Origin of the sequence: Bradyrhizobium sp. 197 (genome assembly GCF_023073375.1) — a bacterium.
Lineage (GTDB): Bacteria > Pseudomonadota > Alphaproteobacteria > Rhizobiales > Xanthobacteraceae > Bradyrhizobium.
Map to the genome: position 1 here is coordinate 1 of NZ_JADPJJ010000012.1, position 55,534 is coordinate 55,534.

Genomic DNA, 55,534 nt, shown 5'->3' on the forward strand with positions numbered 1-55,534 from the left:
CTCCGAGACCCGCATAATCCACCGAACCGCCGTATACGGACCCGTACGTACGGTGGTGTGGGAGGGGCGACGCCGCGAGGCGTCCCCCTATCCCGATTGGAGCTCAAGGCAACTCAGAACTGCGTAATTGCCTTCCCGTCGGCCCCGACCAGGCCCGACGGCGCCTCCCCGAACACCAGCCCCTCCGGCTGAAACTTGAGGTGATGACAGCCATTCTGTCGCGTCGAATGCGTCCGATGATCAGGGTCTGTGCGGACAAACCATCGTCAGATAGAGCAGCGTCGGCGCCTTGTCCTCGCCATCGCGATACTCCCACTCCAGCCGGATCTCATGCCGGTGCGCGTAGGCGTCGCTCGCCTTGTGCGTGACGATCTTCGTCTTCATCGGGATCGGCGGCTCGGAGTTGAAGCATTTCCGGACGCAGGCATCGAGCAGATCGCATCGCGTCAAGGGGATGACGCCCGGCTCGTCGCTGGACAAGGGGATCGTGTTGGGCTGGGTGCTGAGGTCGACGCGAGCCCGGCCCTTTTCCTTGTGCCAGTACGCAGCGCTCCCATCTGGCCATCTCTCTGGCGGCGTCAAAATCAGGTGGTATTGGCCGTATTCCAGCGTCGGCAGGTGGATGTCCGGAGACGCCTTGAGGATGTCCACGCTCCGCTGCATGTTCTCCAGCGGGAAATAATTCTCGTTCATCAAATCTTTGAATGAAGCCCCGGTATATGTTCTTGAGCCCATCGCCTTTTCCTTCAATATGTTCTTGGCTTTATGTTCTTGGCTTTGCGAAAATACGTACAACTCCAGCGACGCCGGTCAGCTTGGCCAATCCTCGCGCCGTCGAATATGTGCCCCATCTTTGTTGGGATTTGCTTACGCTACCACTCAGGACTGAGTTTCGTCCAGATCGCCAACCGCACCGTGCCCCGCTCACGGTGAGGAGCAAGCGCGATTGCTAAGCGGTTTTCGACAGGTATTCTTATCGAGAGTTGCTCGCGGATTCTGGTCGACAGAATGCCCGCGACCTTTGAGGCGCAGGAATGAATTGCTTCACGTGTCAGTCTGCGATCGGTCCGGACGATAGCTGGTGCTCCAGATGCGGGGCCGCGGTGCGTCAGCGGGTCGACCCCGACAGCGAACGCCGGTTTGTGACGATTCTTCGTGCCGATGTCATAGACTCCACAGGTCTTGTTGCCGAATTGGAGCCGGAGGAGGCTGTCTCGCGCCTCGAGCCGGCACTGGCGGCCATGAGGGCCGCGGTACGCCAGTTTGGCGGCATCGTCAGCAAGGAGCTGGGAGACGGGCTGGCTGCCGTCTTTGGCGCTCCGATCGCCGACGACAACCATGCGCCCCTTGCCTGCCATGCGGCGATCGAGCTGGTCCGGCGCGTCGGCAGTTTGGGGGATCCCGGGCTCCAGGTCCGGGTCGGTCTGCACTCCGGCCATGTCGTTGCCTACATGGTCGCCAGTGAATTTTCCAAGGTTTACGAGATCGGCGGCGCCGCCCAGCATCTGGCCGCGCGGCTGGAGACGGCAGCCGAGGCGAACCAGATCTACGTGTCCGAAGCCTGCCAGAAGCTTGCGGACGGGCATGTCCGCTTTGATTTTCTTGGCCGCAAGACCCTGCGCGGTTTCAACGAAGCTCTGCCGGTCTATCGGATCATTGGAGCGAGCGATCTTTCGAGCTGGCGGGTGCGACGCGCTCGTAGCGTCTCCCGGTTTGTCGATCGGACGACGGAGCGGGCGCTGCTATGGCGCGCTGCGGAAAAGGTCGTCACAAGCGGGCAGACTGTTCTGCTGATGGGTGATGCGGGCATTGGAAAGTCGCGGCTTGCGCACGAATTTGCGCAGGGCCTCAGGGCTGACGGCTGGCGGTTGCTCGACGTCGAGTGCAGCCCAAATCTTCAGGGCGCGCCATTCAGCACCCTGAAGCGACTGGTGCTCTCCCTCCTGGAGGCAGTCTCCAAGGACTCAGATCGCCTGACAGACCCTCGAAGGGAATTGTCGCCGGTCCATCAGTTTGCAATCGACGCGGTGCTGGATTTGCCCATTTCCGATCCGCGTTGGAGCGAATTGGAGCCCTACGCGCGGGGACGGGCGATTTCGGAGGCAAGCTGCGCAATCCTGGAAGGCGTAGTCCGCCATAACGGCACCGTTCTTCTCATCGAAGATCTGCACTGGGTTGATCGAGCCAGCGACACGGTCATTGCCGCCATAGCGTCGCTGCAGGTGCCGAATCTGTTCGTTTTCCTCACGAGCAGGCCGAACGGAATGCCGGAATGGATCGCGCGTTGTCATGCAGAAGTGATCGCGATGCGGCCATTGGACGATGAATCCGGAATGGCCATGTTGGCCGACATGCTCGGCACGTCCGTGACGAATGCAGGCTTGAAGAACCGGATCATCTCTCACACGGCCAACGTTCCGCTGTTCATCGAGGAGGTCTGCCGTGGTCTGAAGGATAACGGCACACTTCGCGGCCAGTGGGGTGATCTGGCCCTGGTGCGTCCTATAGAAGAGCTGGGTATCCCCACAAGTATCCAAGGTGTGATTGCGGCGCGACTCGATCGGGTATCGAGGCAGGAGCGCCTGGTTTTGCAGGTCGCTGCCGCATTGGGGCCGCGATCGAGCGAAGCCGTCGTGCGGAGAGTCTCGGACTTGCCCGAAGACGCCCTGCGGGACTGCCTTGCGGCGCTCGATCGGGCCGAGCTGCTGGTCAAGATCGATAGCGACATCGCGGACTCGCTTGAGTTTCGACACGAGATGGTTCGCCAGGTGACCTACGAGTCGATGGTCGAAAAGGTCCGCGAGAGCGTACATGCGCGCGTTCTTGCGGCATTCGAGAGCGACGAAATATTGAGAGATGATCCTGACGCTCTCTGTTACCACGCAATGCGTGCCAAGGACTGGCCCAAGGCGTTCGACTACGGAAGAAGCGCCGCACAGAAGTGTCTTTTGCGCTCGGCATATGCAGACGCGGTCGACTACTTCCGGACCGCGATGAGTTCACTCGATAAGACGCCAATAACGAGTTCGAGGGAGACGAATGCCATTGATCTCCGGATGGAGGCGCGCATGGCGTTCATCTGGTCCGGTCGGGTTGCCGAGTGGGTCGATCTGGGAAAGGAAGCTGACCAACGGGCCAGCGAGATCGATGATGTCGGCAGAAGGGTTGCCGCCAAGACGGTCATGGCGGGTGGGCAGAACTTCTATGGGACGCCTTCGGAGGCCGTTACTCTTGGCGAGGAGGTCGTTGGTCTTGCCGAAGAGTCCGGCAACCCGGGTTGGCGCAACCTTGCGCAATACAATCTCGGGCAGGCCTATTTTCTTGCCGGGCGCTATCGCGAGGCGGAGCGGACTATCGCGCGCGCCCGTGCCCATCTCATGGGGCCGGAAGCGAGTGCGCCCTTCGGAACTCCCCCCAAATACACACTCCTTCTCTGCTGCATGATGAAGAGCTTCACCCACACCGTCATGGGCGAGCTCGATGCCGCCGAGCAGCTCCAGCGCGAGGCCGCGGCGATCGCGGAGGAGACGGCCCGGCCCTACGACCGTGTCGCCGCTGCCTATAGCGGCGGCTGGCTGAAGCTCGGCCGTAACGAGCCGGCGGCGGCCGCGGCCATTCTCGAAGACGGTTTTGTCCTGGCGCAAAAGCACGGCATCCGGCTGTTCGTGCCGGTGCTCGGCTGTCACCTCGGCATGGCCTATCTGGAGCAGGGGCTGTTCGACCGCGCGCGCGGCATGCTGACCGAAGCGCGCGAGGAGGCGAAGGCGGTCGGCTATACCTCGGCGGTGCTGCGCAGCTCGATCTACCTTGCGCTCGCCACCCACCGCCTCGGCGACATCCAGGCCGCGCAGAACATGCTGCGCGAGGCGCGCAACACGGCGCGGCAGCAGGGGTTTTCCGGCCTGGAAGCCGAGGCGCTGTTCGGCGAGGCCGTGGTGACGCCGACGTCGGATGCGGCGGCCCGTGCGGCCATCCTTGCGGCCCTGCGCGCGACCATCGCGATCGCCACTGAGAGCGGCGCGCTGCCGCTCCAGCACAAGGCCGAGGCGATGCTGAACGAGATGGTGGCGCGGGACGACGAGCTGACCTGAACTCTGCTCCCGGTTGGATCGGCCGCCGCGGCCGAAATCTGCCCGACGCGTCAAATAAATCCGGCAGGCGACGCAAGGGTTTAGCTACTGTGCATGAGGTTGTTTTCGCCCTTCTTTTGAAGGGTCTCCCATTGTGCAACGCAGAGACGGCACGCTTGTGCGGCCCGCTTTGATGAAAGCCTCTTGCGCGCACAGCAAGGTCGGCTACCGTCGGTCCTAGCCGCAGGGGCAGGCGACATTTCGATTCAAGTTTTTTAGCATCCGATTTTTCGGCGCCGCGACGGCGCGACGCCCACCGAACGAGGCGGGGCCATGTTTACACGGGACCAGTCAGCGCTGCTTGCGCCGGTCGAGCGCGATTTGCGGCTCGATCTCTTCCGCGGCATCGGATTGTGGATGATCTTCCTCGACCACATCCCGCACGACGTCGTGGCCTGGCTGACCTTGCGCAATTACGGCTTCAGCGACGCCGCGGAGTTCTTCGTCTTCATCTCCGGCTATCTGGTCGGCTGGATCTACGGCCCGATCGTCGCAGGCGGCTGGTTTCTCGCGGCGCTGAAGCGGCTGTGGCGGCGCGCGGCCGAGATGTATGTCGCTCACATCATGCTGTTCCTGTTGTTCACGGCGCAGATCGCCCGGACCGCGCGCCGCTTCGACAATCCGATGTACGAGCACGAGTTCAACGTGTTCAATTTCCTGTCGCATCCGGACGAGCTGATCGGCCAGGCGATCCTCTTGAAATACAAGCCGGTCAATCTCGACGTGCTGCCGCTCTACATCACGCTGGTGTTCGCCGCGCCCTTCATCGTCTGGTGCCTGGTGCGCCGGCCGAACCTGACGCTCGCGGCGTCCGTGCTGCTTTATCTGCTGTCGCGCTGGTTCGACTGGAACGTCGCCTCCTATCCGCCCGGCACGACCTGGTACTTCAACCCGTTCTGCTGGCAGCTGATGTTCGTGTTCGCGGCCTGGTGCGGCATCGGCCAGATCGACAAGGTCGCGACATGGGCGTGGTCGAAAGCGGCGATGGGGCTGGCCGCGGCCTGGCTCGCCTTCGCGCTGCTGATCGTGATGACCTGGCATGTCCCTGCGCTCGAAGCCCTGGTCCCGAAATGGATGATCAAGGCGATCTACCCGATCGACAAGACCGATCTCGACATGCTGCGCTTCACGCATTTCCTGGCGCTGGCGATGTGGGTGACGCATTTCGTCTCGCGCAAATGGCGGGCGCTGCACGGGCCCTGGCTGAGGCCCGTCATCCTGTGTGGCCGGCATTCGCTGCCGATCTTCTGCCTGGGCGTATTCCTGTCGTTCTCGGCGCACTGGATCCTGACGCAATACACCAAGGGCGTCTGGGAGCAGCTCGCGGTCTCCGCCGTCGGCATCATCATCATGATCGCAGCCGCCTGGCTGCTCGACCGGGCCAGACGAGTGCCGAACCTGTTCGTGAAGGTGACGGAGGTCGAGGAGGCCGACGCCGCATTGCAGACCGCGCCGGCGGCAACTGCCGGTCGTTGAGCATCGCCAGCCTGCATCTCGTGGAGAGGTTCATGTCCAGACGTTTGTTGACGGTCGCCGGCGCCCTCCTGCTCCTGATCTGTGACGCAGCGGCCCAAGCACCCTCGCCGGAGGCGATGAGCGCGGCGCGCAAGCTCGTGGTCACCTTGAAGATCGCGGATCAATATCGCGCGCTGTTGCCGCAGCTTCTGCTCAAGCTCCGGCCCGTGGTCGCGCAGGACAGGCCGGAGATCGAGCGCGACTATGACGCGATGACGGCACCCGGCTCCGAGATCTACACCCCGGCGCTGACCTCGATGATCGACCAGGTCGCTGCCCTCTATGCCCAAGGCTTCAGCATCGACGAGCTGCGCCAGATCGAGGCCTTCTATGCCCAGCCGGCCGGGAAGAAGTTTCTGGAGAAGTCCGATGCGCTGGCGCAGGCAAGCGCGCAGATCGGCCAGGCCGTCAGCCAGAAGGCTGCCGACGAGTTAAAGCAGCGCCTGATCGAGGCGCTGCGCCAGAAGGGGCACAAGCTGTAGACAGCTCTCTCAGTGGATAGCCGCGTACATGATCCTCTCCTCAGTCGCGTCCTGCGCGGAGAATTCCTCCACAACCTTGCCCTGGCGTGAGACCAGGATCCGGTCGGAAAGGGCCATGATCTCGGGCAGATAGGACGAGATGACCACGACCGCCTTGCCCTCGTCGGCAAGCCGGTTGATCAGCTCGTGGATCTCGACGATGGCGCCGACGTCGACGCCGCGCGTCGGCTCGTCGAAGATGATCAGGTCCGGCTCCTGCACCAGCGATTTTGCGATCACGACCTTCTGCTGATTGCCGCCGGAGAGCTCGACCACCTTGCCGTGGTCGCCGATGGCGCGCACCCCGAGTTTCTTGATCCAGCTCCTGCCGACCGTCTCGGTTTCCCGCCGGGACAGCATCATGCGGCCCTTGGGGAATTTCGACAGCAGGCCGAGATAAATGTTGCGCGCGATCGAGGACGTCTCGAAGAAGCCCTCGACCTTGCGGTCCTCGGTGACATAGGCGATGCCGGCCTTGACCGCCGGCGCCGGTACCCGGTAGCGCACCGGCTTGTCGTGCAGCAGGATTTCTCCGCCGTGGAAGAAGTCGCGCTTGAGCACGCCGGAGACGATCTTGAAGGTTTCGGTGCGCCCCGCGCCGACCAGGCCGAACACGCCGGTGATCTGTCCCGCGAACACCGACAGTGAATTGTTCTTCACCATCGGCGCCATCTTCAAATTCTGCACCGTGAGCACGCGCGCACCGGCCGGCCGCACGTTACTTTTCCTTGCGCCGTAGAGCGTGTTGGAAAGGTCGCGTCCGACCATGGCCTGCACGATCGCGGCACGGTCGAAATTTGCGGCCTCGTCGGTCGCGACATGCTTGCCGTCGCGCAGGACCGTGATGCGGTCGGCGAGCAGCAGGGCCTCTTCGAGGGCGTGCGAGATGAAGACGATCGAGACGCCGCGCTTCTTGAGATCACGGACGAGGTCGAAGAAGTATTTCTTCTCTTCCGGCGTCAGCGATGCGGTCGGCTCGTCGAAGATGATGACCTTGGCGCGATGCAGAACCGCGCGCGCTATCTCCACCATTTGCTTCTTGGCAGCTCCAAGGCCGCTCACGGTCGCAGTCGGCGTGACGTCGAAATTGAGCGATTGCAAGAACTGTTGTGCGGCGATGTAGATGCCGCGCAGGCGGTTGTAAAACTTCTCCTGCCCGAGAAACAGGTTTTGCGCGACCGTCATGGTCGGCACCAGGCTGTTCTCCTGGAACACCATGGCGATGCCTAGATTGCGCGCCTCCAGCGGCGTCCTCGGTGCGACGTCCACGCCGTCAACCGTCATGGCGCCTGAGGTCAGCGTCACCACGCCCGCCATCACTTTGGTCAGGGTCGACTTGCCGGCGCCGTTCTCGCCGACCAGTGCGTGAATCTCGCCGCGGCGGAGGTCGAAGTCGACCCCGTCGATGGCGGGCACGCCGGCGTAGAGTTTTGTGGCCTTGCGCAGCGAGAGCATGATGTCGCTCATGAACCAAACTCCTCGGCAAGGCCGGCGAGGGGCAATCTCAGGACACGGCCCGGCCCCTTGGCGATCAGGACGAGATCGTCGCCCATCTCGATGGCCGCAACGACGCCGTGATTGACGCCGTCGACCCGGCTGTGCAGCGAGTAAAGCGGCTGGCCGTCGGCGTCGAGCCGGATGACTAGCCCATAGGAGCGCGGCGGCGCCCACGGCTTGATCACGCCCATGGTCTTGATATGCGCGCCCTGCATCGGCTCCTTGAACGAGAGGCCGGAGCGCAGGCGCGGCGCGACCCAGTACTCTGGATCGATTTCGGCCATCATGCGTCGCCGGTAGGCCGGCTCGCGCAGCACGAACTCGATGAGCTGGGTGCGCGCGGTGAAGGCCGTCAGCCAGTAGCCGCCGCCCGAGGCCTTCGCCAGCCGCGATGGATAGACGGGAAGGTGAGCAAGCATTGTCTGCGGTGCAGCGCCCGGCGCCACCAGGACGAGGCGGTGACGCCAGCTCTCGCTGACCAGCACGCCATGGCCATGCGCGCAAGCGCCGAAGGCATGGCCGAGCCCTTGCGCCAGCGGCGTCACGGCTTTGCTGCCGGGATCCAGCCTGAACACGCGGCCGCTCCGGTTGAGCTCCATCAGGTCGCGCGCCCAGTCGTCGACGCCGCATGTTGTGGAGCCGTCAGTCGCAATGAGCGTATTGTCGTCCGCGAGCGCGAGCGCGTTGATGGCGTTGAACGCGCTATCGGCAAACGTCGTGCCTGGCTGCTCGGCCGAAGCGTTTGCGTAGAGATGCACCTCGCGCCCTCCGAGCGCGACTGCGAGGCCGCCGTCGGGAAGGGCACACAGGGCCGAGATAGGCCGATCGAAGCTGCGGACCTCTGATGCCGAGACGCCATCCAGGCGCATCAAGCGCGGACCATCCGCAATGAAAAGCTTGCTTCCATCGGTGGCGATGTCCTCCGGCGCTTCGCAGGTCAGCAAGATCTCCGCCGATTCCAGCTTCTGGTTGGGCTTCAATGCGCCGTCAAAGGACGGCACGGTGATGGTGGCGTCGCCCCGCCCGAGAAAGCGGTTGGCGAACTCCCTGACAGCCGCGATCACGATTGCTTTCCCCACCTCTTGTCGTATTGGACAAAGTTCGGATCGGCGTTGTCGAGCTTGTAGCGGCCGATCCGGTTGTTGAGGATGCCGCCGAGATAGAGATAGCCGCGATGCTCGCGCATCGATGTGATCATCGGATGGTTTTCGCCGCGCAGATCCCAGAGCGATTCGACGATCTTGCCCTGCTCGTTGAACTTGACCACGCAGCCTGTGTTGATGTTGGGGAACAGCCACTCATCCACGGGCACGCGTTTGGCCATGCGTCGCCGGAAGCCAGGCATTTTCCAGGCGAGGTCGAGCGAGGGGCTGCGCATGCCGACCAGCGCCAGCCAGTAATTGCCATCCGAGGCCAGGTTGATGTTGTCAGGGTAGCCCGGCAAATTGTCCATCACCACCTCGATGGCATCCTTTTTCGGTCCCGCGAACCAATAGCGCTTGATCGAGCAGCCGAACGTTTCGGCAAACAGGATCGACTGGCCGTCGCTGGCGACGCAGATGCCGTTCGGGAATTTGAGGCCGCGCAGCTCCGTGCGTGTCGTGCCGGTCTTGGTGTCGTAGGAAATTATGCGTCCGTTGCCGCGCGCCTCAAGGCCGTCGATCGGCCATTCGTCCATCTCGTAGCGCACAGTCGCCTCCGAGAAGAAGATGAGGCCGTCGTCGGTGATGTCGAGATCGTCGGCGAGCCGCAGGCGGCTGTCGTCGTTGACCGAGCGCATGCTGCGGTTGGTCTCGTCGGTCACCTTTTCCACCGTTCCGTCGGGCCTGACGCGATAGAGTCCCATGCCACCGATGCAGATGTAGAGGTTGTCCTCGCGGTCGAAGGCCATGCCGAGCGGCTGGCCGCCGATATGGGCGAACACCTCCATCTTCTGATAGTCCGGTGCGAGAAAGCGGATGATGTCACCGTGGCGCGAACCCGCATAGAGATTGTCGTGGCGATCGAGGATGACGTCTTCGGGTGCCTCGATCCGTCCGAGGCCGATCAGCTCGACGTTACGCAGCTTGTCGTTCTGCTCGAACGGGCCGCCTTGCCCGATTTCGGTCGGTGGGGGCGGTGGCAGCGCGTGATAGGTGGGCGCGACATAGACTTTGCTGATGATGCGTGTGCGGTTCTTCTGCCAGCGGATATCGACCATGGCAGCGACAAGCAGGATACCGGCGAGCGCCATCCGGTTGACGCCGCCGCGCGCGTTCATGGTCGTCAGGCCGTTGGTGATCAGGAGTACGATCAGCACCCCGACGGCTGATTTAGCCACCGAGCCCTTGCCGCCGCCGAGCGTGATGCCGCCCAGCACCGTTGCGGTCACCACGATCACCTCAAGTCCGACGCCGATGTCGCCGCCGACGGTGCCGAGCCGGGACGCGAAGAACAGCGCGCCGATGCTGGTCAGCACACCGCTCGCGACGTAGCAGAGCGCAATGGTGCGGCGGACGGGAATGCCGGAATTGTAAGCCGAACGGCGCGAGCCGCCGATCGCGGTGATGTGCCAGCCCGGACGCAACCGCGTCATGAAGATATGACCGAAGATGGCGATCACGATATAGACGAGCGCCACGGTCGGAAAGCCGAAGACACTGCCGCCGCCGATGAAATCCCAGGACGGAATGTCGGGAAGGGACGACGCGATCGCGTTGGAATAGCGCTGGATCAGGAGATCGTAGGCCGAGCGGTAGATGATCAGCGTGATCAGCGTGGTGATGAAGGCCCGTAGCCGCAGATATCCGATCAGCACACCATTGATGGCACCAAGCAGCGCGCCGCAGAGCAGCGTCGCGGCGACCACCGCCGGCACCGGCCAGCCCAATACGTCGAGCAGATAGAGGGCGCAGAAATCTGTTAGCGCGAAGATTGAACCGACGGAAAGATCGATGCCGCCGACGATGACCACCAGCGCCAGCCCGAGCGCGATGAAACCGATCTCTCCGGCCTGGCGCGCGGTGTCGGCAAGGCTCGCCGGCGACAGGAAATTGTCGATGGATCGGCTGAGCGCGAGGCCAATGATCAGGAGAAGGATCACCGGGATGGCTGTCTCGGTCCATCGCTTGGACAGAATTTCACCGAGCAGATGATCAGGCCAGTAACGGTAACGCAGACTCGTCAGGGTATCGCGCATCGGCATTCCAGGACCTTGCAAATTTGGAGCGACGTCCCGGGCGCGAAGCGGCCCGGGACGCTTGAGTCTGGTGTCGTGGAATTATTTCTTGAGGTCGCTGAGATTCCAGCAGGCCATCTGGCTATCGGCGTTCTCCTTGGTGATCGGAATCAGCGTCGTGTATTCCGAGCCCTTGATCGAGCCCGGCTTGACGCCTGATGACAGCAACCACTTAATCGTGCCGGCCATCTGCGCCGCCTGCGTCGGCACGTCGTAGCTCATGTTGAGATCGAACGCGCCTGATTTCACCAGCTCGCACGCGCCCTTGCGTTCGCCGCCGCCCGAGGTGGCGACGAACACCTTTCCGGTGAGGCCTGCTTCCTTGACGGCCGCCGCGGTGCCGATATCCATGCCGTCCCAGAAGCCGACGATGCCGCAGAGATCGGGATTCTGCTTCAGCACCGTTTGCGTGATCGCCTTGGCCTTGGCCGCGTCCCAATCGGCGGCTTGGCTGGACACCACCTTGATCTCGGGATGCTTGGCGAGCACGTTCTCGACGCCTTTCAGCGTATAGGCGCTCGCGGCCGCCGACAGCGCCCCCTGGATGATAGCAATCTTGTTCGACTTGCCCTCGCAGGCCTTGACCACGGCTTCGGTTTGGCGTTCGCCGATCTCGACCCAGTTGGCGCCGACGAAGGCCGAGCTCCGATAGGCCGAGCCCATGTTGATCTGGATGACGTAGATGCCTTCGTTCTCGGCGCGCTGCAGCAGCTTGGCGTAGGTCTGCACGTCCGGATTTTGGACCACGATCACCGCCGGCTTCTCCGAGATCAGCGACGTGACGGCCTGCGCACCGGCGTTGGTATTCCAGTTGGCATCGCGGATCACGAACTTGACGCCGAACGGTTCGAGCTCCTTCTTCAGGCCGGCATACCAGCCTTCGGTGAGGTCGAAGTTCATGGCGACCGGAACATAGGCTACGGTCTTGCCGGCCAGCGCTTCCTTGAACGGCCTCTGGAACGGCTCGTCCAGGCCCTGTTGGGCCAGGGCCGGTACGGTCATTGCCGCGAGACCCAGTGCGGCCACGGTCGCCTTTGTCGGGCTGCCGAAATGTTTCATTACTTCCTCCTCGGTTATAGTTGTCGTTCTCGTTGGGTCGTTCAGATGTCGCCTTGCTGTGCCGTTTCTTCGTTGCGCGGATTCAAGAACGAGTCCGTGATGACGGCGAGCAGCAGGACCACGCCCTTGATGAGATTCTGTCCGGCGTAGGAAATGTCCATGATGGTCATGCCGTTGAGCATCGTGCCGATCACGAGCGTGCCGATCACGACGTTCAGCACGCCGCCGCGGCCGCCGGATAGCCCGATGCCGCCAAGCACGACGACCAGGATGACGTCGTAGATGAGCGTCGAGTTGAAGATGCGGGTCGGCATTGAATTAACGGATGCGGCCATTACCAGACCGGCAAAGCAGCCGATCAGGGCGGCGACGACATATTGCAGCACGATGATCGGCCGGGAGGGAATGCCGGTGACACGCGCGGCGTAAGGGTTATCGCCGATTGCATAGATATAGGCTCCCCAGCGCGTCTGGCGCAGCAGGAAAGAGACTGCGATACAGGCGAGCGCGAACATCACGATTGATGTTGGAATGCCGAGGATGGTGCCTTGTCCGAGCCGCTCGAAGCCGTCCATGCCGGGGCTCCACTGCACGACGTCGAGCTGAAACAATGCGGTCTGCCCGAGCCCGGCGAGCAGCAGGCCGGTTGCGAGTGTCGCAAATAGCGAGGGGACCTCCGCATAGGCAATCAGCCAGCCGTTGATGAGGCCGAAGGCAATCGTGAGCAGCACTGCGGCCAGCAGCGAGGCCGGCAGCGAATGACCGTTCTGCACCATCTGCAGCACCAGCCCCGGCGGGACCGCGAGGGCTGCGATCAGCGAGATGTCGATGCCGCGGCCGATCACGACGATCGCCATGGCAAGGCCGAGTATGCCGAGCACCGCCACGTTCTGGAGCAGCGTCAGCATGTTGTCAGCGGTCAGAAAGCCGCGCAGGAAGATCGAAAAAACGAGGAACAGCAGCGCGAAGACGGCGAAGACGATCTCTTGCTGATTGAACCGAAAGCGTTTCATCCCCGTTTTGCCTTTCTTCGACTTCGGCCTCTGTGGGTCCGTCAGGACGATCGGGTCTCTATGCGATAGGTTTGCGGAAGCGTCGCCAGGCTTTCGGCAAGTACCTTAGCCCGTTCCTGATCATTGGAGTCCACCGAGATGTGGACGAGTGTGTTCAGCCTGGCGTCCCTCTCGACGAGAATGTTTGCCGCGGTATCCGGGCTGAAGATGCGGTCGAGCTCGGTCCTGACCTTCTCCCGAACGGCGAGGTCGCGAAGCGCGGGCTTGAAGATCTTCCCGACGGCGGTGACTGGCAGCGCTTCGAGCAGCACGACCCGCTTCGGCCGCGCAGGAGGTTCATTGACGTTGCGTTCGAGATGCTCGCGCAGCTGCGGCAGATCGATCGTCTGCCCCGGAGACGGCACCACGAAGAGAATCGGGACCTCGCCGGCATAGGCGTCCGGCATGCCGACGGCCGAGCTTATCTGCACGCCGGGGAAGGCGTTCGCGACATCCTCGATTGCGGCAGGGTCGATGTTGTGACCGCTGCGCACGATCAGGTCTTTCTCGCGGCCGGTCAGCACCAGGCGCTGATCCGGGGTTAGATATCCGACATCGCCGGTGACGATCCATTGGTCGTCGGTCAGCACGCCTTTGTTGTGCCGGGGGTCGATGTATCCGGGAAACACCTGCGGTCCGCTGACGAGGACGAGGCCGCTGGTGAGCGGCGGGCAGTCTTGCTTCAGGTCGGCATCGGCCAGAGAAACGATTCTGGTCCTCGCAAACGGCGCCCTGAATCCTACGCTGCCCTGTATGGGTGTCCCGCGGCCGGGATTGAACGCGATCGCTGCTGCGGTTTCCGTCATGCCATAGGTCTCGAACAAGGTAATCCCGGTTCGCGCCTGAAACCTCTCGCTGATGGCCTTCGGAGCCACGGCCCCGCCGGTGAGGGCCATTCGAACCGAGCTGATATCGGAGGATCCGATCGGCACCTCGGCAAGCGCGGCAATCGACGTCGGCACGCCGCTGACGATGGTTGCGCGGAAGCGCTCCACGGTGTGCCAATAATCGCGGATCGCATCCGGACTTCTGAGAGCGTACGGCGAGGGAATGATGACATGGCCGCCGGCTGCGAGAATGGACAGACCGAGTGTCATCGTGCCGCCGACGTGAAACAGCGGAAAGCCATTCACGGCGGCATCTAGCTCGTCCAATCCGTGAACCTGCGCAAAGCTCCAGGCGGCATGGATCTGGTTTCCATGCGTCAGGCGCACGAGCTTCGGTCTTCCGGTCGTTCCGCCGGTGTGGAAGAGTGCGCATACGGCTTGGCGGTCTGTCGACGGCTGGAATTCGAGAATGTCCGGCGCACCTGCGATCGCCTCATCGAAGCTCAGAAAGTGGCCAATCGAGCGGCTATCCTTGCCAAGCACGAAAATCGTTCTGAGTGACGGGACGCGCTTCGCGACGTTAGTTGCTTTGGTCCAGATCGCGCGATCGGCCGCTTCGGAAGCAACGACCAGCACGGTTGCGTTCTGTGCCTCGAGCAGGTCGGCAATCGCATCTTCGTTCAGGAGAAAATTGATCGAGCTGGCGACGCCCGCGATTTGGGCGCCAAGCAGCGCCGGGAATAGCTGCGGAAGGATCGGACAGAGAAACGCGATCGTTCCGCCATTCCGGTTGATCCCGTGCGACCGGAACAGGTTTGCCGCGCGGGCGATTTCCGCGAGCAACTGCCGATGCGTCAGCGTGACGTCGCCCGGTTCGCGCGAGCCTTTGGTCAAAACCGTTAGCGCAGGCCGATCAGGATGCAGGCGCGCCGTTGCTTCGAAGAGATGATGGAGATTGCGGGCAGGAACGAGAGAATCGTAAGACCGCCGCTCCAGCGCTTCGATATCGGCGATGGCCTTGATCGGTTGCGTGAACCGCGTCGTGATCGGCAACGCGCTGCTCACGGGCACCGCCATTCAAGCGGCACGGCAGATTGTGCAGCGGTTGATCTGACCTGATGCAAGCGAACGTTTCCCGCCTATTTCGTTGTCCGTTTTTTGTTCTTCATAGGCCACATGCCCGGAGGCGGCTTGCTCCGGAGCGCAAAGCTTTTGCTTCTCCGCGCAAACCGGTCTTGCGCGCAGACGGCGGCCATCTAGAATCTCTTTGCCTGGCCGACTTGTGCGATGCACAAACGACGTTCATCCTGGCCTCGCAATGGATGGGCCGACGATGAACCTGGTATTTTCGACAGACGATCTGGAGCCGTCCAAGCGCTACGCTGCGTGGCAAGGCGCTATTTGCGATGTCTACGTCCATGTCGACGTAAATGCCGAGGAGCGATCCGACTACCACGGCTTCATTCGCGAGGCGCGGTTCGGCGCAGTTACGATGACAGACGTACTGCTGTCCGAACAGCGCATATCCCGACGCGAGCGGCATATCGCGAAGCTCGACAAGGATTGCTACTACGTCGAGTTCGTCCAGCAGGGCCGGGTCAACGTCCTCCAGGCCGGCCAGACCCTGCTCTCGAATCCCGGTATGGGCGCGATCTTCTCGGCCTCGGAGGCCTATGATCTGGAGTGCATCGGCAAGGTGCGATCGCTCTACCTCGAGATTCCGCGCCAGGAATTCTCGGCGCGCTTCAGCGACGGACGCCTGCCTGTCGTCACGACGATGGCGACGAGCCGGGGCCTCGGACGGATTGCCGCCGAGTTCTGCGCCACGCTCGCGGCGCAAGGAGGTCCGCTGGATGAGACCGTAAGGACCCGGCTCGGCGGTGAGCTGATGGACGTGCTGGCGCTCGCGCTCGACATGGGCGACCGGGACGAATTCTCGGAGGATGCCGGCGCGCAGCAGGCCCGTCTGCGTTCGGTCAAAGCCTGGATCGAGACGCACCTCACGGACGCGGACCTGTCGCTCGAGAAGGTCGCAAAGAACAACGGCGTCTCGCTCAGGCATCTGCATTATCTCTTTCGGCTCACCGATGTCTCGGTGTCCGAATGGATTTTGGATCGCCGGCTGCAGCGCTGTTACGACGTCCTGACCCGTCCCGAGTTGCGCTCCCTGTCGATCACCGAAGTTGCCTATCAGTTGGGATTCAGCAGCTCGTCGTACTTCAGCACGGTCTTTCGTAGGAAATTCGGGCACAGCCCATCCGACTTGCGACGGCGTTAAAGGACCTGCACCGCGCGAGGCGATGCAGGTCGGTCGTTGCGAAAGCATTACTTCACCAGCGGGCAACCGCCGTCCTTGAGTGGACGGAAGGCCTGGTCGGCAGGCACCTCGGCGAGCAGCTTGTAATAGTCCCAAGGCCCTTTCGAGTCCTCGGGCTTCTTCACCTGGAACAGGTACATGCTGTGCACCATGCGGCCGTCCTCGCGTAAGACGCCGTTGTCGGTGAAGGCGTCCTTCACCGGCAGCTCGCGCATCTTGGCCATCACCGTCTTGGTGTCCTTTGTGCCTGCGGCCTGCACCGCCTTCAGGTAATGCAGCGTCGCGCTGTAGGTCGCTGCCTGGTTCATCGTCGGCATGCGCTTGACGCGCTCCATGAAGCGCTTGCCGAAGGCGCGGGTCTTGTCGTTGAGGTCCCAGTAATAGGCCTCGGTGATGATCAGTCCCTGCGCGAGCTTTAGCCCTAAGCTGTGCACGTCGGAGATGAACATCACGATCGCAGCCAGGTTCTGGCCGCCGGCGACGATGCCGAATTCACCGGCCTGCTTGATTGCGTTGATGGTGTCGCCGCCGCCGTTCGCCAGCCCGATGATCTTGGCCTTGGAGGCCTGGGCTTGGAGCAGGAAGGATGAGAAGTCCGCGGTGTTGAGCGGATGCTTGACGCTGCCGAGCACCTTGCCGCCGGCGGCCCTCACGACGTCGCCGGTGTCGCGTTCGATCGAATGGCCGAATACATAGTCGGCGGTGAGGAAGAACCAGCTGTCGCCGCCGTTCTTGACGATGGCGCTGCCGACCGTGTGCGCGTTGGAATAAGTGTCGTAGGTCCAGTGCGCAGTGTAGGGCGAGCAGGACTTTCCGGTAATGTCGGAGCTCGCGGCATCCGTCACGATCATGATCTTCTCGTATTGCTTCGACAGCTCCATCACCGCGAGCGCAGTGGCCGATGTCGGCAGGTCGATGATCATGTCGACGCCTTCGGTCTCCCACCATTTTCGCGCGATGGTCGAGGCGACGTCGGGCTTGTTCAGCACATCGGCAGAGACCATGTCGATCGGCTTGCCGAACATCTGCCCGCCAAAATCCTCGATCGCCATTTTGGTGGCCTCGACATTCCCCTGGCCTCCGATGTCGGAATAGACCGAGGAGAAGTCGGAGAGCACGCCGATCTTGAGCGGCGCCTGCTGGGCGGAGGTGGGGGTGATCAGGGCAGCCGACAGCAAGCCGGCCGCAGACACGAATGCTGCGATAGGTCTCATGGATACGTTTCCTCTTGAGCGGGACTATGCTGTCCCTTTGTCCGACAAAGTTAGAGGCGGGTTCCTCAGGAGTCAATTTGTTGCATCGTCGGCACGAATGACGCAGTTTGACGCGCCCACCGCCGTTCCTATAGTTTGTCCGACAAACGCCATTGGAGCCAGATTTGCCTCTCGCGCCGCTCTTCCGTCCGATCGATGTCGCGCCCGCCTATCAGAAGGTCGCCGACGCCATCGAGCGCGAGATCGTCAATGGCCGCATCAAGCCGGGCGATCCCATCGGCACCGAGCACGATCTGGTGCGCCAGTTCGGCGTCAACCGTTCGACCATTCGCGAAGGCATTCGCGTGCTGGAGGAGGGCGGGCTGATCAGCCGCGATTCCTCGCGACGGCTGCATGCCTGCCTGCCACGCTACACCAAGCTCGCGAGCCGTCTCAGTCGCGCGCTTGTGCTGCACGAGGTCACTTTCCGCGAGCTCTACGAGGCCTCGATGACGCTCGAAGTGGCGAGCATCGAAAGCGCGGTGGAGCGGGCGACGGAGGAGAACCTCGCAGAGCTCGCCGATAACCTCGTGCGCAGCGAGGCCGTGGTCGGCGATCCCGCGATGCTTGCCGAATGCGATGCCGAATTCCACGTGCTGGTTGCCAAGGCCTCGCAGAACCGCGTGCTCCAGCTCGCGCGTGAGCCGGCCGCGCAATTGTTCTATCCGACCACCGAGATGATCGTCGCTGGTGTGGCCGAAGGCGGCCCGCGCCTCGTCGCCGCGCATCGCCATCTCATCGAGGCGATCCAGCGCCGCGACCGCGAGGCGGGCGTGCTCTGGACGCGCCGGCACTTGCAGGATTGGCGGCGCGGTTTCGAGAAGATCGCTTCGCTCGACCGTTCCGTCGAGCATATGTACATGGAGCACGCGCAAGCGGTCCGACGCAGATAGCGCATGATCCGGAAAAATGTGGAGCGGTTTTCCGGGAGGATCATGCGCAAGAAAAGACAAGCCGCAAGACTTCAAGCAAAATCCAGCAAAAAAAGACATCACACGGAGGGACACATGACCGGCGACATCGTAGCCACCATCTCGAAGGCCCGCGAGCATTCCATCGGCGATCTTCTGCGCCGTTCGGCGGGTCGCGAGCCGGACAGGCTTGCGGTGAGCTGTGGCAATGTGAGCTGGACGTTTGCCGAGATGGACGCGATCTGCAACCGGCTCAGCCGCGGTCTGCTCGGCCTCGGCGTCAAGAAGGGCGACCGCCTCGCCGTGCTGTCGCGCAATTCGCACGCCTTTGCGGCGCTCCGGTTCGCGGTGGCCCGGATCGGCGCGGTGCTGGTGCCGATCAACTTCATGCTCAATCCGGACGAGATCAACTTCATCCTGAAGAGCTCCGGCGCAAAGCTGATCGCGGCCGGTCCTGATTTCGTCGAGCCCGCGCGCGCCGCAAGCGCCAGGGACTGTGCGGTCGAAAAGTTGATCTGGCTGCCGGGCGAGGATCCGGCCACGGCGCCCGCGGGCCTCACCACCTTCGACGATCTCCTCAGCCCCGACGCTTCGTTCCTGGAGGCGTCCGTCGACAGCCGCGATCTCGCGCAGATCGTCTACACCAGCGGCACGGAGTCCCTGCCCAAGGGCGCGATGCTGACCCATGATGCCGTGATGTGGCAATATGTCAGCTGCATCATCGACGGCGGCATGAGCGTGGAGGACAAATTCCTGCACGCGCTGCCGCTCTATCACTGCGCGCAGCTTGACGTGTTCCTGGGGCCGCAAATTTATCTCGGCGCCTCCGGCGTGATCACGGGCAAGCCGACCGCCGACAACATTCTGTCGTTGATCCAGGCGCACAAGATCACGTCCTTCTTCGCGCCGCCGACGATCTGGATCGCGATGCTGCGCTCGCCGAACTTCGACAAGGCCGACCTGTCGACGCTTCAGAAGGGCTATTACGGCGCCTCGATCATGCCGGTGGAGGTGTTGCTCGAGCTCCAGCGCCGCCTGCCCAACGTCAAGTTCTGGAATTTCTACGGCCAGACCGAGATAGCGCCGCTCGCGACCGTGCTGGGTCCTGCGGACCAGCTGCGCAAGGCGGGCTCGGCCGGCAAGCCCGTGCTCAATGTCGAGACGCGAGTCGTCACCACGTCGATGGAGGACGTCAAGATCGGCGAGGTCGGCGAGATCGTGCACCGCTCGCCGCATCTGCTCTCCGGCTATTACAACGACTCCGTCAAGACGGCGGCGGCGTTCTCCGGCGGCTGGTTTCACTCGGGCGACCTCGCCATCGTCGATGAAGAGGGCCACATCACCGTGGTCGATCGCGTCAAGGACATGATCAAGACCGGCGGCGAGAACGTCGCCAGCCGCGAGGTCGAGGAGATGGTCTATCGCATCCCCGCGGTGTCCGAAGTCGCCGTCGTCGGCTTGCCCGATCCGCGCTGGATCGAGGCGGTGACTGCCATCGTCGTGGTCAAGAGCGGCGAGAAGCTCGACGAAGATTCCGTCATCAAGCACTGCGCCGGCCAGATGGCGCATTTCAAGGTGCCCAAGCGCGTCATCTTCGTCGATGCCTTGCCCAAGAACCCGAGCGGCAAGCTGCTCAAGCGCGAGCTGCGCCAGCGCTTCGTCGGGGGCGAGACGCTCGACAAGGCGATCCAGACAAATTTTGGCACCTGAGGCGGAGCGATCGCCATGAAAGCCTGGCAGGTTGCGCGTGACTGGTCGATCGAGGGCATGCAGCTGGCCGATCTGCCCGAGCCCACACCTGGCGCGGGGCAGGTCGCGGTGCGCATACGGGCGGCATCTGTGAATTATCGCGACCTGCTCACGGTGCAGGGGAAGGGCGGCGTCACCAGATTGCCGTTGATCCCGTTCTCCGATGGCGCCGGCGAGGTGATCGCCGTCGGTAATGGCGTTGTCCGCGTCGCGGTGGGTGATCGCGTCTGTCCGATGTTCTTCCAATCCTGGATCGACGGGAAGGTGTCGGCCACCAGCCGTCGCTATGCGCTCGGCGGCACACGGCCCGGCGTGCTTCAGCAGGTCATGGTGCTCGCCGCCGAGGGCGTCGCCCATATTCCGTTGCATCTGTCTTTCCGGGAAGCGGCGACGCTGCCCTGTGCCGGGCTAACCGCCTGGCGCGCGCTGTTCGAGGAGGCCAAGGTGCAGCCCGGTGACACGGTGCTGGTGCAGGGTACCGGCGGTGTGTCGATCTTTGCGCTGCAATTCGCAAAGCTCGCCGGTGCGAGCGTGATCGTGACCTCGTCGAGCGACGAGAAGCTCGAACGTGCCAAGGCGCTCGGAGCGGATCACACCATCAACTATCGTTCGTTGCCCGAATGGGGCAAGGCGGCTTCGGAGTGGACCGGTGGCGGCGTCGATCATGTCGTCGAGGTCGGTGGCAAGGATACTTTTGCGCAATCGCTCGAGGCGGCGCGGGTCGGTGGCAACATCCTGGTGATCGGCGTGCTCACAGGCTTCTCCCAGCAGATCGCGATTCCGAGCCTGTTTTCCAAGAACCTGCACGTCATTGGTCTGTCTGTCGGCAGCCGCCGCATGTTCGAAGGTATGAGTGCTGCGATCTACCGCAATGGCATGAAGCCCGTGATCGACCGCGTGTTCGGCTTCGACGCCGTGCCCGACGCGCTGCGGCTGATGCAGCAGGGTGGCCATTTCGGCAAGATCGTGGTGGAGTTCTCTTAGGAATGCGCTGGGACGTCGGAGCGAGCGCTCGTCCCGCAATGACGCTCTCAATACTTCTTCACGGCCGCGCCGAACGCCAGCCACAGCGCCATCGAAGCGAGCCCGAAGCCGCCGAGCAGCAGGAAGGTCGGGCCATAGCCGATCCATTGTGCGATCCAGCCGCCAAGGGCGGGACTGAGGCTCGCGCCAACGCCCTGCACGGTGATGACGGCGCCTTGGCCGAGATTGATGCGGCCGGTGCCGTTGAGCGAGCGCGCGACCATGCCGGGGACGGCAACCGTCTGGAGCCCGGTGCCGATACCGTCGAGCACCTGCATCGGCACGACGCCCCACCATCCCGTAACGAAGAAGGCGAGCACGCCGCGAATCGGCAGGAACATGAAGGAGACGAGGATGACGGGCCAGTAATTGCGCTTGCTCGCGACCTTCATGGCGATCAGCGAGGTGACGATCATCACGCCCTGTGCGATCACCACGGTGGTGGCGACGAAGCTCGGGCCGTTGGCCTGTCCGTCGGCCACCGCCGCAAGACTGTAAAGCGGAACGATCGCGGCGTTGCCGAGATGGAAGAGGGCGAGAGCCAGCGCAAGGACGAGCAGCGCCTTGTGCTTGAGCAGGATCGTGAGCGCATCCGGCTGGCTGTCGGGGTCATCCTCCTTGCTGCCGCGCGCGGCGCGGTCGTCGATCGTCTTGGCCGGTATCATCAGCACGCAGGCGATCGCGATGGCGCCGAACGCGGCGGCCAGCACGAACACCGAGACGTAGCCGAATTGATAGCCGAGATAGCCCGACAGCGCCGCGCCGACCATGTTGCCGGCATGGTTGAACGCCTGGTTGCGGCCGTTCAGAGCATTGAATCCCTTCTGTTTCGCGATGCCGAGCGTGATACCTGTGACGGCCGGCACGATCGCGGCGCTCGCCAGCGATTGTGCGACCTGCGAGAACGTCACCGCCCAGAAATTCTGCGAGATCAGGATGATCGCGGACGCAAGCACCACGCAGATGCCGGGGATGACCACCCACAGGCGCTTGTTGCGGCTGGAATCGATGAACCCGCCAATCGGCGTCGTGACCAGCATGCCTGCGACATTGCCGATCGTCATCGCGGTGCCGATCAGCCCGCTCGCCCAGCCGCGCTCCTGAAGGAACACTCCGACGAACGGCCCGATGCCCGACTGCATATCGGCCATGAAGAAGTTGACTGCGAACAGCGGCCAGAGGCGGGACGGGGCGGGGCGCGATGTCATCGAGACGCTGAACGTATTGCTGCCAACCGACTATGGTCTCGTGCAAGACTGACGGCCGGCCAATTGCGCCGGGGCGGACCAGAAAGTAACCTGCGCTCAGCGCGTTGGTTCCGGCCGCGCCTGCGATTGAGGACGGGAATGTTGCCTCGCGCCGTTCCGGTCTCGTTCTGGATCATGATCATGCCCCTCTGGACCTGCGAAACCTGCGGCGCGCAATTCCCGGACGGCGAAAATCCGCCCCCGTCCTGTCCGATTTGCGAGGACGAACGGCAATTCGTCGGCTGGAAGGGGCAAACTTTCCTCACGCGCGAGGCGCTCGGAGAACGTCACCGCCTGGTCTGGCGCGAGGATCTCGGCCTGACCGGCATCGCGCTCGAGCCAAGCTTTGCCATCGGCCAGCGCGCGCTGCTGGTGCCGCTCGCGGGCGGCTGCCTGATGTGGGACTGCGTACCGCTGGCGACGCCGGAGGCGATCGCGCATGTGCGGTCACTCGGCGGGCTGAAGGCGATTGCGATCTCGCATCCGCATTACTATGGCGCGCTGGCCGACTGGAGCGAGGCGTTCGGCGGGGTGCCGGTCTATTTGCATGCCGATGATCGCCAATGGGTGACGCGTCCACATTCATCGATCGTGCACTGGACCGGTGAAAGCCATCGTATCTCCGACGATGTGCTGCTCCAGCGCACCGGCGGTCATTTCGCCGGTGCCACCATGCTGCACCATGCGCGCGGTGCGGGCAGCAGGGGTGCGCTGCTCACCGGCGATATCGCTCAGGTGACGATGGATCGCCGCTTCGTCAGCTTCATGTACTCCTATCCGAACTACATGCCACTCAATGCCGCGGCGGTAAGACGGATTGCAGCTGCGGTCGAGCCGCTGGCGTTCGATCGCATCTACGGTGCGTGGTGGGGCCGCAACATCGCCGCAGGCGCCAAGCTCGCATTCGCGGCGTCTGTCGCGCGCTATCTGGCGGCCATCGCCTGAGCCGCCGCGCGATCGGATTCATCTTGCCGGTTCACAATAAATGGACTATAAGTACAGTTATTAAGCGTGGCGCAACGATGCGTCTGCGGGAACGGCATGATCGATGCATCGCCGTTTCGGCGGCGCGCTTGGCGCGTGAGCGGGAGTTGGACGCATGACGGCGGACCGCGACTACGAGATCTTCGAGGCGGGCGACGTCACGCTCCAGTCCGGCGCCGTCTTCCCTTTGCTCCAGCTCGCTTACAAGACCTACGGCCGGCTTAGTCCCGCCAAGGACAACGTCATTCTCTATCCGACCTCGTTCAGCGCGCAGCACACCGACACCGAGTGGCTGATCGGCCCCGACGGCGTGCTCGACTCCACACGTTATTTCATCGTGATCCCGAACCTGTTCGGTAACGGACTGTCGTCCTCGCCGTCGAATACGGCGGCGTCGTTCCCGATGATGACCTATCACGATGCCATCGCGGTTCAGCACAGGCTGCTCACCGAGCGGCTCGGCATCTCCAAGCTTGCCCTGGTCTATGGCTGGTCGATGGGCGGCATGCAGGCCTATCACTGGGCGGCGCTGCATCCCGATATGGTCGAGCGCGCGGCTGTTGTCTGCGGCAGTGCCCGCTGCGCGCCCTATAATTACGTCTTCCTGGAAAGCGTGAAGGCCGCGCTGACCGCCGATCCGGCCTTCCGCGACGGCCGCTTCGTCGAGAAGCCTGTCGCTGGCTATCGCGCCATGGGGCGCGTCTACGCGGGTTGGGCGATGTCGCACGGTTTCTATCGCGACGAGATCTGGCGCGAAGCGGGCTTCGCCTCGCTGGACGATTATCTCGTCCGCGCATGGGACCCGGCGTTTGCCCGGCGCGACGCCAACGATCTCCTGGCCCAGATCGGCATCTGGCAGAACGGCGATGTCAGCCGCTGCACCGCATTCGACGGCGATTTCGATCGCGCGCTCGGTGCGGTCAAGGCGCACATGCTGCTGATGCCGGGCGCGACCGATCGCTATTTCGACGTCCGCGACAACGAGGACGAACTCGGCCGGCTGGTCAACGCGAAATCAGCGGCGCTGCATCCGATCCCGTCGCTGCACGGCCATCGCGCCGGCAACCCCGTCAACAATCCGCGCGATTAGGCCTTCATCAAGGCCGAGATTGCAACACTCCTCGGCAAGTAGGGCAGGCATCCGATCATGAGCGACGCAGCCGTTTCAGAGTCCGGCCATCGCCTGAAGCCGCTGTCACCGGCGATGCTGCGCGAATTGTCGTCGCGCTCCAATTTTCAGGGCGCAGCGCGCAGCCTCTGCCATTACGGCCTGATCACGCTGGTCGGCGCGCTGGTATGGAAGGTTACCGCGACATACGGCGTCCTCTGGGCGCTGCCACTGGTGGCCCTGCAGGGATATTTCGTCGCCTTCCTGTTCATGGCGGTGCATGAGACCGCGCACAAGACCGCGTTCAGAAGCCGCGGCCTCAACCTCGCGGTCGGCTATCTCTCAGGCTTCATTATCGGATTGCCTTACGAATATTACTGCCTGTTCCACTGGGACCATCACCGCTACACCCAGGATCCGGACAAGGATCCCGAGCTGGTCGTCGGCGTGAAGCCGAAGTCCGACACGCAGCTCGCGCTCGCCTATAGCGGCCTGCTTCAGGTCGTCGGCCGCGTTTGGCTGATGTTCGGCCATGCCGTCACCGGCAAGGTCGTCGTGCCCTGGATCCCCGAGAACAGGCGCGCCATCATCGTGACCGAGGCGCGTGCCTATGTCGCGCTCTATGCGCTGCTGCTCGTGCTGTCGCTCTGGTTCTCGTCGGCACTGCTGCTCTGGGTCTGGATCGTTCCGCTGATGATCGGGCAACTCTTCCTGCGGCCGTATCTCTATGCCGAGCACACCGGCTGCGATCGCACCCGCAGCGCTTTTCAGAATACCCGCACCACCTATACCGGCGCGATTGTCAAATGGTTCACGTGGAATATGCCCTATCACGTCGAGCACCACGCCTATCCCTCGATTCCCTTCCACGCGCTGCCGAAGCTGAACGGGATCGTCGACGGCGAGATCCTCTACCGTGGCCGCGGCTACATCAGAACGACGCGCGAGACCTGGGTCTGGTTTCGCCGGCAGCGGCAGGCCGGCTAGCGCAAACGCAAAGCTCCGGTCGCGGCGCGACCGGAGCTTTGTCGTGGAGGCGATCAATCAGTAGGCGCCGTAGGCGCAGACATTCACCATGCGGACGCGCAGGCCGTGGCGGGTCTGGATGACGCGCTCCTGGTAGCAATTGTTGACGCCGGTGTTGACATAGATGCCGCCAAAGCCCCAGCCGGGACCCCAGTGATGATGGAAGCCATGGGCCGACGCGGCGGTCGGCGCGAGAGCGGCAACGCCGAGCGAGCCGGCAGCGATCAGACCAAGAGCAAGCTTACGAAACATTTTCATTCTCCAGTGTGGCGCAAGGGCCGTTGTTGTGTCCCTGCATCTCGGTCGAGCCGAAACGCGAATGCGTTCATGCCGCGAGCGGAGAATCGTGTTTCAGGAGTGTTTCGTCGGTCGCGGCGGGTTACGCCGCCGCCATGTTTTCCGCGCCGCGCGGTAGCGCGCAGCCATCGCCTGTGTCAGCTCCGCCATCTTCTCGCGCAGATCGGCCGGCTCCAGCACTTCGGCCTCGGGCCCGAGCCGCAACAATTCGGCCGCAGCGTGCCATGACGTCTTTCCGGTCGGCACTCTGGCAATGCGCCAGCCGTCTGCATCGGCGGTGTCCTCAACCTGCGTACGCGCCCTGACGTAAGGCTGGCTCAGCGCGTCGAGCAGCTTGACGCCGAAGGGCGATAGCCGGACGACCGCGACATTGGGATGCATCTCGGCCTCGAGGCGCAGCGTTGCGTCCCGCCAATAGGCCGCGAGATCGAAATCGGCGGGACGCTCGCAGTGATCGTCGAGCGCCGTGCAGTCGAGCACGCGCGCGACGCGATAGGTGCGCACGCTGCCGTCGACCAAACCTGCGAGATACCAGCTGCCGCCCTTCAGCACGAGGCCGAGCGGCGCGACGCGGCGCTGCTTCTCGGCGCGCCAGCTCTGGTAGCGGATTTTTATCAGCGTCCCGCGCAGAGCCGCGCCGGCGATGGTGCGCAGATGCCTTGGCTCTTCCGCCTCGCCGAACCAGCCCGGCGCGTCCAGATGAAAGCGCTCCTGCATCCGGCTGGCATCCTCGCGCAAATTTGCGGGCAGCGCTGCCATCAGCTTGTTCTGCGCGGCGATCATCGCGGCATCGAGCCCGAGCGCGGCGGCCGGGCCCGGCAATCCGGTCAGGAACAGCGCTCCCGCCTCGCTCTGCGACAAGCCGTTCAGCCGCACGCGATAGCCGTCGAGGAGGCGATAGCCGCCCTCCGCGCCGCGGTCGGCATAAACGGGGACGCCGGAGGCCGAGAGCGCGTCGATGTCGCGATAGATCGTGCGCACCGAGACTTCGCAGGCCTCCGCGAGCTCGGGCGCAGTGACCTGCCCCTTGGCCTGGAGCGTGGTGAGGATTGACAGCATCCGGCTCGCGCGCATGATCCCTTAAACCATACCTGACACAAGATGTCAGGTATGGTCCGCTACAAGGCCATCGCCAGCCGGCCAGATGGAGACCTGCCATGACCGATTCGAACCGCATCACGCTGTATTATTCGCCGCAAAGCCGCGCCACCGGCACGCGCGTGCTGCTGGAGGAGCTGGGGGCGCCCTACGATCTCCATCTCCTCAACATGAAGGCCGGCGAGCAGCGCAAGTCGGCCTATCTCGCCATCAATCCGCTCGGCAAGGTGCCGGCGATCGGCCACGGCGGGCAGCTCGTGACCGAGCAGGTCGCGATCACCATCTATCTCGCCGATCTGTTTCCGCAGGCAGGGCTCACGCCCGCGCTGAACGATCCGCTGCGCGGCCCTTATCTGCGCTGGATCGCCTACTACGGCGCTTCGTTCGAGCCGGCCCTGATCGACAAGTTCATGCAGCGCGAGCCGGCGCCAATCACGCAGTCGCCCTATGCCGATTATGACACCATGCTGGGTGCGCTCGAGGCGCAGCTGTCGAACGGGCCGTATCTGCTCGGCGAACGCATGACGGCCGCAGATGTCTTGTGGGGTGTCGCGTTCAGCTGGACCATGATGTTCGGCATCGTGCCGAAGAAGGATGTGTTCGTCAGCTATGCCGAACGCATGACCTCGCGGCCTGCGTTCCAGCGCATCACTGCGGCCGATGCCGAGATGGCGGCTCAGCATGCCGCGGCGGCTGCTGGGGGATGAGTGATCCAGGGTTGCGGATGACGACGCAGATGCACACGACCAACTGCTTCAACACCTTCATCCGGGTTGCCGAAGACTGTCTCGCGCGTACTGGCGAGGAGCCGCCGCTGCGCGCGGGAAAGCCGACGGTGGCGTGCCTGCAATATCTGATGATCGCCAAGGCACCCTACAAATACACGTCCGACGACGTGATCTTCGCGACGTCTGCGCCGGGACGCGAGCTCGCTGTGAAGGCGGCGAAAGCGGAGAAGCATGCGGCCCGTGAAGCGTTCTTCTCCCGGGGGCAGGCGTGCATGAGGGCATCGAGCCTGGGCAAGCGCTTCGGCTGGGGCGTTCATGCCGATAGCGAGGGCCGGATCGCGATCTACGCCATCGACAGCAAACGCTACCAGGAGCTTGTCCGCGATCCCAAGCTCACGCAGGTGCGCGCGATGCGGTCGAAGCGGGCGTAATCAGAATTCTGGCGGTCGCTTCTCCGCGAACGCCTTGATGCCTTCCTTGATCTCGTCGCCGCGCATGCTGTCGCGGTGGCGCTGATCGGCGGCTTGCTCGTCCAATTCGCCGCGGGCGAATTCGTTGATCGCGCGCTTCATGCCGCGCATCGCCAGCGGCGCGTTGCCGGCAAGGATGCCGGCGAGCTTGTCGACCTCTTCATCCAAAAATTCCACCGCTACCATCGCGGTGAGATAGCCGATCCGCAGCATCTCCGGCGCGCTGATCTTCTGCGCGGTCAGGAACAGTCTTTTCGCATTGTCGAGGCCGAGCCGCGTCACGTAGCGTTTGATGCCGCTCCTGTAATAATGCAGCCCGAGCCGTGCCGCCGGCATGAACATCTCGGCGGTGTCGACGCCGATACGGAAATCGCAGGCAAGCGCGAGGTCGGTCGAGCCGCCATAGATGCCGCCGTTGAGCCGGCAGATCGAGGGCACGCCGAGGTCCTCCAGCCGGTTGACGATCATCTCGAAGGCGGAGCCCGCGCTCTGCTGCTCGTTCGCGCTGACCGCGCGCTCGGCGACCGAGTTGAGATCATAGCCCGCGGAAAAGGCGCGCCCGGTGCCGGTCAGCACCAGCACGCGGATATCGGGATCGGCCTCGATCCGGTCGAACAATTTCACCAGCTCGCCGAGATCCTCGGCCTGGAGCCGGTTGAGATGTTTGGGTCGGTTGAGGCGGATGGTGGCGCGTGCGCCCATGATTTCGAGCACGGGGCCAGAGGCCGCGTCGGTGATGTCCGACATTCTTGTCTCCTGTTATTTGTTTTCGAGCGCGCGGCGCTTTGCTTCCGTGTCGATGGTCTCGGCGAGATCTGGGTGCCGGGCCATCAGCACGCGAAAGTCGACGAGGTCGAGCACCAGGAGCCGCGACACCTTGGTGGTCGAGACGTTGGCGCCGCGCAAATTGTTGCCGAGCAGCGCCATCTCGCCGAAGAAGGCGCCGTCGCCGAGCTGCACCTTCTTGCCGGGCAGGTCGACCTCGACCTCGCCGGCGGCGATGAAATACATGCAGTCGCCCTGCGCACCCTTGCGGATGATCATGGTGCGCGCCGGCAGCTCCATGGTCCGCAGCATGTGGGTGACGTCGGCGATGGCCGCCGGTCCGAGCGCTGCGAAGAACGGTACCTTGCTGACGGATTCCCAGGTCTTGAGGAAATTGTCGCGCCGGGTCTCTGCGGCAAAGCCGGTGGCCAAAATACCGGTCCAGAGACCGAACACGCCGAGGCCGGAGATCATCACCAGCGCGGCCACCATGCGGCCAAGCGGCGTCACCGGCACGACGTCACCATAGCCGGTCGTCGTCAGAGTTGCGACAGCCCACCACAGCGCGGCCGGCACGCTGCCGAAAGTCTGGGGCTGCACGTCCCGCTCCAGGAAATATTCGGCGACCGAGGCCAGGAAGACCACCATCAGGAAAATCACGAGCACGCTGACCAGCGGCCCCGATTCCAGCACCAGCACGCGGCGGAGCTGCCGCAGGCCGGGAATGCCCGGCACCACCTTCAACACCCAGAGCACGCTGAGTAGCCACGCCGTTTTCGGCTCGAGCCCGACAATCAGCGCGGCCGGCACGGCGAGAGCCCCGAGCGCGTCGACCAGCCCGGCGGAAGAGGACATGTAGAGTGCGAGGCGCCCCTGTCGCGCCATATGGCGCAGCCGGACCACCCATTCGAACACGAAATAGACGAGGCAGGTCCAAAGCAGGGCATCGACCCAGCGATGCGCCGTCTCATAGGCCGGGTTGACCGTCAGCAGCACCATGCCGAGCGCGCCGACGCCGACCGCCACATAGGCTGCCCTGGTCATGTTGCGGCCGGCCGTGGCGGCCGCGAACTGGGCCAGAGCGGAGATCAGCGGCTTGGACATGCGGAAAGGCGGCTCGGTTTGTGCTTTGCGGTCCCGGCTGGAACCTCGGTGCCAAAGTGCCTGCCCGGGCCGAGGCCGTCAACGAGAGCGGCCTGCCGTTCCGCGAGCCGTTACCTGAAATGCGGCGGTTCGTCGTAGCCGCGACGGCTGCTGAAGAACAGCAGCACCATCAAGCCTACGCCGACAACAACGGAAAACCCGGCCCCCAGCGCCAGCGCCACATAGCCTTCCGTCGGGATCGGCTCGCCCCCGACCGTCATCGCGGAATAAGCGAAATAGCTAACTGCCGTCAGCATTCCCAGCAGGAAGATGATGAGGAGTGCACGCATGCGCGGTCTCCGGTTGTATCCAGGAGGCAACGGTTGTGGAGGCAAGACGGTTCCCGAACCCGGCCTGGTTGCTTGTGGAAAATGCCGGCAACGCGCCGCGCAAGACTTCAGATCGATAGGTCAGGCACTCTGAGCAGTCTTCACCACCACGATATTGCCCTCGTCGTGCTGGGGAGGGGCCACATCCTGAGTGGCCTTCTCGCCCTCGCCGGCATGGCGCTTGAGGTAATCGCGGCGCATGCCGATCTCGTCGCGGACGAATTCGTAGCCGAGCTTGAAGGTGTCGAGTCCGTCGGTGCTGATCGTACCGTCCCGCAAGCCGATCACCGCGCCGCGCAAGATGCCTTCCAGCTCGTCCTGGAGACATTCGAGCTGGTCCAGCGAATGGGCGTGCTCGATCCGCTCGCCGATGTCGAGGATGGCGGTCGAGAGCTCGCTGGCCTTCTCCGGTGCGATCCGGGTGATCTTGGCGTAGATCGCGGCGAAGATCGAGCCGATGACGCTGAGCGCGGCAGCGCCCAGATACATCAGGTCGCTGTACTTATCCATGAACGATTTGGTGTCATCGTTGATGTAGTCGGCAGCGCCTTGATGCGCCATCACGAAGGCGTCCTTCTCGACGGAGGCGGGCTCGATTCGGCTGGCAAAGCCGCTGTCGAGCCCGAGCGCGGACTTGTTCTCATAGACGGTGCGCGCCAGCTCGCCCGCGGCGGCCGGCGACATCTTTGATTGCGTCACCAGCAGCCATTCGAGCCCGATCGTGTCGAGATCGTCGTCGGGAATTTCCGGCGATGCAGACAGCGTGCCCGCCGTCAGCGTCTCGCTGGAAATGCCGGGGATCTTGCGCGCCAGCGCCTTCGCCTCGTCAATCGCGTTCAGTGTGAAGCCGCCGCGCTTGGCGACCTGCTCATAGGCCTTGTCCCGCACCGCCTTCGAGGCGTGGACGATGGCGACGACCGCACCAAAGCCGCTTGCGGGGGCGAACAGCTTGTCGAGCGTTGCGCCCTGCGGCGCCATCTGGATCTTCGCCGCGTCCGGACCATCGGGAACGTCGAGGATGCCGCGGACGAAGGCGAGCGAGGCTTCGTTGTCGGCGAGGACGGCGACCTTCTTCTTCTTCAACTCGGCGAGCGACTTTATCTTCTTGTTGCCGGGCCCGAGCAGCAGCACGAGATCGTGCTCGAGGATCGCGAGCGTGCGTGCCCGCAGCGGCACCTTGGCGTCGGTGCGCAGCACGGCGAGGTCGGCCTGCTTGCGGTCGAACTGGGCGATCGCCTTGGCGTTGTCGGCGTTGTTGACGATCTTGATCCGGAAGCGCGAGGTGTTGTTCTTCAGGACAGCGGCAAGCTTGGCCGCGAACAGCGCCTCGTCGCTGTTGGGGGCGCCGACGGCAAAGATCAGCGTCTCCGAATTGTGCACCAGCGCGCGGCCGCCCCAGACGGTGGCAAGCGACAACAGCAGGGTCAGCACGACGTAGAGGAAGACCTGCTGCTGATTGGTCTTGATCACCTTGGGTCGCCGGGGCGGTGGCTCGATCGGCGACGAGGTAGGGCCCTCAGTACTCATGGCAGCACTCTGGCCTTATTCTTCCAACGGCGGCCGGCTCGCGGAAGTGGATCGCTGCGGACGCCCCGTAATTCGTAAACGTCTGAAAAAGGAACGATATTCTACTGACAATGATAGCGCGCAGGTCGCGGAAAGCAAATTTCGAGCCGAAGGTAACCTTACTCAACTCGGCCGCGGCCATTGGTCATCCTATCACCAGTTTGCCACAGTTGGCGATTTTCCGGTTCCCCCGGCTGCATTCCGCCGCGGGAAATGTCATAAATCGCAAGTCCCGGCGAATTGACCGGTCCAGGAAGAGGTTGCGCTGCACGCTCCAATTCTTCTTCTCACGTCAATGAGGGCGTCAGCTTTGTCGTTTCCATCCCTGTCATCGGCGGTTCCGGTCGAAGCGCTCATTGGCTGGATGTTGCTGCTCACCTTCAAGCACATCATCGCCGATTTCGTTCTGCAGACCGCCTGGATGGCGCAAGGCAAGGACCAGAAGCACGGCTGGGCCCTGCCGCTCCTGGTGCATTGCCTGATTCACCTTGCGGTTGCGCTGCCGCTGATCCTGATCGTGGCGCCGAAATTCTGGTTTGTGGCGTTGATCGACTTCGTGATCCACATCACGATCGACCGCGCCAAGGGCCTCGTCTCGGCCAATTTCGGTGTCGACCTTGCGCATCCCTGGTTCTGGACCCTGATCGGTGTCGACCAGGCCCTGCACCATTTGACCGGCTTCGGCCTGTCGATCTTCATGGCGGCGAACTGAGGCCGGCGGCCCTCTGGAGTGGCTGTCGGGCCTGCATGGTTCGAGACGGCGCTTCGCGCCTCCTCACCATGAGGGGTGAGAATCTTTCAGCAGAAACCGGCCTCATCCTGAGGGCCCGCCGGAGGCGGGCGTCTCGAAGGATGGCCACGGAGAAAACCCTTGCCGGCCCTCTGATACGCGGTCAGGGCGCAAGGACCCCGGGTGACTACCGGGCAGCGTGGTTAACCTTTCATTAGAGAATTGCACTGCATCTTCCCCCACGAGGGAGAACTGCAATGTTTTCAAGCCGCGACGCCTTTGAAAGCGATTTCTGCCCGGTCCGCGACGAACTCCTTGGCGAGATGTATCGCGCCAATGAGAGCGGTCTGCCGAGGCTGGTTGAGACTGTTACCCCTGAGGTCCGCGCCATGCTGGCCTTGTTCTGCTATCGCCGCAGCCATCTGCATTCGCTGGCAGTCGCGATCGCAGGCAGTTGCAACGAGCGCGACCTGATCGAGAGCGGCGGCCGCGTCGGCTCGACGCTCTACGCGCTGGCGCGCGAAGGCGCGGCGAAATCCTCGCCGTCGTCGGGTGGCCGCAAGCCGATCACGCTGTCGACCAAGCCGCTCTCGGTGCTCGCACCGCTGGACGACGAGATCGACGACGAGATCAGCGAAGCCGTTCCGGCCTGAGCCTCATTTGCTGGCGCATGATCTTGACGGAAAACCGCTGCACACTTTTCCGGATCATGCGTTCGCGATAATCGGCAGCCCGAATTTCCGCCGCGCCATCGCGCATTCGGCGTCGCCCGGCATGCATGTGCGGCAGACCTCCGGCCGCACCTGGTAGATGCCGCATGCGGTCTGCTTTCCGATCTCTCCCTGCAACGCCGAACAGCGATCGCCCTCGCAGCGCATGCCGGACTGGCGGTCGTTGACCAGCGTTTCGGGAATCGCGGCAAGCTCCTCGTCGCTCTCGATCGAGAAGCGCGGCCAGTTCGCCGAATAGCCGCAGCAGGCGCCGCAACCCTGGCAGCAACTCGACAGGTCGATGGGGGAGTTCTCGTCCATCGTCGTCACGTGTCCTTTGGCGGGCCCCAGACCAGGCTCTGCCGCCATTTCGCGCGCAGCACGTCGCGCCGCTCCGGATATCTGTCGTCGAGATAGCTCGCATCCACCACGCGGTCGGTGCGGAAGCTGCGGAAGTCGCCGCGTAGCTCGCACCAGGCCGCGAGCAGGCGCACGGCTTCGAGATAGCCGACCGAAATCGGCCAGATCATGCGCTCGCTGGCGCGGCCCTGCTCGTCACGATAGCGCAGCATGATCTTCCTGCCTTCGTGGATCTGGGTGCGCGTGCGCACCATGTCCAGGCGGTCCGGCTCCCTGTTCCAGCTCGGCCGTGCGCGGCTTGCCGGCTCCAGCACAAAGGGACGCAGGCGCTCAGGGACGGTGTCCGCGATCTTGGCCATCAAATCTTCAGCCGCGCGCGCCAGCGCGGGATCGGCATGGCCGGCGACCCATTGCGCGCCCAGCACCGCCGCCTCGATCTCCTCGGGTGTCAGCATCAAAGGCGGGAGGTCAAAACCCTTTTCCAGGATGTAGCCCATGCCGGCTTCTCCGCGGATCGGCACGCGCTGGCCGATCAGCGTCGCGATATCGCGATAGATCGTGCGCTTCGAGGTCTCGAGCTCGGACGCGATGGCGTCCGCAGTCAGCGGCTTACGCGTGCGCCTCAGCACCTGGATGATTTGAAACAGCCGGTCGGCGCGTCTCATGACGGGTCTCTTGTCGCTTGTTTTTTCAGAAGGCGGCGCGCGGCTGCTGACAGGATGTTGGCAGCAGGGGAGTTCTATACCGGGACAACACGTCGACTGAAGAGGATTTGTCCATGATCATTCCAACCCATTTCGGCCCGGCCGCTGCGCTGTGGCGGACCCAGCCTTCGCAGGTCCAGCCTTGGAGAGCCCAGCATTGGCAAGTCAGGGCCTGGTACGCATGGGCGTCCCGCCGCCTCGTATCCCTTGATCTCATGGTCATCGACCTCCGCCTTGCGCTCGCGACCGTGGTGGCTCGCTCGTTGGTCCAGGCTGCGGACGCGCTGGTCCGGCATGTCATGGCCCGCGCCTGGCGAGGGGCCCGTTTCGCAGAAGATATCACGGCTGCTGCCACCATGGTGGCAGCAGCCGGCGGTTAAGTTCCCTCAACTCTTTCGGTCGTTTCAGGAGAGCCTTCATGATCACGCTTTACGGCTTTGGCACCGGCTTCGGCCTGCCGGAAATCAGCCCCTTTGTCACCAAGACGGAAGTGCAGCTCAAGATGGCGGGACTGCCCTGCCGGAAGGAGCGGGCGATGCCGCCCGCCTCTCCCAAGGGGCAGCTGCCTTTCATCGACGATGGCGGCGAGGCGGTGGCGGATTCCACCTTCATCCGCGCCCATATCGAGCGCCGCTACGGCTTCGATTTCGACGCCGGCCTGTCGCTTGCCGAACGCGCACAGGCCTGGGCATTCGAGCGCATGATCGAGCATCACGTTTATTTTGCGCTGGTCGGGGCGCGCTGGGTCGATCCGGTCAATTTCGCCAAGGGGCCTGCGCATTTCTTCGACGGCGCGCCGGAGCACGCTCGCGAGAAGCTGCGTGAGGACGCGCAATTCCGTGTCGCCGAGAACTATCTGCTCTCCGGCCTCGGCCGCCACGCGCCCGATGACGACGTCGATCTCGCCGTGCGCTCGCTGTTTGCGCTCTCGGTGCAGCTCGGCGACAAGTCCTATCTGATGGGCAACAAGCCCTGCGGTGTCGATGCCACCGCCTTCGGCGCGCTTGCCGGGATCCTGACGCCGTTCTTCGAATCCGGACTGCGCCGTCGCGCCGAAGGATTTCCGAATCTCACCGCCTATGTCGACCGGATGATGGACCATTACTATCCCGAGTTCGCCTGGACGCCGCTGCGGCAGGCGGCCTGACGCCGCTCAAGGATCGCAAATGAAAAGAGCCGGCCCATTGGGCCGGCTCTCGTTGTCTCGAACTATCGCCGCGTCTACTTCACCAGCGTGTACTTGCCGTTCTTCACCGTCAGCAAGATGCGCGAGCGGTCGTCGAGGCCGTAGCGGTCCTTTTCGGTGAAATTGTAGACGCCCTGGCTTGCAGCAATTTCCTTCTCCGACAGCAGTGCCTGGCGGATTGCTTCGCGGAATTCCGGCGTGCCGGGCTTGGCCGTCTTCAGCGCCGTTGGAATCACGCGCTTCAGGATCTCGAAGGCATCGTAGGAATGGCCGGCGAACTGGCTGCGGCTGTTCGGGCCGTACTTGCCTTCGTAGGCCGAGTTGAGCGCCAGGCCCGGCTTCTTGGTCGCGGCTTCATCGGGTTGATCTTCCGGGTCCATCACCGGGCCCGAAGCCATCAGCACGCCTTCCGCGGCCTTGCCCGCGATGCGGATGAAATCCATGCTGGCCGCGCCGTGGGTCTGGTAGATCAGACCCTGATAGCCGCGCTCGCGCAGCTCGGTCTGCGGCAGTGCGGCCGCGGTGCCGGAGGCTCCGACCAGGATCGCGTCGGGATTGGCGGCGACGAGCTTCAGCACCTGTCCGGTCACCGAGGTGTCGGGCCGCGCAAAGCGCTCTTCGTCAGCAAGGGTCATGCCCATCGGCACGCCCTGGGCCTTGAAGTCGTTGAACCAGAGGTCGCCGTAGGAGTCGGAATAGCCGATATAGCCGACCGTCTTCACGCCCTTCGACTTCATATGCTGGTAGAGCACCTTGCCCATGATCGGAATCGGCTGCGGCATCGCCACCGACCACTTCATGCGCTCCGGTGTGATCGGGAACGGTGCGAGGCCGAAATGCGGGATGCCGGCTTCGTTGGCGACGTTGGAGACCGCGATGGTCGGCGGCGTCAGCGCCGAGCCCATGATGATGTCGGCCTTGGATTCCGTGACGAAGCGGCGGGCGTTGGTGGTCGCGGTAGTGGGATCGCCGCCGTCGTCGAGCACGATCACCTTCAGCGGCACGCCGCCGATTTCCTTCGGCACGAACTCCAGCGCGTTGCGTTCGGGAATGCCCAGCGCCGCGCCCGGGCCGGTGGTGGTCGTGGTGATGCCGATGGTGATCTCGGTGGTCTGGGCCAGTGCGGGCAGGGCCGGCAGCGCAAGCGCGGCCGCGGTGACGGCAGCGGTCAGGTAAAAGCGTTTCATCTATTCCTCCCTTTATGTGTTTCTTTGAAAGCAGAAATCGGGGGGTAATTCAGCCCCCTCTTTGGGTGATGTGGCGATTTAGCTCCCGACCTAACTCCCCGTGAATTTGGCTACCATTTCCGCAGGGAACGGTGCCGATTTCAGTTTGTCGGGGTTAACGGGGTCGCGGCCGACCAGGACGCGGGTCTCAAAACCCTCGATCGCCAACGCCTCGCCCTTGTAGACGCTGTGCTTCACCTCGAAGCTCGAGCGCTTGATGCTCTCGATCTTCGTTTCGATGGTGATCCAGTCGCCATAAGTGGATGGAATGTAGAACTTGGCGCGCGTGTCGACCATGGGAATGCCCACCAGGCCGTATTTTTTGACCAAATCCTGCTTGGAGAAGCCGGCGACCTCGAACAGGGTCGACGTCGAATCGTCGAACATCGCGAAATAGCGCGGGTAATAGACGATGTTGGCGGGGTCGCAGTCGCCCCACTGGATCTGTACGTCGCGCCGGTTCACGAACATATGTCGCGCCCTATTTCGGCGCCATGCGCAGCGAGCCGTCGAGGCGCACCACTTCGCCGTTCAGGTAGGAGTTCTCGACCATGTGCAGGGCGAGTGCCGCGAACTCGTCGGCGTGGCCGAGCCGGCGCGGGAAGGGGATCGCGGCGGCGAGTGAGTCCTGGGCTTCCTGCGGCAGGTTGGCGAGCAGCGGGGTCAGGAACAGGCCGGGCGCAATCGTCAGCACGCGGACGCCGAACTGCGCCATCTCGCGCGCGATCGGCAGCGTCATACCGACGATGCCGCCCTTCGAGGCCGAATAGGCCGATTGCCCGATCTGGCCGTCATAGGCCGCAACGGACGCCGTGTTGATGATGACGCCGCGCTCGCCGGTTGCCTGCGGCTCGAGCTTGGACATCTCGGTTGCGGCAAGACGCAGCATGTTGAAGGTGCCGATCAGGTTGACCTTGATCACCTTGTCGAAATCGGCGAGCGCCATCGGGCCGTCGCGGCCGACGACGCGCTTGGCAACGCCGATGCCGGCGCAATTGACCAGCACGCGCGCGGGTCCATGGGCCTTGGTCGCCTGCGCGATCGCAGCTTCCGCGGAGGCGGCATCAGAGACGTCGCAAGCCACGGCCACGCCCTTGATCTCGGCGGCGACAGTCTCGGCGAGCTTGGCATTGAGATCGAACACCGCGACCTTGGCGCCCTGCGCAGCCAGCTTTCGCGCGGTCGCTGCGCCAAGTCCCGACGCGCCGCCGGTGACGATGACAGCCTGATCCTTCAACAACATGGCGTTCTCCCTGTAGCGATGATTTCTTAGCCGACCGATATCACACGGTCCGATGGATTGGCAGCGTAGAGCTCTTCGATCAGCAGGCTGCGATGCTCGAGCACCGCGCGCTGGTTGATCGAGCCCTTGTCGGTGACCTCGCCCTTGTCGATCGAGAGTGGCGTGTCGATGAGGATCGCGCGCGTGATCCGCGTCGAGGAGCCGGTGGCCGCGCCGAGAAAGCGGGTCAGCCGTTCGCGAAATGCCTCGCGCACCAGCCGGTCGCGGGTCGCGACGACGAGATCGTCGGCCGGCAGCGTCGGGTTGATCAGCCGGCAGCCGTCGAGATCGAGCACGACGAGTGCGGAGACCTCGTCGCGGTTGATGCCGGCGATGACGACGTCGCGCACCAGCGGTGCGCAGGCCGCAACGAAGCGCGCGCGCAAGGGGCCGACACTGACCCAGGTGCCGCTGCCGAGCTTGAAATCCTCGCCGATGCGGCCGTCGAAATCGAAGCCGGCATTGAGATCATCGGGATCGACGGGCTTGAGTGCATCGCCGAGCTTGTAGAAGCCTTCTTCGTCGAACGAACTTGCGGTGATGTCGGGCTGGCGCCAGTAGCCGGGCATCACGTTCGGCCCCTTGCAACGAACTTCCATCTTGCCGTTGTTCGGCACCAGCTTGGCGTCGTTGCCGGATACGGGAAGCCCGACATGGCCGGAGCGGCTGGTGCGCGGGTTGACCGACATGAAGAACGGCGCGGTCTCGGTTGCACCGAGGCCGGTCAGCATCGGCACGCGGTAGCCTTTTTCCTTCACCGCGAGCTCGTCGAGGCTGTTCCAGACGAACGGCGACAGGGCCGCGCCCGAGAAGAACATCGCATGCAGACGGTCGAAGAATTTTGCGCGCAGGCCCTGGTCGTCGCGCAGATAAGGCAGCAGCGACTCGTAGCCCTTGGGGACGTTGAAATAGACCGTCGGCGATATCTCCTGGAGATTGCGCACGGTCTCCTCGATGCCTCCAGGCACCGGCTTGCCGGCGTCGAGATACATCGAGCCGCCATTGTAGAGCGTCAACCCGATATTGTGGTTGCCGCCAAAAGTGTGATTCCAGGGCAGCCAGTCGATGATGACGGGCGGCTCGTCCTTGAGGAAGGCGAGCGTCTCGCGCAGCATCACCTGGTTGGCGCAGATCATGCGCTGGGTGTTGATGACCGCCTTGGGGTTGCCGGTCGAGCCCGAGGTCAGCAGGAATTTCGCGATGGTATCGGGGCCGATCCTGCCGTGGACCTCGTCCAGATCGGCGCGGATCGGCGTTGCCATGAGATCGGCGAGCAAGGTCACGTCGCGGCCCGGGACGTGACCGTAAGACGCGGCGATTTCGGTGCCGAGCGAGACATTGGCGGCGAGCGCGTCGGCGAATTTGTCGGCGTCTTCGGCGAAGACGAGGCCGGGCGTCAGCAGCTTCATCAAATAGGACAGCTTGCCGTAATCCTTCGACACCAGCGAATAGGCCGGCGACACCGGGCAGAACGGAATGCCGGCATAGAACGCGCCGAACGCGAGCAATGCGTGGTCGATCGAATTGCCGGAGAGGATGACGACCGGCCGCTCCGCCGACAGGCCGCGCGCAATCAGGCCTGAGGCGATGTGCCGGCTCGCGGCGAGCAACTCGGCGTAGCTGATCTTGCGCCAGCCGCGGCCGCCTTCGCGCTCGGCCATGAAGACGCGGTCGGGTGTGGTCGTCGCCCAATGATGCAGGCGGTCGGTGATACGAACCGGATAGTCGCCGAGCGGCTGTGTTGGCCGCAGATAAATCGTGCCGTCGTCGCGCCGCTCGATGTTGACGACGGGATCGCCGAACGAAATGGGCCGCAGCGGGGAAGTGCTCGCGCCGCGCTCCATGCTGGACGAGGACGGCTGCGCGCTCATGATTTCGGCTTCACCTTTGCGGTCTTGTGCTCGAGGAATTCGCGGATCCTGCGTTTTGCCTCTTTGTCGCTCTGCGCCACCGTTGCCATCAGCGACTCCATCAGGAGGCCGGCCTGCGGATTGGCTTCCGCGATCATCGGCAGTGCCTGCAGCACGGCGAAATTCGTCAGCGGCGCGTTGGAGGCGACCTTGGTCGCAAGCTCCAGCGCCTTGCCGAGGCCGTTGCCGGCTTCCGTGACATATTGCGCAAAGCCGTAGGAGGCGCCTTCGGTCGCGGTATAGACGCGCCCCGTCAGCATCATGTCCATCATCCTGGCGACGCCGATCAGCCGCGGCAGCCGCACGGAGCCGCCGCCGCCGACGAAGATGCCGCGCTGCCCCTCCGGCAGGGCGAAATAGGTCGAGGGCTCGGCGACGCGAATATGCGCCGCACAGGCGAGCTCCAGCCCGCCGCCGATCACCGCGCCCCTGAGCGCCGCGATCACGGGCACGCGGCTGTACTGAATGCGGTCGAACACCCGGTGCCACATCTGCGAATGCAGCAGGCCGCCGGTGGCGTCATGGTCGGTCAGCTCGGAGAGATCGAGACCGCTGGAGAAATGGTCGCCGATGCCGTGGATGACGACCGCGCCGATATCCTCGGGCAGGGACGCAAAACACTCGCCGATTTCCAGGATGATGCCGTCGTTGAGCGCATTGCGCTTGGCCGGCCGGTTCAGGCCGACGGTCAAAACCCGGTCCGCCCGCTCGATCCTCAATAGCCCGGAGCCGCCCGCGTCAGCGGTTTCGGCGTTTCCCTGTGTCATTTGCGTCCTTGTCAGAATAGTTATGTTCTATAACGAATTCGGGAGGAGTCAATACGGGAAGCTCTCCCCAAGGGCTGTGTGAAAGGGCGCCTTATAGGGGGCGAGGTTCAGAAGCGTCTCAGGCCGCTTCAGTCATCAGCTTCTTCGCGGCCTGAGCAAGCAGGCCCGATCGCGTATAGCCGTGGGCCTCGGCATACTTGTCGATCTGCTCCAGGACATCTCCGGGCAGAGTGACATTGACGCGCACGACCTTTGGCTGGTCATCCTTCACCGACACCAGAATGGCGACACCGGAGCGGTTCTCGGGATCCGACATGATGTCTTCGAGCAACGAAGGCTCGGGAATAGCCACTCCGTCCTCCGCCATGCCCTCGAGGTGAAACGCCAGCGCTTCCTCGGCCATGTCGCGCGCCTCGTCGAGCGTGGTCCCCGCAGTCACGACGCCGGGCAGGTCCGGAAACGACACGCCGAAATCGCTGTCGGCATCCTTATGGATAAGACCAATGTAGTGACGCATGGCGCTTACCTCAGCTTCAGTCCTGATTGCTGTTCAATACTCTTCAACGTTCCGAGCGCGATGTCTCGCTTCGGATGAGGGACCGTGACGCGGCCCTTTTTCGACGGATGTCTGAACTGGACGTGGCTGCCCTTTTGAGCCACCTGCACCCACCCATCCTTGTGAAGGGCCGAGATAATGTCTCGACTATTCATGGTGTGTATTTATACACACTAAACAGGCGGTGGTCAACGTTGACTTACATCACCTGATGCACGTCGATCACGACGCGATCCGCATGCCGTGCCGCTGAACCCACAAAAATGTGCTCCATCAGCCAGCGGTACTTCTCATGCCCCGTCTCGAATTTCGGCACGGTGCGGAAATAGATCAGTTTTGGATCGACCGGTTCGCCGCGCTTGAGCTTTTGCAACAGCTCGACCGGACCGAAGCGCATGCCCTTGTTCTCGACATAGACGATGGCGCCGTCGTCGGTTTCGAAGGCGTACTTCGCTTCGAGATCGATCAGCTCATTCGGGCGGATGGTCTGGAAGTCCGCCCCGAACGGCAACACGCGACCGGTGACTGCGCCCGTCACCTCGCCGCCGAGGATCGGGATGATGCGGCGAACGCCGATGCCGGTCTCGCCGGCGGTGACGACGTCGCCGATTTTTGCGGTGATGGTGAAAGCGTATTTCGTTTCCAGCGCCGGTGTGGTCATCGCTTTGCCTTTCAATGCGCCATCATCCGCGTCGGCAGCCATGTCGCCAGCAGCGGGAACGCGATCAGGATCACCAGGCGCACGAGGTCTGTCGCCACGAACGGGATCACGCCCTTGAAGATGGTGGAGAAGGAGACGTCCTTCACCACGCTTTTGATGACAAAGACGTTCATGCCCACCGGGGGATGGATCAGGCCGAGCTCGACGGTCATCACGATGATGACGCCGAACCAGATCGGGTCGAAACCGAGATGCATGATCACGGGGAAGATGATCGGCACGGTGAGGATGATCATCGCCATGGCGTCCATCAGGCAGCCGAGCACGAGATACATCACCATGATCAGCGCCAGCACGCCGTAGGGGCCGAGGCCGAGGCCGGTGAGGAATTCCGTCACCTTCTGCGGGGTCTGCGTCACCGTGAGGAAATAGCCGAAGATCAAGGCGCCGATCAGCACGGTGAACACCGCGGCCGCCGTGCGGGTGGCCTGGAGCAGCGACGCCAAAATCTTCTCGCGGTCAAGGCGTCCCGTAAGCACGCCGATGATGAAGGCGCCGGCAGCGCCGACGCCGCCGGCTTCGGTCGGCGTGAAGCGCGGCAAATAGGGCAGGCCGTAGAGGCCGCCGATCACGAACACGAACAGCAGCACCGGCGCCCAGATGTCCTTCAGGCCGGCGAAACGCTCGCGCCAGGGCAGCACTTTGCCCTTGGGCAGGAAGTCGGGCCGGAAATACCCGATCAGGAAGATCGTGATCATGTACATGGTCATCGCCAGGATGCCCGGGATGATGCCGGCGATGAAGAGTTTCCCGATGTCCTGCTCGGTGATGATACCATAGACCGCGAGCACGGTGGAGGGCGGCAGCATCGCGCCCAGCGTGCCGCCGGCCGCGATCACGCCGGTGGCAAAGGACTGCGGATAGCCGAAGCGGCGCATCTCCGGGTAGGCGACGGCGGAGAAGGTCGCGGCGGTCGCGACCGACGAGCCGCAGATCGCGGCAAAACCGCCGCAGGCGCCGACGGTGGCGATGCCGAGCCCGCCGCGCAGATGCCCAACAAAACCGTTGGCGGCGCGGAACAGCTCGCGGCTCATGCCGGAATTGCTGACGAAGGAACCCATCAGCAAAAACATCGGGATGACGCCGAAGGTGTAGTCGGTGACCGTGCGCATCGAGGTCTGGCCGACCAGTTTCAGCGCCGGCGTGACGCCGACGAGATAGGTGAAGCCGGAGACGCCGACGAGGCCCATGGCCATGCCGACGGGCACGCGCAGCAGCATCAGTGCGAAAAGGGAAACAAAGCCGATAACGGCGACGGCATCGGTGCTCATGATTATTCCGTCGCCTTCAGCTTGGGGTCGTGCATCTCTTCGGGATGGAAGATCAGCCGGTAAGTGCGGATCGCGATCAGCAGCACGGCCGAGACGTCGCCGATCCAGGCGATCGCGAAGAACGGCCAGGTCGGCATGTGCATGTCGAAGGTCTGGACGTTGTCGTTGTAGGTGCCGCGGACCTTGTCGAACAGCGTCCAGGTCTGCACCGTGACAACGAACAGCAGCACCAGCGTTGCGAACACGTCGATCCAGCGCTGGTAGCGCGGTCCGACATTGCCCCAGACCAGATCGACCGTGATGTGGGTGCCGCGATAGGAGGTCGCGGCGATGCCCCAGAAGATGAGGATTCCGAGCAGCATGCGCCCGATGTCGAATGAATCCGGAATCGCATAGTTCAGCGTGTTGCGCAGCAGCACCGACAGGAAGATGTCGAGCGCGACGATGCCGACGAAGGCCGCTGCGATCCATTCGATCGAATCGATAACGCGATCCATCCAGCTGCGCTTCATGGGAGCTTCCTAAAAGATGTCATCCTCAGGCGGCGAGAGGGTAGGACGCGCGGTGCGCTCCTCAGGTCTCGGCCCCCTTGCAGAACAACGGCGGCGAGATGCATCCCGCCGCCGCATGTGTTTCGATGAAGAGCTACTCCGCCAGCGCGTTGTACTTCTTCAGCGATGCCTTCAGCTCGGCGAGCGCAGCATCCGGATCGGCGCCGGCTTTCTTCGCGCCGTCGGACCAGGTCTTCACCAGCGGCTCGGCGGCCTTCTTCCAGGCGGCGGTCTGCTCGGGTGTCAGCTTGTAGACCTCGTGACCGGATTCCGCCTTCACCTTGTCGATGCCGGCATCCTCGAACTTGCCCCAGTGCTCGCCGACCACGCCGGCCATCTCGATCGTGCAATTCTTGTCGATCGCGGCCTTCTGCTTGTCGGACATCGCATTGTACTTGTCCTTGTTCATCACGAACACGAAGGTCGTGGTGTAGAGCGGCGCCTCCATGTCGTACTTGGTCACCTTGTCGATGCCGAACAGCACCAGCGAGCCCCAGGGGAAGGTGACGCCGTCGGCGACGCCGCGCTCGATGATGTCGCGCACTTCGGGCGCGGAGGACTGCACATTGGTGCCGCCGAGCGAGGTGACGAAGTTCGCCATGGTGGCGTGGGCCGGGCGAATCTTGAGGCCCTTCACGTCCTCCGGCATCACGATCTTCTTGGTGCGGGAGTGGAAGGAGGAGGGCGAGTGGACGAAAGCGAGACAGTACTTGACGTCCTTCATCTCCTTCTCGGCGTATTTGCGATACCAGGCGTCGAGCCCCATCGAGCCGCCTTTGGCATCCGAGATCAGGAACGGCAGTTCGCCGGCCCCGATGATCGGGAAGCGGCCGGGCTGGTAGCCGGGATTGACGTAGGTGACGTCGGCGATGCCGTCGCGGGCCATATCGTAATGGTCGAACGCCTTGCCCATCTGCTGGGCCGGAAACACCTTGCCCTTGATGGTGCCGCCGGAATCCTTCTCGACCGCAGCGGCCCAATCCTCCAGCGATTTCTGCAGCGGGTGCGAGGCCGGCACCCAGTGCGAGATCTTCAGGTCGAAGGTCTTGTCCTGCGCGAGCGCAGGGCTCACGCTTGCTGCCAGCAGCAACGCCAGACAGGCTTTCCTCATCACGTGTCTCTCCCTCTTGTGACGGCGGGCTTCGATGGCCCGGTCTCGTTAATTAACATGTTATCTAATTAGCCGGCGCATTCAAGCCGGAACTGGCGCGGCGTGCCGCCGCGCACTCCCCTTTTGCCCAACCGTTATATGATATAATTATCGTGCGCGGACGGCTGCGACAAGCGAGCCGCGACGAAAACCTACAGGATCGGGAGGAGCAAGTATTGCGGACAAAAGTCGCAATCATCGGGGCAGGGCCGGCTGGATTGTTGCTTGGGCAACTTCTGCACGGTTACGGCATCGACAACGTCATCCTGGAGCGCCAGAGCCCGGACTATGTGCTCGGCCGCATCCGCGCCGGCCTCCTGGAGGAGGGAACCGTCGCGCTGCTCGACCAGATCGGCGCCGGCGCGCGGGCGCATGCCGAAGGTCTGCTGCATGAAGGGATCGAGCTGGCCTTTTCCGGCCGCCGACACCGTATCGACATGAAGGCCGCGACCGGCAAGACGGTCATGATCTACGGCCAGACCGAGGTCACGCTCGACCTGATGAATGCGCGCAAGGCCGCCGGCCTCACCTCGGTCTACGAGGTCAAGGACGTGCAGCCGCATGATTTCGACGGCGGTCGCCCGCGCGTGACCTACGTCAAGGATGGCGTCACCCACACCATCGATTGCGACTTCATCGCCGGCTGCGACGGCTTTCACGGCGTCAGCCGCGCCAGCGTTCCGGCCTCGGCGATCGAGGAGTTCGAACGGATCTATCCATTCGGCTGGCTCGGCATCCTCTCCGATACCCCGCCGGTCAGCCACGAGCTGATCTATTCGAACCACGCCCGCGGCTTTGCGCTGTGCACCATGCGTTCGGCCAAACGCAGCCGTTACTATGTGCAATGCGCGCTCGACGACCATGTCGACCAATGGCCCGACGACCGCTTCTGGGACGAGCTCAAGAGCCGGCTCGACCAGGAGGCTGCGGACAGCCTGGTCACAGGACCCTCGATCGAGAAGAGCATTGCGCCCTTGCGCAGCTTCGTGGCCGAGCCGATGCGCTTCGGCAGGATGTTCCTGTGCGGTGACGCCGCCCATATCGTGCCGCCGACCGGGGCCAAGGGACTGAACCTCGCGGCCAGCGACGCCCATTATCTGTCAAGCGCGCTTCGCGAATTCTACGACGAGAAATCCAGCGCCGGGATCGACGCCTATTCCGCCAAGGCGCTGGCGCGGGTCTGGAAGGCCGTGCGGTTCTCCTGGTGGATGACCTCGATGCTGCACAAATTCCCCGACACCGGCACCATCGGCGCCCGCATCCAGCTCGCCGAGCTCGACTACGTCACGCAGTCGCAGGCCGCGATGACCTCGCTGTCGGAGAATTACGTGGGGCTGCCGTTTTGAAAATAGCTGTCATGCCCCGCGAAGGCGGGGCATCCAGTACGCCGCGGCCCGTCCGTATCACGTCACCGCCTCTGGAATACTGGGTCACCCGCTTTCGCGGGTGATGACAGTGGTTGTGGGGCGACAGTGCCGCTCGTTTCAAACACTCGCGCAAATTCCGTTTAAAACTTTGTAGGCGGTGAAACTGGCATCCACATCGCGTTCAATGGCGGCAGCCAACGACGCGAGCCAGACATGACCAGCACCGACATTCCCGCCGGCTTCGAGCCGCATTTCCGAAAAGCGCCCCTCACCGACCCGTGGGAGCCGCTTTATTCCAGAAAGACCGATAAGGGCGTCACCGTGGGATTGCGGCTGGCGACACCGCACACCAACGCGCGCGGGTTGATCCATGGCGGATTGATTGCGGCGCTGGCCGATGCCGCCATGGGTTACAGCTGCGCGCAGGCGACGGGCTGGACAACGTCGCTCGTCACCATCTCGCTGTCGGTCGACTACGTCGGTGCCGGCGAAATCGGTCAATGGCTCGCGGTCGAGGGTGAGGCGATCAAGACCGGCAGCACGATCTGTTTCGCGCAGAGCCTGGTCAAGGCCGACGACGCCGTGATCGCCCGCGCCAGCGGCACCTTTCGCGTCGTGCTGAAGAAGGGGTGAATTCCCTTGTCCCGGACGCGGTGCGGCGCGAAGTGCCGCTCCGCAGAGCCGGGACCCATAGCCTTCTGGGTCCCGGCTCTGCGCAGCAACGCTATGCGTTGCAGCGCGTCCGGGGCACGAAAATCACCCAAATCTCCACTCCGCCGTCTCCACCACGAGATCGACGAATGCGCGCACTTTGGCCGAGAGCAGGCGCGAGGTCGGATAGACGATGTGGATCGGTAGCGCCGGCTGCTCGTATTTCGCCAGTACGATTTTCAGTCGCCCGCGCTTCAGCCCCTCTGCGGCCTGATAAGCCAGCACCCGCGTCACGCCACCGCCGGCCTCGGCATATTGCAGGGCGGCGTCGGCGCTGTTGCTGGCGAAGCGCGGTTCCGGCGTCACCTCGATGTCGCGGCCGTCCAGTACGAAGCGCCAGCTGGCGGATGGACCGAACGCGATGGTCTGGTGCGTGAGCAGTGCCTCCGGCGTCTTCGGCTCGCCATGGCGCTTCAGGTAACCCGGAGTCGCCACCACGATCCGCCGCATCTCGCCGACCTGGCGCGCGACCAGTGAGGAGTCGGCGAGATGGCCGATCCGCACCGCGACGTCGACGGCATCTTCCACGAGATTGACGAGGTTGTCCGACAGCCGCAATTCGCAGGTGACCTCGGGATAACGCTTGAGGTAGGCGGTCACGACAGACCCGACATGGAGACGGCCGAAGCCGACCGGAGCCGACACCACCAGACGTCCACTCGGCCGGTTGCGCTCCTCCCGCGCCGAGCCGTCGGCCTCCTCGACGTCGGCGAGGATGCGACGCGCGCGCTCCAGATAGCGCGTGCCGACGTCGGTCAGCCCCACCTGCCGGGTGGTCCGCTGCAACAGCCGCGCGCCGAGATGTTCCTCCAGCGCCGCGATCAGCCGCGTCACCGCCGAGGGCGACAGCCGCAGTTTTCGTGCCGCCGGCGCAAAGCCGCGCAAATCGGCGACGGTGACAAAGACATGCATGGCTTCAAGGCGGTCCACCTCATTATTGCATATATTGCAACGATTAAGTGTCAAGCGGATAGATTGTTTTGGCAGGCGGAAGGTCCATTTTAGGTCCCGAAGACGCAGAGATGCGCCGGGATTTCAGGAGATGTTCCGATGACGGCAACTCACACCTACGCCAGCGACGTGGCATTCACGCCGGCGGTGAAATCGATCCAGACCCGAAAAGGATCACGCGAAGGCTATGCTCATGCCGAGCAGCGCGGCTGGCGCACCGAGATCGACGAGAACCTCGCGGCGTTCATCGCTGATGCCAACAGCTTTTATTTCGCCACTGCCTCGGCCGATGGCCAGCCCTACATTCAGCACCGCGGCGGCCCGAAGGGCTTTTTGAAGGTGCTGGATAAGCAGACGCTCGCGTTCGCCGACTACGCCGGCAATCGGCAGTACATCACGCAGGGAAACCTGTCCGAAAATCCCAGGGCCTACGTCTTTGTGATGGACTACGCCCATCGCCGCCGGGTGAAGATCTGGGGTGAGGCGCGCGTGGTCGAGGACGACGCCGCGCTGACGCAGTCCCTGATGCCGAAAAGCTACCGCGCGCGGCCGGAGCAGGTGATCCTGTTCAAGATCGAAGCATGGGACACGAACTGCCCGCAGCACATCCCGCAGAAGTTCGACGCCGGCGATGTTGCGGCTACGCTGGCGGCAAGGGATGCAAGGATCGCGGAGTTGGAGGCGGAGGTGGCAGCCCTGAAGGGGGAGAAGGTGAGCTGAAAAATGATGCTTCTTACCCTCTCCTTGTGGGAGAGGGTGGCTCGCCGCAAAGCGGCGAGACGGGTGAGGGGTCTCTCTCCGCATGCAACGGTCCCACGTTGTAATTCGCGGAGAGAACCCCTCATCCGGCGCTGCGCGCCACCTTCTACCACAAGGGGAGAAGGGAAGTAGGGCCGCGAAATCAGATCACGCTCGCGCCTTCGTGCTGGAAGCCGAGATAGCTCGCCGCCACCCGCTCGTTTGCGGCGATGTCGCTGGCCTTGCCGCTGAGCACGAATTCGCCGAGCTCCATCACGTAGGCCTGATCCGCGATCTTCAATGCGGCCTGCGCGTTCTGCTCGACCAGCAGCACGGAGACGCCGGCGGCACGCAGTTCGGTGACGATGCGGAAGATGTCGGCGACGATGATCGGAGCGAGGCCGAGGCTCGGCTCGTCCAGCATCAAGAGCTTGGGCTCGCCCATCAGCGCGCGGCCCATCGCGAGCATCTGCTGCTCGCCGCCGGAGAGCGTGCCGGCGAACTGCTTGCGCCGCTCTTTCAGCCGCGGAAACAGCGTGTAGACCCGCTCCATCGAGGCTTTCGCCTTGCTTCTCTCGATCCTGAAGGCGCCGAGTTCGAGATTGTCCTCGACATTCATGGTCACGAACAGTTCGCGATGCTCGGGAACGAGACCGAGCCCCATCGCGACGCGATCCTCGATGTCGAGCCGGGAGAGGTCCTGGCCGGCAAAGGCGACGCGGCCCTTCAGCGGAAAAACGCCCATGATGGCCGAGAGCAGCGTGGTCTTGCCGGCGCCGTTGGCGCCGACGATGGTGACGATCTGGTTTTGGCCGACCTCAAGCGAGACCGAACGCACCGCCTCGACCTTGCCATAGGACACATGGGCGTCGGTGACGGACAACAGCGCGCTCATGCCGCCACTCCGAGATAGGCCTTGATCACTTCGGGATTGGTCTTGATCGTGGCCGGCGTTCCTTCCGCGATCTTGGTGCCGAAATCGAGCACCACGATGCGGTCGGCGAGGTTCATGACGAAGCCCATGTCGTGCTCGACAAGCAGCACGCTCATGCCGCCGTCGCGCAGCTCCCGCAGCAGCGTCGCGAGCCGCTGCTTCTCCATGTGGCGCAGGCCGGCGGCCGGCTCGTCGAGCAGCAGCAGCATCGGATCGACGCACAGCGCACGGGCGATCTCGACGATCCGTTGCTGTCCCAGCGAAAGCGCGCCTGCGAGCTGATGCATCTGCTCGCCAAGTCCGACGCGCTCGATCTGGCGGGCGGCTTCCGCGAGCAGCTTGGCCTCGTCGGCACGGTCCAGCCGCAGCATCGAGGAGATCGGCCCGGAATGGCCGCGCAGATGCGCGCCGATCGCGACGTTCTCCAGCACGGTCATGTCAGGCACCAGCTTGACGTGCTGGAAGGTGCGGGAGATGCCGAGCTTGACGATCTCCTGCGGCGGCGCCTTGTCGACCTTGTTGCCGAGCACGGAGATCGAGCCCGAGGTGGCCGACAGCACGCCGGTGATCAGGTTGAACGTCGTGCTCTTGCCGGCGCCGTTCGGGCCGATCAGCGCAACGATCTCGCGGGCCTGGACGTCGAAGGAGACGCTATTTACCGCGACCACGCCGCCGAATTGCTTTCGCGCCTTCTCGACCTGGAGCAGGACGCCGGATTGGCCGGGCGAACGGGCGCGCTGCGCCAGTTTCAGGGAGGTGTCCGGCTTTTTGCCACGGGTGCGCTCGGGCAGGAACGACATCAGCCAGGGCCAGACGCCGCCGGGTGCGAGCTGGAGCAGCGCCACCAGCATAATGCCGAACACGATGGTTTCGACCTGGCCGGAGCCCGGCAGGATCAGCGGCAGGTAACTCTGGAGCACTTCTTTCAGGACCACGACGAGCGCCGCGCCGAGGACGCCGCCCCAGACATAACCGGCGCCGCCGACCACGGCGATGAAGAGATATTCGATGCCGGCCTGCGCGCCGAACGGCGTGGGATTCACCGCGCGCTGAAGATGAGCGTAGAGCCAGCCGGAGAGGCCGGCGAGCACGGCCGCATGGATGAACACCAGCATCTTGGCCCGCGGCGTGTGCACGCCGAATGCTTCGGCCGCGACATGGCCGCGCCGGAGCGCGCGGATGGCGCGGCCGGTGCGGGAGTCCAGCAGGTTCATCGTGAGCAGCGCCGAGACGATCACGGCCACCCAGATCGCGTAATAGATCGAGCCGGGCGAGAGCATCTTGAACGAGCCGATCGACAGCGGCGGGATCGCCGAGATGCCGTCGTTCCTTCCTAAAAATTCCAGCTTGCTGAAGAGATAGAACAAGCCGAGTCCCCAGGCGAGCGTGCCGAGCGGCAGATAGTGGCCGGAGAGACGGACCGTGACGAGGCCGAGCAGCACCGCCAGCAAGCCGCTGACCAGCAGCGACAGCGGCAGCGTCAGCCAGGGCGACATCCCGTAGGCCGTCGACAGCACCGCGGTGGTGTAGGCGCCGAAGCCGACGAAGGCCGCTTGTCCAAACGAGGTCAGGCCGCCGACGCCGGTCAGCAGCACGAGGCCCATCGCGACGAGGGCGGTGAGGCCGATATTGTCGAGCAGCACGATCCAGAACGGGGGCATGCCCGGAACGAACGGGATCGCCGCCATGAGAAGCGCGAAGATGAGGATGGGGAGCCGGCTCTGCATCTTGGCCTCAGTCCTTCTCTTCCTCGACCGCGGGAGCAGCGAGCGAGCGCAGCAGCAGCACGGGGATCAAGAGCATGAAAACAATCACCTCCTTGTAGTTGGAGGCATAGAAGGACGAGAACGCCTCGACGATGCCGACGAACAGCGCTGCGACGGCGGTGAGGGGATAGCTGACGAGACCGCCGATGATCGCGGCGACAAAGCCCTTCAGGCCGATCAGGAAGCCCGAGTCGTAATAGAGCGTCGTGATCGGCACGATCATGATGCCCGACAATGCGCCGATGACGGACGCCAGCAGGAAGGCGATCTGCCCGGATAGCGTCGTGCGGATGCCGACGAGCCGGGCACCCAGCCGGTTCACGGCGGTCGCGCGCAGCGCTTTGCCGTAAAGTGTCAGCCCGAAGAACAGCCACAGCCCGACGATGAAGGCGATGGTGATGCCGTAGACCGTGATGCTCTGGCCGGTGAAGCGCAGCGCGCCGGCGGTGAAAGAGCCGGACAGTACGGCAGGTCCGCGCTGGCCCTCGGCGCCGAAGAACAAAAGGCCCAATCCCTGAAGCGCGAGGTGGACGCCCACCGAGGCGATCAGCAGCACCAGCACGGAGGTGTGCGCCAGCGGTTGGAATGCGATGCGGTAGAGAAACAGGCCGATCATCGCCACGATCACCAGCGACAGCGCGATGCAGACCGCAACCGGCGGCTTCTGAGCGGCGTAGTGGACCGTCAGCGCCAGCACGATGGCCGGCAGCACGATGTTGGTGAGGACGCTGCGCAGGACCAGGCGTCCGTGCAGCGCCTTGCGCGCGGCGAACAGGTCGAACGCGAAGGCGCCGATGCCCAGGGCGAGCGCGAGTTTCGCCGTACCCGGCATCTGGCCCGCAGCCAGCGAGGCATAGGTCAGCGCACCATAGGTGACGAATTCGCCTTGTGGGATGAGGATCACGCGGGTGACGGCGAACACCAGCACCAGCGCGAGGCCGAGCAACGCGTAGATTGCGCCGTTGGTGATGCCGTCCTGCAGCAGGAACAGCATGATGGTGGTATTCAAGACCGGACGCTCCCCCTCAAAGATTAAGGACCGGTCCCCTGATAGTCGTGGACGGTCCGCTCACAGCCATTGAAAAACGCTGACGATATTTGATATGGTCCATAACAATTATCAAATATAACTTCAAGGGTGGCGGGACGACCCTCCCGAACTTAGCGGGATTACGAGCATGAGGCGATGACCGTTTCGAAAACCTCCGAAAAGTCTTCTGAAAAGCCCGCCGATCCGGCCAAGGTCCGCAAAGACGCGGCCGAGGTGCAAGGTCAGGGGCCCGGCGAAGCCCTCCAGCTCGGCGAGCTCTCGGAGCAGCTCGGCTATGTGCTGAAGCGGGCGCAGCTTAAGGTGTTCGAGAACTTCCTGCGCTGCATGGCCTCGCTTCAGCTCACGCCCGCGCAGTTCTCCGTTCTGCTGCTGGTCGAGAAAAATCCGGGCCGTAACCAGACCGAGATCGCCTCCACCCTCGGCATCCTGCGCCCGAATTTCGTCGCCATGCTCGACAATCTCGAGAGCCGCGACCTTTGCGCGCGGATCCGCTCCACCAACGACCGCCGCTCGCACATCCTGGTGCTGACCGACAAGGGCAAGGCGGTGCTGGCCCGCGCCAAGAAGCTCGTCGCCACCAAGCACGAGGCCCGGCTGAACGAGCTGCTCGGCCCCTCCAACCGCGAAGCGCTGCTCGGGATGCTCTCGAAGATCGCCAACGAGTTTTAACGGGGCGGTCGGCTCAGCTGTCGTCGCCCGCGAAGGCGGGCGCTCCAGTATTCCAGAGGCAGTAGTGGGTGATGGAGAAGCCGCGGCGTACTGGATTTCCTGCCTTCGCGGGGAATGACGCCGTGATTGGGGCAGGCGCCTCAGTCGACCAGGATCACCCTTATATCGTTCACGTTGGTCAGCGTGGGCCCCGGCAGCAACAGGTCACCCGTCGCCTCGAAGAACGTCGTCGCGTCGTTGCTGGCGAGATACGCCTGCGGCTGCAGCTCCTGCGCCTTCATCTTCGCGAACGTCGCCGCGTCGATCAGCGCGCCGGCGGGATCGGTGGGGTTGCCGGCACCGCCATCAGCGCCGTCGGTATCGCCGGCGAGCGCGGAGATGTTTGGCGTGTCCTTCAACAAATCGGCGAGCGCCAGCGCGTATTCCTGGTTCGGGCCGCCGCGCCCCTGGCCGCGCACGGTGACCGTGAGCTCGCCGCCGGAGAGGATCGCGACGCGCTTGCCTTGCGCGCGGGCCTGGAGCGCCAGCCTGGCGTGATCGGCGGCAACTCCGCGGGCCTCGCCTTCCAGATCGGCGCCGAGATCGATGGTCTCGTAACCGGCCTCGTGCGCGAGTTTCACCGCGGCATCGAGCGATTGCTTCGGACGTGCGATCAATTCGAAATGCGCGCGTGCGAAGGCGGCGTCACCCGGTTTGCAGCTCTCGTTGGCGGGGGCGTCCAGCGCGCGGCGGACGGCATCGTCGATGTCGAGCTTGTACCTGGTCACGATCGCGCGCGCATCAGCGAGCGTGGTCGGATCGGGCACGGTGGGGCCGGAGGCGATCGCGGAGGGCTCGTCATGCGGCACGTCGGAGATCGCGAGCGTGACGATCTCGGCGGCATCTTTGCCGGCGCGCGCCAGCCGCCCGCCCTTGATCCGCGACAGGTGCTTGCGCACGATATTCATCTCGCCGATCGGCGCGCCCGAGCGGAGCAGCGCCTTGTTGACGGCCTGCTTCTGCGCGAAGCTGATGCCGTCGACAGGCGCGATCCAGTTCGCCGAGCCGCCGCCGGTGAGCAGCACCAGGAGAAGGTCATCGGGTCCGGCCTCGCCTGCGAGCGCGAGGGTATCGGCCGCGCCCTTCAGGCCGGCCTCGTCAGGCACGGGATGGCCGGCCTCGACCACGCGGATGCGGCGGGTCGGCACGCCGTAGCCGTGGCGCGTGGTGGCGATGCCGACGAGGCGCTCCGGTGCGAGCCCGAGCGTGTCGAGATAATGCCGCTCTGCCGCCGCGGCCATCGCGGCCGCGCCCTTGCCGGCGGCGAGGCAGATCACGCGTCCCCTCGGTGCGGGCCGCAAGTGAGGCGCCAGCACCGTGTTGGGATGGGCGGCGGCAACGGCGGCGTCGTAGAGCGCGCGGAGCAGGGGGCGTCGGTCGGTCATGACGAAAGGCCTTGAGCGGACAGGAAAGACTGGCGGCAAACGCGCCGTTCACCTGCCTACCGCATCAGGCGCGAAAGCGTAAGCGGGCTTTGTCGTCATTCGATTGTGCAATCGCGTGATCATAATCGGCGCGCAAGCAAAAACCCCCTGCGAGAGTTCGCAGGAGGCTTGTTGTCGTGTCGGGGCTAGCCGCCGACGTCGGCGCTGATCACGTCGCCGAACAGCTCCCACTTCTCGCCCTTGAACTTCTCGAGCCGGAGCTGGCTGATCGGCGCAAAGTCGGTCGGGGACGTGTTGATCTGGATTCCCGGCAGCAGCGCCTCCGTGCGGAAGTTCTTCATGCCAGCGGCCTGCTTCATGATGTTCTCGCGCGTGAGATTATCACCGCACTGCTTCAAGACGTGGACCAGCGTCTGTGCCACGGCATAGCCGACGATGGTGCCCTTATCGAGCTTGTCGCCGTCGGGGAAGTATTTGGTCATGAACGCAAGAAAGTCCTTCATGCCGGGATCGTTGGCCCATTCGGGATCCGACACGTCCTTCAGATAATCGGCCGAGATAATGTCCTGGCCGTTCTCGAAGCCGGCAGGCTTCATCACGCTGCCGACGGAGGCAGAGACGTTGTTGAGGAAGTGCAGCGGCTTCCAGCCGATCTCGGCGTTCTTCTTGATCGCCTGGGCTGCGAATTTCGGCGTCGTGATGTTCATGAAGACGTCGGCGCCGGTCGATTTCAGCTTGACGATGTGGTTGTCGATGCTCGGCTCCGAAGTCTCATAGCTCTCTTCGATGACGATCATCGAGGCGGCCTTGGCGCCGAGGCCGTCCTTCAGGCCCTTGAGATAGTCCTTGCCGTAATCGTCGTTCTGGAACAGCACGGCGATCTTGGCGTCGGGCTTGTTCTTGAGCAGCCACTTCGCGTAGATCTGCGTCTCGCTCTGGTAGTTGGGCTGCCAGCCCATCGTCCACG

The 55,534-nt window shown here is 63.7% G+C and carries 54 protein-coding genes (1 of these 54 cut by a window edge); 20 read left to right on the plus strand and 34 right to left on the minus strand.

The window, feature by feature from the left end:
* Positions 1-240: 240 nt before the first annotated feature.
* Entirely contained in the window at positions 241-735 is a 495-nt protein-coding gene (locus tag IVB27_RS04315) for a hypothetical protein (RefSeq protein ID WP_247441678.1), read from the minus strand.
* 299 nt (positions 736-1,034) lie between these two features.
* On the opposite strand from IVB27_RS04315, the gene IVB27_RS04320 reads away from it, so the two are divergent.
* From IVB27_RS04320 to IVB27_RS04330, 3 genes are all read left to right on the plus strand, one after another.
* Positions 1,035-4,091 (plus strand): ATP-binding protein, encoded by a 3,057-nt coding sequence (locus IVB27_RS04320; protein WP_247441679.1) that lies wholly within the window; start codon positions 1,035-1,037, stop codon positions 4,089-4,091.
* 312 nt (positions 4,092-4,403) lie between these two features.
* On the plus strand, positions 4,404-5,606 hold the full coding sequence (locus tag IVB27_RS04325) for an OpgC domain-containing protein (RefSeq protein WP_247441681.1): 1,203 nt from the start codon (positions 4,404-4,406) through the stop codon (positions 5,604-5,606).
* Between the two features lie 32 nt (positions 5,607-5,638).
* Positions 5,639-6,127, plus strand: a complete 489-nt coding sequence (locus IVB27_RS04330) for a DUF2059 domain-containing protein (protein ID WP_247441683.1) — start codon at positions 5,639-5,641, stop codon at positions 6,125-6,127.
* A 9-nt stretch (positions 6,128-6,136) separates the two neighbouring features.
* Here the strand turns inward: IVB27_RS04330 and IVB27_RS04335 are convergent, their stop codons facing one another.
* The 6 genes from IVB27_RS04335 to IVB27_RS04360 form a co-directional block, all read right to left on the minus strand.
* On the minus strand, positions 6,137-7,633 hold the full coding sequence (locus IVB27_RS04335; protein WP_247441684.1) for a sugar ABC transporter ATP-binding protein: 1,497 nt from the start codon (positions 7,631-7,633) through the stop codon (positions 6,137-6,139).
* Complete coding sequence (locus IVB27_RS04340; RefSeq protein ID WP_247441686.1) at positions 7,630-8,727, minus strand: SMP-30/gluconolactonase/LRE family protein; 1,098 nt, start codon at positions 8,725-8,727, stop codon at positions 7,630-7,632. Before IVB27_RS04340 ends, IVB27_RS04335 begins: the two co-directional genes overlap by 4 nt.
* The gene (locus tag IVB27_RS04345) at positions 8,724-10,847 is read right to left on the minus strand and encodes an ABC transporter permease (protein WP_247441687.1); all 2,124 of its coding nucleotides are present in this window, start codon (positions 10,845-10,847) and stop codon (positions 8,724-8,726) included. The genes IVB27_RS04340 and IVB27_RS04345 overlap by 4 nt, the downstream gene beginning before the upstream one ends.
* A 75-nt stretch (positions 10,848-10,922) precedes the next feature.
* Positions 10,923-11,939 (minus strand): sugar ABC transporter substrate-binding protein, encoded by a 1,017-nt coding sequence (locus IVB27_RS04350; RefSeq protein WP_247441689.1) that lies wholly within the window; start codon positions 11,937-11,939, stop codon positions 10,923-10,925.
* 41 nt (positions 11,940-11,980) lie between these two features.
* Positions 11,981-12,952 carry an ABC transporter permease gene (locus IVB27_RS04355; protein ID WP_247344060.1) on the minus strand — a complete coding sequence of 324 codons (972 nt, stop codon included), beginning with the start codon at positions 12,950-12,952 and terminating at the stop codon, positions 11,981-11,983.
* Between the two features lie 41 nt (positions 12,953-12,993).
* Positions 12,994-14,883 carry an AMP-binding protein gene (locus tag IVB27_RS04360; RefSeq protein ID WP_247441691.1) on the minus strand — a complete coding sequence of 630 codons (1,890 nt, stop codon included), beginning with the start codon at positions 14,881-14,883 and terminating at the stop codon, positions 12,994-12,996.
* A gap of 268 nt (positions 14,884-15,151) precedes the next feature.
* Between IVB27_RS04360 and IVB27_RS04365 the strand changes: the two genes are divergently transcribed.
* Entirely contained in the window at positions 15,152-16,096 is a 945-nt protein-coding gene (locus IVB27_RS04365; RefSeq protein ID WP_247344054.1) for a helix-turn-helix domain-containing protein, read from the plus strand.
* Between the two features lie 47 nt (positions 16,097-16,143).
* Here IVB27_RS04365 and IVB27_RS04370 read toward each other — a convergent pair whose 3' ends face one another.
* Positions 16,144-17,349 carry an ABC transporter substrate-binding protein gene (locus tag IVB27_RS04370; protein ID WP_247441693.1) on the minus strand — a complete coding sequence of 402 codons (1,206 nt, stop codon included), beginning with the start codon at positions 17,347-17,349 and terminating at the stop codon, positions 16,144-16,146.
* 164 nt (positions 17,350-17,513) lie between these two features.
* Between IVB27_RS04370 and IVB27_RS04375 the strand changes: the two genes are divergently transcribed.
* The 3 genes from IVB27_RS04375 to IVB27_RS04385 all read left to right on the plus strand — a co-directional run bounded on the left by IVB27_RS04375 (position 17,514) and on the right by IVB27_RS04385 (position 21,032).
* Positions 17,514-18,281 (plus strand): FadR/GntR family transcriptional regulator, encoded by a 768-nt coding sequence (locus IVB27_RS04375; RefSeq protein ID WP_247441694.1) that lies wholly within the window; start codon positions 17,514-17,516, stop codon positions 18,279-18,281.
* Positions 18,282-18,395: 114 nt separating this feature from the next.
* Positions 18,396-20,009 (plus strand): acyl-CoA synthetase, encoded by a 1,614-nt coding sequence (locus IVB27_RS04380; RefSeq protein ID WP_247441696.1) that lies wholly within the window; start codon positions 18,396-18,398, stop codon positions 20,007-20,009.
* A gap of 15 nt (positions 20,010-20,024) precedes the next feature.
* Entirely contained in the window at positions 20,025-21,032 is a 1,008-nt protein-coding gene (locus tag IVB27_RS04385; protein ID WP_247441698.1) for a zinc-dependent alcohol dehydrogenase family protein, read from the plus strand.
* 47 nt (positions 21,033-21,079) lie between these two features.
* Here the strand turns inward: IVB27_RS04385 and IVB27_RS04390 are convergent, their stop codons facing one another.
* On the minus strand, positions 21,080-22,279 hold the full coding sequence (locus IVB27_RS04390) for an MFS transporter (protein ID WP_247441699.1): 1,200 nt from the start codon (positions 22,277-22,279) through the stop codon (positions 21,080-21,082).
* Between the two features lie 180 nt (positions 22,280-22,459).
* Between IVB27_RS04390 and IVB27_RS04395 the strand changes: the two genes are divergently transcribed.
* From IVB27_RS04395 to IVB27_RS04405, 3 genes are all read left to right on the plus strand, one after another.
* Entirely contained in the window at positions 22,460-23,263 is an 804-nt protein-coding gene (locus IVB27_RS04395) for an MBL fold metallo-hydrolase (protein WP_247441754.1), read from the plus strand.
* Positions 23,264-23,417: 154 nt separating this feature from the next.
* Complete coding sequence (locus IVB27_RS04400; protein WP_247441701.1) at positions 23,418-24,392, plus strand: alpha/beta fold hydrolase; 975 nt, start codon at positions 23,418-23,420, stop codon at positions 24,390-24,392.
* A 57-nt stretch (positions 24,393-24,449) separates the two neighbouring features.
* Positions 24,450-25,397 (plus strand): fatty acid desaturase, encoded by a 948-nt coding sequence (locus IVB27_RS04405; RefSeq protein ID WP_247441703.1) that lies wholly within the window; start codon positions 24,450-24,452, stop codon positions 25,395-25,397.
* A 57-nt stretch (positions 25,398-25,454) separates the two neighbouring features.
* On the opposite strand, the gene IVB27_RS04410 is transcribed toward IVB27_RS04405, so the two are convergent.
* Both IVB27_RS04410 and IVB27_RS04415 read right to left on the minus strand, forming a co-directional pair.
* Positions 25,455-25,688 carry a hypothetical protein gene (locus IVB27_RS04410; protein WP_247441704.1) on the minus strand — a complete coding sequence of 78 codons (234 nt, stop codon included), beginning with the start codon at positions 25,686-25,688 and terminating at the stop codon, positions 25,455-25,457.
* Positions 25,689-25,787: 99 nt separating this feature from the next.
* Positions 25,788-26,807 carry a helix-turn-helix transcriptional regulator gene (locus tag IVB27_RS04415; protein ID WP_247441705.1) on the minus strand — a complete coding sequence of 340 codons (1,020 nt, stop codon included), beginning with the start codon at positions 26,805-26,807 and terminating at the stop codon, positions 25,788-25,790.
* Between the two features lie 83 nt (positions 26,808-26,890).
* On the opposite strand from IVB27_RS04415, the gene IVB27_RS04420 reads away from it, so the two are divergent.
* Positions 26,891-27,538 (plus strand): glutathione S-transferase family protein, encoded by a 648-nt coding sequence (locus tag IVB27_RS04420; RefSeq protein ID WP_247441706.1) that lies wholly within the window; start codon positions 26,891-26,893, stop codon positions 27,536-27,538.
* A 17-nt stretch (positions 27,539-27,555) separates the two neighbouring features.
* Positions 27,556-27,990 carry a DUF6157 family protein gene (locus IVB27_RS04425; protein WP_247441707.1) on the plus strand — a complete coding sequence of 145 codons (435 nt, stop codon included), beginning with the start codon at positions 27,556-27,558 and terminating at the stop codon, positions 27,988-27,990.
* On the opposite strand, the gene IVB27_RS04430 is transcribed toward IVB27_RS04425, so the two are convergent.
* From IVB27_RS04430 to IVB27_RS04445, 4 genes are all read right to left on the minus strand, one after another.
* On the minus strand, positions 27,991-28,776 hold the full coding sequence (locus IVB27_RS04430) for an enoyl-CoA hydratase/isomerase family protein (protein WP_247441709.1): 786 nt from the start codon (positions 28,774-28,776) through the stop codon (positions 27,991-27,993). It abuts the gene before it with no gap.
* A 12-nt stretch (positions 28,777-28,788) separates the two neighbouring features.
* A complete protein-coding gene (locus IVB27_RS04435) occupies positions 28,789-29,898 on the minus strand; it encodes a cyclic nucleotide-gated ion channel (protein ID WP_247441711.1) in 1,110 nt (369 codons plus the stop codon).
* A 110-nt stretch (positions 29,899-30,008) separates the two neighbouring features.
* On the minus strand, positions 30,009-30,227 hold the full coding sequence (locus tag IVB27_RS04440) for a hypothetical protein (protein WP_247441713.1): 219 nt from the start codon (positions 30,225-30,227) through the stop codon (positions 30,009-30,011).
* Between the two features lie 120 nt (positions 30,228-30,347).
* Positions 30,348-31,793, minus strand: a complete 1,446-nt coding sequence (locus tag IVB27_RS04445) for a TAXI family TRAP transporter solute-binding subunit (protein WP_247441715.1) — start codon at positions 31,791-31,793, stop codon at positions 30,348-30,350.
* Positions 31,794-32,196: 403 nt separating this feature from the next.
* On the opposite strand from IVB27_RS04445, the gene IVB27_RS04450 reads away from it, so the two are divergent.
* Complete coding sequence (locus IVB27_RS04450; RefSeq protein ID WP_247344354.1) at positions 32,197-32,544, plus strand: DUF3307 domain-containing protein; 348 nt, start codon at positions 32,197-32,199, stop codon at positions 32,542-32,544.
* Between the two features lie 275 nt (positions 32,545-32,819).
* Entirely contained in the window at positions 32,820-33,215 is a 396-nt protein-coding gene (locus tag IVB27_RS04455; RefSeq protein ID WP_247441717.1) for a hypothetical protein, read from the plus strand.
* Between the two features lie 54 nt (positions 33,216-33,269).
* On the opposite strand, the gene IVB27_RS04460 is transcribed toward IVB27_RS04455, so the two are convergent.
* Both IVB27_RS04460 and IVB27_RS04465 read right to left on the minus strand, forming a co-directional pair.
* Positions 33,270-33,593: a YkgJ family cysteine cluster protein gene (locus IVB27_RS04460; protein WP_247441718.1), complete on the minus strand. Its 324-nt coding sequence runs from the start codon at positions 33,591-33,593 to the stop codon at positions 33,270-33,272.
* Positions 33,594-33,598: 5 nt separating this feature from the next.
* Positions 33,599-34,297, minus strand: a complete 699-nt coding sequence (locus tag IVB27_RS04465; RefSeq protein WP_247441720.1) for a helix-turn-helix transcriptional regulator — start codon at positions 34,295-34,297, stop codon at positions 33,599-33,601.
* Positions 34,298-34,410: 113 nt separating this feature from the next.
* Between IVB27_RS04465 and IVB27_RS04470 the strand changes: the two genes are divergently transcribed.
* Entirely contained in the window at positions 34,411-34,716 is a 306-nt protein-coding gene (locus IVB27_RS04470; protein ID WP_247441721.1) for a hypothetical protein, read from the plus strand.
* Positions 34,717-34,754: 38 nt separating this feature from the next.
* The gene (locus IVB27_RS04475; RefSeq protein WP_247441723.1) at positions 34,755-35,483 is read left to right on the plus strand and encodes a glutathione S-transferase family protein; all 729 of its coding nucleotides are present in this window, start codon (positions 34,755-34,757) and stop codon (positions 35,481-35,483) included.
* Positions 35,484-35,557: 74 nt separating this feature from the next.
* Here IVB27_RS04475 and IVB27_RS04480 read toward each other — a convergent pair whose 3' ends face one another.
* From IVB27_RS04480 to IVB27_RS04530, 11 genes are all read right to left on the minus strand, one after another.
* Positions 35,558-36,709, minus strand: coding sequence for an ABC transporter substrate-binding protein (locus IVB27_RS04480; protein WP_247343993.1), 1,152 nt, complete (start codon positions 36,707-36,709; stop codon positions 35,558-35,560).
* Positions 36,710-36,799: 90 nt separating this feature from the next.
* Entirely contained in the window at positions 36,800-37,219 is a 420-nt protein-coding gene (locus IVB27_RS04485) for an acyl-CoA thioesterase (RefSeq protein WP_247441725.1), read from the minus strand.
* A 10-nt stretch (positions 37,220-37,229) separates the two neighbouring features.
* Positions 37,230-37,991 carry an SDR family NAD(P)-dependent oxidoreductase gene (locus IVB27_RS04490; protein WP_247343988.1) on the minus strand — a complete coding sequence of 254 codons (762 nt, stop codon included), beginning with the start codon at positions 37,989-37,991 and terminating at the stop codon, positions 37,230-37,232.
* A 26-nt stretch (positions 37,992-38,017) separates the two neighbouring features.
* Complete coding sequence (locus IVB27_RS04495; protein WP_247441727.1) at positions 38,018-39,901, minus strand: feruloyl-CoA synthase; 1,884 nt, start codon at positions 39,899-39,901, stop codon at positions 38,018-38,020.
* Positions 39,898-40,707, minus strand: a complete 810-nt coding sequence (locus IVB27_RS04500; protein WP_247343981.1) for a crotonase/enoyl-CoA hydratase family protein — start codon at positions 40,705-40,707, stop codon at positions 39,898-39,900. The genes IVB27_RS04495 and IVB27_RS04500 overlap by 4 nt, the downstream gene beginning before the upstream one ends.
* Positions 40,708-40,825: 118 nt before the next feature.
* Complete coding sequence (locus tag IVB27_RS04505; RefSeq protein WP_247343978.1) at positions 40,826-41,224, minus strand: type II toxin-antitoxin system HicB family antitoxin; 399 nt, start codon at positions 41,222-41,224, stop codon at positions 40,826-40,828.
* A gap of 5 nt (positions 41,225-41,229) precedes the next feature.
* Positions 41,230-41,418 (minus strand): type II toxin-antitoxin system HicA family toxin, encoded by a 189-nt coding sequence (locus tag IVB27_RS04510; protein ID WP_247441729.1) that lies wholly within the window; start codon positions 41,416-41,418, stop codon positions 41,230-41,232.
* A gap of 44 nt (positions 41,419-41,462) precedes the next feature.
* Positions 41,463-41,924 carry a DUF3237 domain-containing protein gene (locus tag IVB27_RS04515; RefSeq protein WP_247441756.1) on the minus strand — a complete coding sequence of 154 codons (462 nt, stop codon included), beginning with the start codon at positions 41,922-41,924 and terminating at the stop codon, positions 41,463-41,465.
* 11 nt (positions 41,925-41,935) lie between these two features.
* Positions 41,936-43,255, minus strand: a complete 1,320-nt coding sequence (locus IVB27_RS04520) for a TRAP transporter large permease (protein WP_247441731.1) — start codon at positions 43,253-43,255, stop codon at positions 41,936-41,938.
* 2 nt (positions 43,256-43,257) lie between these two features.
* Positions 43,258-43,767, minus strand: coding sequence for a TRAP transporter small permease (locus IVB27_RS04525; protein ID WP_007599673.1), 510 nt, complete (start codon positions 43,765-43,767; stop codon positions 43,258-43,260).
* Positions 43,768-43,900: 133 nt separating this feature from the next.
* Positions 43,901-44,917 carry a TRAP transporter substrate-binding protein gene (locus tag IVB27_RS04530; protein ID WP_247441732.1) on the minus strand — a complete coding sequence of 339 codons (1,017 nt, stop codon included), beginning with the start codon at positions 44,915-44,917 and terminating at the stop codon, positions 43,901-43,903.
* 215 nt (positions 44,918-45,132) lie between these two features.
* On the opposite strand from IVB27_RS04530, the gene pobA reads away from it, so the two are divergent.
* Both pobA and IVB27_RS04540 read left to right on the plus strand, forming a co-directional pair.
* Positions 45,133-46,302, plus strand: coding sequence for a 4-hydroxybenzoate 3-monooxygenase (gene pobA, locus IVB27_RS04535; RefSeq protein WP_247441733.1), 1,170 nt, complete (start codon positions 45,133-45,135; stop codon positions 46,300-46,302).
* Between the two features lie 234 nt (positions 46,303-46,536).
* Positions 46,537-46,956, plus strand: a complete 420-nt coding sequence (locus IVB27_RS04540; RefSeq protein ID WP_247441735.1) for a PaaI family thioesterase — start codon at positions 46,537-46,539, stop codon at positions 46,954-46,956.
* A 123-nt stretch (positions 46,957-47,079) separates the two neighbouring features.
* Here the strand turns inward: IVB27_RS04540 and IVB27_RS04545 are convergent, their stop codons facing one another.
* The gene (locus IVB27_RS04545; RefSeq protein WP_247441736.1) at positions 47,080-47,964 is read right to left on the minus strand and encodes a LysR family transcriptional regulator; all 885 of its coding nucleotides are present in this window, start codon (positions 47,962-47,964) and stop codon (positions 47,080-47,082) included.
* 120 nt (positions 47,965-48,084) lie between these two features.
* Here IVB27_RS04545 and IVB27_RS04550 point away from each other — a divergent pair, with 120 nt between their 5' ends.
* On the plus strand, positions 48,085-48,705 hold the full coding sequence (locus IVB27_RS04550) for a pyridoxamine 5'-phosphate oxidase family protein (protein ID WP_247441738.1): 621 nt from the start codon (positions 48,085-48,087) through the stop codon (positions 48,703-48,705).
* A gap of 181 nt (positions 48,706-48,886) precedes the next feature.
* Here the strand turns inward: IVB27_RS04550 and IVB27_RS04555 are convergent, their stop codons facing one another.
* The 3 genes from IVB27_RS04555 to IVB27_RS04565 are packed head-to-tail and all read right to left on the minus strand — an operon-like array spanning position 48,887 to position 52,432.
* Positions 48,887-49,618 (minus strand): ABC transporter ATP-binding protein, encoded by a 732-nt coding sequence (locus IVB27_RS04555; RefSeq protein ID WP_247343952.1) that lies wholly within the window; start codon positions 49,616-49,618, stop codon positions 48,887-48,889.
* Positions 49,615-51,384 (minus strand): branched-chain amino acid ABC transporter ATP-binding protein/permease, encoded by a 1,770-nt coding sequence (locus IVB27_RS04560; protein WP_247441740.1) that lies wholly within the window; start codon positions 51,382-51,384, stop codon positions 49,615-49,617. The genes IVB27_RS04555 and IVB27_RS04560 overlap by 4 nt, the downstream gene beginning before the upstream one ends.
* Positions 51,385-51,391: 7 nt before the next feature.
* Positions 51,392-52,432: a branched-chain amino acid ABC transporter permease gene (locus IVB27_RS04565; RefSeq protein ID WP_247441742.1), complete on the minus strand. Its 1,041-nt coding sequence runs from the start codon at positions 52,430-52,432 to the stop codon at positions 51,392-51,394.
* A 177-nt stretch (positions 52,433-52,609) separates the two neighbouring features.
* Between IVB27_RS04565 and IVB27_RS04570 the strand changes: the two genes are divergently transcribed.
* Complete coding sequence (locus tag IVB27_RS04570) at positions 52,610-53,143, plus strand: MarR family winged helix-turn-helix transcriptional regulator (RefSeq protein WP_247343942.1); 534 nt, start codon at positions 52,610-52,612, stop codon at positions 53,141-53,143.
* A 140-nt stretch (positions 53,144-53,283) separates the two neighbouring features.
* On the opposite strand, the gene IVB27_RS04575 is transcribed toward IVB27_RS04570, so the two are convergent.
* Both IVB27_RS04575 and IVB27_RS04580 read right to left on the minus strand, forming a co-directional pair.
* Entirely contained in the window at positions 53,284-54,567 is a 1,284-nt protein-coding gene (locus IVB27_RS04575) for a glycerate kinase type-2 family protein (protein WP_247441744.1), read from the minus strand.
* 185 nt (positions 54,568-54,752) lie between these two features.
* Positions 54,753-55,534, minus strand: partial view of an ABC transporter substrate-binding protein gene (locus IVB27_RS04580; RefSeq protein WP_247441746.1) — the 3' portion only. It continues 448 nt past the right edge of the window; only the last 782 of its 1,230 coding nucleotides appear in the window; its start codon lies beyond the right edge, outside the window; its stop codon occupies positions 54,753-54,755.

Coding starts and splice junctions, on each gene's coding strand:
- IVB27_RS04315 (WP_247441678.1), bottom strand. CDS start 735: ATGGGCTCAAGAACATATACCGGGGCTTCATTCAAAGATTTGATGAAC.
- IVB27_RS04320 (WP_247441679.1), top strand. CDS start 1,035: ATGAATTGCTTCACGTGTCAGTCTGCGATCGGTCCGGACGATAGCTGG.
- IVB27_RS04325 (WP_247441681.1), top strand. CDS start 4,404: ATGTTTACACGGGACCAGTCAGCGCTGCTTGCGCCGGTCGAGCGCGAT.
- IVB27_RS04330 (WP_247441683.1), top strand. CDS start 5,639: ATGTCCAGACGTTTGTTGACGGTCGCCGGCGCCCTCCTGCTCCTGATC.
- IVB27_RS04335 (WP_247441684.1), bottom strand. CDS start 7,633: ATGAGCGACATCATGCTCTCGCTGCGCAAGGCCACAAAACTCTACGCC.
- IVB27_RS04345 (WP_247441687.1), bottom strand. CDS start 10,847: ATGCCGATGCGCGATACCCTGACGAGTCTGCGTTACCGTTACTGGCCT.
- IVB27_RS04350 (WP_247441689.1), bottom strand. CDS start 11,939: ATGAAACATTTCGGCAGCCCGACAAAGGCGACCGTGGCCGCACTGGGT.
- IVB27_RS04355 (WP_247344060.1), bottom strand. CDS start 12,952: ATGAAACGCTTTCGGTTCAATCAGCAAGAGATCGTCTTCGCCGTCTTC.
- IVB27_RS04365 (WP_247344054.1), top strand. CDS start 15,152: ATGAACCTGGTATTTTCGACAGACGATCTGGAGCCGTCCAAGCGCTAC.
- IVB27_RS04370 (WP_247441693.1), bottom strand. CDS start 17,349: ATGAGACCTATCGCAGCATTCGTGTCTGCGGCCGGCTTGCTGTCGGCT.
- IVB27_RS04380 (WP_247441696.1), top strand. CDS start 18,396: ATGACCGGCGACATCGTAGCCACCATCTCGAAGGCCCGCGAGCATTCC.
- IVB27_RS04385 (WP_247441698.1), top strand. CDS start 20,025: ATGAAAGCCTGGCAGGTTGCGCGTGACTGGTCGATCGAGGGCATGCAG.
- IVB27_RS04390 (WP_247441699.1), bottom strand. CDS start 22,279: ATGACATCGCGCCCCGCCCCGTCCCGCCTCTGGCCGCTGTTCGCAGTC.
- IVB27_RS04395 (WP_247441754.1), top strand. CDS start 22,460: ATGCCCCTCTGGACCTGCGAAACCTGCGGCGCGCAATTCCCGGACGGC.
- IVB27_RS04400 (WP_247441701.1), top strand. CDS start 23,418: ATGACGGCGGACCGCGACTACGAGATCTTCGAGGCGGGCGACGTCACG.
- IVB27_RS04405 (WP_247441703.1), top strand. CDS start 24,450: ATGAGCGACGCAGCCGTTTCAGAGTCCGGCCATCGCCTGAAGCCGCTG.
- IVB27_RS04410 (WP_247441704.1), bottom strand. CDS start 25,688: ATGTTTCGTAAGCTTGCTCTTGGTCTGATCGCTGCCGGCTCGCTCGGC.
- IVB27_RS04415 (WP_247441705.1), bottom strand. CDS start 26,807: ATGCGCGCGAGCCGGATGCTGTCAATCCTCACCACGCTCCAGGCCAAG.
- IVB27_RS04420 (WP_247441706.1), top strand. CDS start 26,891: ATGACCGATTCGAACCGCATCACGCTGTATTATTCGCCGCAAAGCCGC.
- IVB27_RS04425 (WP_247441707.1), top strand. CDS start 27,556: ATGACGACGCAGATGCACACGACCAACTGCTTCAACACCTTCATCCGG.
- IVB27_RS04430 (WP_247441709.1), bottom strand. CDS start 28,776: ATGTCGGACATCACCGACGCGGCCTCTGGCCCCGTGCTCGAAATCATG.
- IVB27_RS04435 (WP_247441711.1), bottom strand. CDS start 29,898: ATGTCCAAGCCGCTGATCTCCGCTCTGGCCCAGTTCGCGGCCGCCACG.
- IVB27_RS04440 (WP_247441713.1), bottom strand. CDS start 30,227: ATGCGTGCACTCCTCATCATCTTCCTGCTGGGAATGCTGACGGCAGTT.
- IVB27_RS04445 (WP_247441715.1), bottom strand. CDS start 31,793: ATGAGTACTGAGGGCCCTACCTCGTCGCCGATCGAGCCACCGCCCCGG.
- IVB27_RS04450 (WP_247344354.1), top strand. CDS start 32,197: ATGTTGCTGCTCACCTTCAAGCACATCATCGCCGATTTCGTTCTGCAG.
- IVB27_RS04455 (WP_247441717.1), top strand. CDS start 32,820: ATGTTTTCAAGCCGCGACGCCTTTGAAAGCGATTTCTGCCCGGTCCGC.
- IVB27_RS04460 (WP_247441718.1), bottom strand. CDS start 33,593: ATGGACGAGAACTCCCCCATCGACCTGTCGAGTTGCTGCCAGGGTTGC.
- IVB27_RS04465 (WP_247441720.1), bottom strand. CDS start 34,297: ATGAGACGCGCCGACCGGCTGTTTCAAATCATCCAGGTGCTGAGGCGC.
- IVB27_RS04470 (WP_247441721.1), top strand. CDS start 34,411: ATGATCATTCCAACCCATTTCGGCCCGGCCGCTGCGCTGTGGCGGACC.
- IVB27_RS04475 (WP_247441723.1), top strand. CDS start 34,755: ATGATCACGCTTTACGGCTTTGGCACCGGCTTCGGCCTGCCGGAAATC.
- IVB27_RS04480 (WP_247343993.1), bottom strand. CDS start 36,709: ATGAAACGCTTTTACCTGACCGCTGCCGTCACCGCGGCCGCGCTTGCG.
- IVB27_RS04485 (WP_247441725.1), bottom strand. CDS start 37,219: ATGTTCGTGAACCGGCGCGACGTACAGATCCAGTGGGGCGACTGCGAC.
- IVB27_RS04490 (WP_247343988.1), bottom strand. CDS start 37,991: ATGTTGTTGAAGGATCAGGCTGTCATCGTCACCGGCGGCGCGTCGGGA.
- IVB27_RS04495 (WP_247441727.1), bottom strand. CDS start 39,901: ATGAGCGCGCAGCCGTCCTCGTCCAGCATGGAGCGCGGCGCGAGCACT.
- IVB27_RS04500 (WP_247343981.1), bottom strand. CDS start 40,707: ATGACACAGGGAAACGCCGAAACCGCTGACGCGGGCGGCTCCGGGCTA.
- IVB27_RS04505 (WP_247343978.1), bottom strand. CDS start 41,224: ATGCGTCACTACATTGGTCTTATCCATAAGGATGCCGACAGCGATTTC.
- IVB27_RS04510 (WP_247441729.1), bottom strand. CDS start 41,418: ATGAATAGTCGAGACATTATCTCGGCCCTTCACAAGGATGGGTGGGTG.
- IVB27_RS04515 (WP_247441756.1), bottom strand. CDS start 41,924: ATGACCACACCGGCGCTGGAAACGAAATACGCTTTCACCATCACCGCA.
- IVB27_RS04520 (WP_247441731.1), bottom strand. CDS start 43,255: ATGAGCACCGATGCCGTCGCCGTTATCGGCTTTGTTTCCCTTTTCGCA.
- IVB27_RS04525 (WP_007599673.1), bottom strand. CDS start 43,767: ATGAAGCGCAGCTGGATGGATCGCGTTATCGATTCGATCGAATGGATC.
- IVB27_RS04530 (WP_247441732.1), bottom strand. CDS start 44,917: ATGAGGAAAGCCTGTCTGGCGTTGCTGCTGGCAGCAAGCGTGAGCCCT.
- IVB27_RS04540 (WP_247441735.1), top strand. CDS start 46,537: ATGACCAGCACCGACATTCCCGCCGGCTTCGAGCCGCATTTCCGAAAA.
- IVB27_RS04550 (WP_247441738.1), top strand. CDS start 48,085: ATGACGGCAACTCACACCTACGCCAGCGACGTGGCATTCACGCCGGCG.
- IVB27_RS04555 (WP_247343952.1), bottom strand. CDS start 49,618: ATGAGCGCGCTGTTGTCCGTCACCGACGCCCATGTGTCCTATGGCAAG.
- IVB27_RS04560 (WP_247441740.1), bottom strand. CDS start 51,384: ATGCAGAGCCGGCTCCCCATCCTCATCTTCGCGCTTCTCATGGCGGCG.
- IVB27_RS04570 (WP_247343942.1), top strand. CDS start 52,610: ATGACCGTTTCGAAAACCTCCGAAAAGTCTTCTGAAAAGCCCGCCGAT.
- IVB27_RS04575 (WP_247441744.1), bottom strand. CDS start 54,567: ATGACCGACCGACGCCCCCTGCTCCGCGCGCTCTACGACGCCGCCGTT.